The following is a 57,671-nucleotide window of genomic DNA, read 5'->3' as shown; positions in this document are numbered from 1 at the left end:
CGAGCGCGAACTCGCCGCCTTGAAAGCCGCGTTGTCCGACCCGCCGGTGGTCGTACTGATCGAGGGCGAGGCCGGGATCGGTAAGAGCCTACTGGTTCAGGAGCTACTCGCGGCGCATACCCCGGCCCGGCAGCGGGTGCTGCTGGCAACCTGCCCGGCTGTTCGACAGCCTTTTACGCTCGGGCCGGTGGTGGACGCGATCCGACCGGCGACCGAGGACGTCGCCCGGCTCGGCCTGAGCGGGCTGGCGGGGGCGCTCCGGCCGTTGTTCCCCGAGTGGGCATCGGCGTTGCCGCCCACACCCGACCCGGCCGAAGACGCAGCAGCGGCACGACACCGACTGTTCCGGGCCATCGAGGAGATCCTCGAACGGCTCGAGATCGGGTTGCTCGCGGTTGAGGACGTGCACTGGGCGGATGAGGCCACCCTGGAGTTTCTGCTGTTCCTGGCATCACGTCCGCGACAACAGGTCAGTCTGCTGGTGAGCTACCGCCCGGAGGAAATCGCGCCGGATTCTCTGCTGCTGCGATTGTCGTCGCGGCAACCGGCGGGGGCGGCGCGGCTGCGGCTGTCGTTGGAGCCGTTGGATGTCCCCGGGACTGCCGCGATGGTGTCCTCGATGCTGGGTGGGGAACGGGTTTCCGACGAGTTCGCGACCAACCTGCACGACCGGACCGACGGGCTTCCGCTCGCGGTCGAGGAGTTTGTCCGGCTGATGTGGAACCGCGCTGATATGACCCGGCGGGGCGATTCCTGGGTGCGGCGGCGACTGAGTGAGATCGACGTACCACCGACAGTGCGGGACGTCGTACTGGAACGCAGCGCACGGCTCGGCCCGGCGGCGCAGGCTGCGTTGCGCGCGGCTGCCGTACTCACCGACCCCGCCCCCGAGGGCGCCGTCGTCGAGGTGATGACTCCGGAAGGTGATCCGGCGAGCAGGCTGGCAGGCCTGGCGGAGGCAGTGGGTTCGGGGCTGCTGAGGGAAGACCCGAGCGGGCTGGTCACGTTCCGGCACATGCTGGCGTGCCGCGCGGTGTACGAGGCGATTCCTGTGCCGCAGCGGCGGGCGATGCACCTGCGTGCCGCACGCGTCCTCGAAGGCGTCACCCCTCCCCCGGTCGCCCAGCTGGCGCGCCACTGCCGGGAGGCCGGCGACACGACGGCATGGTGCCGGTACGCGGAACAGTCCGCCGACCTCGCCGTCGCCTCAGGTGACGATGCGACGGCGGTCACTCTGCTGCACGATCTGCTCACCAACGCCGGCCTGCCGCCCGCCGACGTGGTCCGGCTGACCGGCAAGGTTCCGTTCGGTCTGCTCAGCGGGCACGAACGTTACCGCGAACTGATGGAAGCCCTCCGCCTCGTGCTGGACACCGGCGAGCCGGCGCCGAGCGAGGCGGCGGAGATCCGCTTCCACGTCGCCCGGCTGCTGCAGCAGATGGACGCGTTCGAGCAGTCCCGGATCGAGATGGAACGAGCGCTGCCCGACCTCGGGCACGACCCGGCGAAGGCAGTCCGCGCAATGATGTTTCTCGGCCTGCCCTACGGGACGACGACACCGGCGGCCGAACACCTCAGGTGGCTGCGGCGCGTGGCGCAGGTGCCGGTCTCGACGGCGCCGGTGGACCGGCTGAGCATCCGGGTCGGACGGGCGAGTGGGCTTTTGGTGCTCGGTGAGGAGGAGGGGTGGGCCGAGGCGGCGTTGATCGCCAATGACGCGTCAACCACCGCGGAGAGGCAGCAGATCATGATCGGCCATCTCAACGTCGGGCACATGGCGCTGATCTGGGGGCGGTATTCGGAGGCAAGGCGGGTGCTCACGCTGGCCGTAAGGCTGGCCGACAGGTACCAGTACCGGAAGTTTCGTCGGTTCGGGCAAATGACGCTGGCTCACCTGGACTGGCTCACCGGAGCCTGGGACGGGCTCGCAGACCGGGCCGGATTGCTGGCCGGTGACGAGGAACTGCTGCAGTCGGCGAGTCGCCTGGCGCCGGCCATGGTCACCGGCTTGCTGTATGCGGCTCGCGGTGATGACGACAGAGCGGACGAGTGCCTGCGGCTCGTCCTTGAACAGGCGGACCTGCACGGCGGGGCGGAGCACTCCGTCGAACCTGCCGGCGCCCTGGCCAGGCTCCGGCTCGGCGCCGGGCGGATCGACGACGCGCTGCAGCTGACCGACGAGCCGATCCGGTTCCTGGAACGCAAGGGCACCTGGATCTGGGCCACCGAACTCGCCCCCGTCCGGGCCGAGGCACTACTCATGGCCGGCCGCATCGACGAGGCCGGCGACTTGGTCGACGCATTCGCAGCGGGAGTGCGTGATCGCCGCGCACCTGGGCCGCACGCCGCCTTGTCGACCTGCAGGGCGATCCTGGCCCAGCATCAAGACGATCCCCTCAGCGCCGCCGAACTGTTCGCGCGTGCGGCCGACGCGTGGCAGGGCCTTCCGCGACCGTACGACGCCCTGCTCAGCCGTGAGCGACAGGCCCGCTGTCTGCTACGTGCGGACCAGTCCGATGCGGCCCTCTCCATCCTTACGGAAACCTTCCAGGGGTTGTCCACCCTCGGCGCTCGTGGCGACGCCGAGCGCGTCATGCACGCACTGCGTGCATCCGGTGTCGGGGTAAAGCGTCCGTCGTGGCACGGTGGACGACGAAGCTACGGCGATCAACTGTCTCCCCGTGAGCTCGACGTAGTCCGGCTGCTCGTCGGAGGCCGGACCAACCGGGAGATCGCCGGTGTCCTCATCCTGTCGCCGAAGACGGTCGCGCGGCACGTGGAGACAGCGATGCGCAAGTTCGAGGTGTCGTCCCGGACGGCGCTGGCCGTGAAGGTCGTCGAAGCCGGCGTCGTCGTCGACAGCCCGGCCGGCGCGCACCGTTAGGGCCGTTCTGCGTTGTCCCGTGGAGGAAGGAGCGGCGTTCGGTGCGTGCGATCGGCGTGCCGGACGAATGCCCTGGGATGGGGTCTCCCCTGCTCCTTGAGAGCTTGGGGAAGGAGTTACTCGGGCGTTCGGCCGGTGCGGCGAGCGTGTGTGCCGGGCCTCGCGACGCCGCGGGCCGACTCAGAACAGGCCTTACGCGGGTGCGGCAGCAAAATTGGGTCATCTGCCCAGTCGTTAGGTGGCCGGTGCGTGAACAACACTCAGCGTCATGGAATCACCGCCTCCGCCTGTTGCCACTCGTCCCCCCGTTTCCGCAGGACTTCTGCCGCACGGTCAGATCTGACGGATCGCCTCGACCGGCCCTGGTTTCCCGACGAGGTCAGGTTCCGGGACGAACCCGCAGGCCGACCGACCGGTGCCAGATCACTGCCGCCAAAGCGGGACGCGTCGTTCGCCGCCCGGCGCTGTACCACCGATCCGCCCGAAGCAGCACCCACCACATGCATCGCAGCCATTCGGCGCGATGCGCATTCCCCACAACCGCGCGGTATCCGCGCGCATTCTCCCCTCAGAAAAGGTCATTGCCGCATGAGTCAGTCACCACCGGCCGGGGCATCCGGGCTCCCGGACCACCTGACCACCCCCATACTCCGGCGCTCGCCACACCGTCCACATCGCGCGCTCACGGTGCTGCTGGCCACGGCCTGCGTGGCCGGGACGCTCGGCATCCCCGCCATCGCCGCCGCCGAGACGCCGGCCACCCGGGCGAGCCAGCCGCAGCAGAAGAGCCCCGTTGTCGCCGCGCACAAGCTCACCCTCGTCACGGGAGAGGTGGTGACGTTGGAGCGTCACGCCGATGGCTTGCAGTCGGCGACGGTGGAGCCCGCGGCCGACGGCACCCCGGCGGCGTTCACCACCCTGAAGGTGGGTGACGAGGTCTATGTCATCCCGGACAAGGCGCAGCCTTACCTCGCCGCGAACGAGCTCGACCGTGAGCTGTTCAACGTCACCAAGCTGGTTGAGTACGGCTATGACGACGCGCGCCGTTCCGCCGTTCCTCTGATCGCGACCTACGGGGGCGCGCCGGGCAAGGCCGGCAAGGTGCTCAAGCGGGACGCGCCGGCCGGCTCGGTGAAGAAGGATGAGTTGCCCAGTGCCAACGCGGTGGCGCTGCACGCCGGCAAGAAGAAGGTGTCGGCGTTCTGGGAGGCGGTTGATGACGACAGCGCTGCCGCGTCGAAGGCGCCGAAGCTTGCCGGTGGGATCAAGAAGCTCTGGCTCGACAAGCCGGTGCGCGTGACGCTGGATCAGAGTGTGCCGCAGATCGGTGCTCCGGAGGCGTGGGCGGCCGGCTATGACGGCAGCGGCACGAAGGTGGCCATCCTCGACACGGGTATCGACCCCGACCACCCCGATGTGGCGGGGCAGGTGAAGAAGGCGCAGAACTTCACCGATGACCCTGACGCGGTCGATCACCACGGTCACGGCACGCATGTCGCCTCGACCATCGCCGGCTCGGGTGCCGCGTCGGACGGCAGGCTCAAGGGTGTGGCGCCGGGCGCCGACCTGTACATCGGCAAGGTCCTCAACACGGCCGGTTCGGGCTCCGAGTCGATGGTCATCGCCGGCATGGAGTGGGCGGCGGCCCAGGACGCGGACATCATCAGCATGAGCCTGGGCGGTTCGACCCCCAGCGACGGCACCGACCCGATCAGCCAGGCCGTCAACCAGCTCACCGAGTCCTCCGGGTCCCTGTTCGTCATCGCGGCCGGCAACACGGGCCCGGGCAAGGGGACCGTGAGCTCGCCCGGTGCCGCCCAGGACGCACTGACCGTCGGCGCGGTGTCCAAGCAGGACCAGCTCGCGAACTTCTCCAGCCGCGGCCCGGTCAAGGAAACCTTCGCGGTCAAGCCGGAGATCACCGCACCGGGCGTGGGCATCGTCGCCGCGCGCGCCGCCGGCACCTCCATGGGCACCCCGGTCGACGCCAACTACACCGCGGCCAACGGCACCTCGATGGCCACCCCGCACGTGTCCGGCGCAGCGGCGATCCTCGTCCAGCGCCACCCCGACTGGTCCGCCGACCGGCTCAAGCAGGTGCTGGTCAGCACCGCCAAGCAGGGCTCGTACAACGCCTACCAGGGCGGTAACGGCCGCGTCGACGTGCCCAAGGCGATCAACGCCGAGGTCTACTCCAGCCCCGCCGTCATCAGCATGGGCAAGAAGTCGGCCGAGAGCGCACCGGTCACCAAGACGGTCAACTACGTCAACACCTCCGCGACGGACACCACGCTGTCGCTCCGCCTGTTCAGCGCCGGAGAGACGGCACCCCCGCCGGACGGCATGTTCACGCTCAGCGCCAACAACGTGACGGTCCCGGCGAACTCCACCGCCAGCGTGACGGTGACCTACCACCCCGAACTCGGCGCCGTGGGCGACTACACCGGCATCATCACCGCCACCGCGGCCGACGGCACCGCGATCCGCACCACCGTCGGCGCCACGAAGGACGTGCCCACCGTCGACCTCACTCTCAACACGATCGACCGGAACGGAGACCCGGCGTCCGGCGAACTCGTGATATTCGACCTGGACAACGGCGTCAGCCAACAGGTCTTCCCCCAGGGCGGAACCAAGACCGTCGCGGTGCCGCAGGGTCGCTACTCCGTCATGGGCTTGGTGTACACGAAGGACAAGGCCACGGGCCTGGCCGTGAGCAACACGCTTGCCGGTGAGCCTGTGGTGGATCTGAAGGCGGACCGGACGATCACGATGGACGCCCGGCTGGGCAAGGAGGTCAAGGTCGCGACCCCCAAGGAGTCGCAGTCGAGCCAGTACAAGCTCGGGTACCGCCAGCAGCTGCCCGGCAAGCGCGGGGTCGACTACATGAAGGGTACGTCGAGCCTGTTCGCGAAGCACGCCTATGTGGTGCCCACCGCGCCGGTGACGGACGGCACCTTCGAGTTCAATTTCCAGGACCGCAGGTACTCGCCGGTGATCCGGGCGTCCTATGCCGGGCAGGGAGGCGCACTCCCGCTCAAGCCGGTGACCTATGCGGCCCAGTTGTACGGCTCCAGCACGCTCCAGGCGGTCGACGCCAGCACGGGACGGCCGGAGGACCTGGCCGGCAAGGACCTCGATGACAAGCTCGCGGTCGTCACCCGCGACGCCACCCAGAAGGTTGTCGACCAGATCGCCGCAGTGGCCGGTGCCGGTGCGAAGGCAGCGATCATCGTCAACGACCGGCCCGGCGTCTACGCCACCAGCGTGCCGCGCGTCACCGGCACTGCCATCCCGGCCTGGAGCCTCACCCAGGACGAGGGCGCGGTGCTCTTCGGCCGGATGGCCGACGGTCCCACGCAGATCAACCTGCAGGGCATCGGCAACCACCCCTATGTGTACAACATCGCGCTGATGGTTCCCGGTGGAATTCCGGCCGACCCCACCGACGCGGTCACCGCGGAGAACTCGGCCGTGGTGAAGTCCCACTACCGCAGCACCAAGGGCACTCTGATCGGCGACACCACCTCGGCGATCCGCCCGGGAGAATCCTTCATCACCCAGTTCGTGGACTTCTTCGACGCGCCGGTGGACCGGGAGGAGTGGTACTCCACCGGCAGCAAGTGGCCGACGATGAAGGACATGGGGTGGTGGCACACGGTCTACCCGGACCGCAAGGACATCATCACCAGCATGAGGGACCTCATCCGCAACTACAGCCCGGGCGAGCAGCGCGAGGAGACCTGGCTCGGCGCGGCGAACGGCCCGTCCGGACCGGAGAGCACCCTCGCGTTCCGCGACGGTGACAAGGTCACCCTCAACATGATGGAGATGGGCGACAGCCAGCCCGGACACTACGCCTACTTCCAGGGCGACAACGGCACCACGTCGACGGTGCGGCTGTACCAGGACGGCAAACTCCTCAAGGAGCAGGGCTGGTTCTCGCTCACGACGCTGCCGGTCAGCCCTGACCCGGCGACCTACCGGATCACCATGGACACCGAGCACCCGGCGTGGTTCCCGCTGTCCACCAAGGCCAGCACCGCGTGGACATTCAAGTCCGCCCGGCCGGAGAACGGCAAGGAGGACCTGGCGCTGCTCTGGCCGAAGTACGGCCTGGACCTGGACGCGGAAAACACCACCCCGGGCGGCGACACCTACGACTTCGACCTGACGTTCCTCCTCCAGAACGGCGCCACCCCGGACATCGACGGAGTCGATGTGGAGGCGTCCTCCGACGAGGGTGCCACCTGGCAGCCCGCGAAGGTCAAGAGCAAGAGCGACGGCAGCTACAAGGTGTCCGTGAACAACCCGGATTCGGGCTACGTGTCCCTGCGCATCAAGGCACAGGACACCAACGGCAGCAAGATCGAGCAGACCCTGATCAAGGCCTACGCCGTTCGCTGACCCTCACAGCGGCCCATTCCTGACCGCACCCCTGGCACAAGGAACGCCCTTGTGCCGGGGGCGCACCCCGTTGTACCGGCGCTCACATACCTCGCCGGAACTCGGTATGGTCAAAACCAACTACTCGTCCCGCGCCTGCCACCAGACCTCGACGTCCTTGAACGTGCCGGACATACCCGAAAGTTCCCGACGTCCGAACCCACCCCGGCCATTTTCTGCGGCGGGTTCGGCGCTCATACCGCCGGCGTCGACGCGAAATCTGCTGCATTTCGGAACCGTTGGGGATCAAGCACCCACTCAAACTCAATCGAATGATGGAAGCGCTCCCAGTCGGTGCAGGGCCTAGTCTCTCCGCTAACACCCTGAGGTGAACCGGAAGCGAGGCGCGGATGGGGATTGGGCAGCCCAGAGGGGCGGTGCACGCCGACCCCGATTCTCCGGATCCCACAGCGCAGCAAGGTTCCCGTGCCTGACATACCCGGCGGCGCACGGCCGCCGCATCGACACGGCGCGCGGTCCGCCGTCCCCTGGTGCTGCTGCACCGCTCGCACCTGAAAGAGCAGCCCAACCACCCACCACATACGACGCATATACGACGCGGCGCCGCATCCACGCGACGGCGTGGTTCCGCGCGCCTTCATTCCCCCTCAGAGAAGGTCAACGCCTTGATGAGACAGTCGCAACCGGCTGGGCCGAACAGATCCTCAGCCAGCCCGAACACCCCCATAGCCTACCGGCTGACACGCCGTCCAGTGCGGACGGCCCTGGGGATTCTCACCGCGGCCTGTGTGGCCGGAACACTCACCACCCTCCCCGTCGCCACCGCCGCCGAGACGCCGGCCCCCCGAGCGAGCCAGCCACAGCAGAAGAGCCCCGTTGTCGCCACACACAAGCTCACCCTCGTCACCGGCGAAGTGGTGACGCTGGAGCGTCACGCCGATGGCTTGCAGGCGGCGACGGTCGAGCCCGCGGCCGACGGCACCCCGGCGGCGTTCACCACCCTGAAGGTGGGCGACGAGGTCTATGTCATCCCGGACAAGGCGCAGCCTTACCTCGCCGCGAACGAGCTCGACCGTGAGCTGTTCAACGTCACCAAGCTGGTTGAGTACGGCTATGACGACGCGCGCCGTTCCGCCGTTCCTCTGATCGCGACCTACGGGGGCGCGCCGGGCAAGGCCGGCAAGGCGCTCGAGAAGGCCGCGCCGGCCGGCTCGGTGAAGAAGGACGGGCTGCCCAGTGCCAACGCGGTGGCGCTGCACGCCGGCAAGAAGAAGGCGGCGACGTTCTGGGAGGCGGTCGACGACGACAGCACCGCCACGGCAAAGGCACCGAAGCTCGCCGACGGGATCAAGAAGCTCTGGCTCGACAAGCCGGTGCAGGTGACGCTGGACCAGAGTGTGCCGCAGATCGGCGCCCCTGAAGCGTGGGCGGCCGGCTACGACGGCACCGGCACCAAGGTGGCCATCCTCGACACCGGAATCGACCCCAACCACCCCGATGTGGCAGGGCGGGTCAAGAAAATGGAGAACTTCTCCGACGACCCTGACGCGGTCGATCACCACGGTCACGGCACGCATGTCGCCTCGACCATCGCCGGCTCGGGTGCCGCGTCGGGCGGCAAATTGAAGGGTGTGGCGCCGGGCGCCGACCTGTACATCGGCAAGGTCCTCAACACGGCCGGTAGCGGGTCCCAGTCGGCGGTCATCGGCGGTATGGAGTGGGCGGCGGCCCAGGGTGTGGACGTCATCAGCATGAGCCTGGGCTCGGCGGCCGGCAGTGATGGCACCGACCCGATCAGCCAGGCCGTCAACCAGCTCACCGAGTCCTCCGGGTCGCTGTTCGTCATCGCGGCCGGCAACACGGGCCCGGGCAAGGGGACCGTGGGTTCGCCCGGTGCCGCCCAGGACGCACTGACCGTCGGCGCGGTGTCCAAGCAGGACCAGCTCGCGAACTTCTCCAGCCGCGGCCCGGTCAAGGAAACCTTTGCGGTCAAGCCGGAGATCACCGCACCGGGCGTGGGCATCGTCGCCGCGCGCGCCGCCGGCACCTCCATGGGCACCCCGGTCGACGCCAACTACACCGCGGCCAACGGCACCTCGATGGCCACCCCGCACGTGTCCGGCGCAGCGGCGATCCTCGTCCAGCGCCACCCCGACTGGTCCGCCGACCGGCTCAAGCAGGTGCTGGTCAGCACCGCCAAGCAGGGCTCGTACAACGCCTACCAGGGCGGTAACGGCCGCGTCGACGTGCCCAAGGCGATCAACGCCGAGGTCTACTCCAGCCCCGCCGTCATCAGCATGGGCAAGAAGTCGGCCGAGAGCGCACCGGTCACCAAGACGGTCAACTACGTCAACACCTCCGCAGCGGACACCACGCTGTCGCTCCGCCTGTTCAGCCTCGGGGAGACGGCACCCCCGCCGGACGGCACGTTCACGCTCAGCACCAACAACGTGACAGTCCCGGCCAACTCCACCGCCAGCGTGACGGTGACCTACCACCCCGAACTCGGCGCCATGGGCGACTACACCGGCATCATCACCGCCACCGCGCCCGACGGCACCGCGATCCGCACCACCGTCGGCGCCACGAAGGACGTGCCCACCGTCGACCTCACCATCCACACGATCGGCCGGAACGGAGACCCGGCGTCCGGCGAACTCGCGGTGTTCGACCTGGACAACGGCGTCGTCCGCCAGGTCTACCCCGAGGGGGGAACCAAGACCGTCGCGGTGCCGCAGGGACGCTACTCCGTCATGGGTGTCGTCAACACGAAGGACAAGGCCACGGGCCAGACCCTGGACTACACGCTCGCCGGTGAGCCCGTCGTGGATCTGAAGGCGGACCGGACGATCACGATGGACGCCCGGCTGGGCAAGGAAGTCAAGGTCGCGACCCCCAAGAAGTCGGAGCCGAACGGCTTCAAGCTCGGGTACCGCCAGCAGCTCCCCGGCAAGCGGGGGATCGACTTCTTGAAGGGCGCATACAGCCCGCTGTGGGACCACGCCTATGTGGTGCCCACCGAGCCGGTGACGGACGGCACGTTCGAGTTCAACTTCCAGCAGCGCAGGTACTCGCCGGTGATCCGGGCGTCCTATGCCGGGCGGGGAGGCGCGCTCGCCCTTGAGCCGGTGATGTATGCGGCCCGGTTGTACGGCCCCAGCACGCTCCAGGCGGTCGACGCCGGCACGGGACGGCCGGAGGACCTGGCCGGCAAGGACCTCGATAACAAGCTCGCGGTCGTCACCCGCGACGCCACCCGGAAGGCCGTCGACCAGATCGCCGCGGTGGCCGGTGCCGGTGCGAAGGCAGCGATCATCGTCAACGACCGGCCCGGCCCCTACGCCACCATCGTGCCACGCGCCACCGGCACTGCCATCCCGGCCTGGACCCTCACCCAGGACGAGGGCGCGGTGCTCTTCGGCCGGATGACCGACGGTCCCACGCAGATCAACCTGCAGGGCATCGGGAACCACCCCTATGTGTACAACATCGCGCTGATGGTTCCCGGTGGGATCCCGGCCGACCCCACCGACGCGGTCACCACAGAGAACTCGGCCGTGGTGAAGTCCCACTACCGCAGCACCAAGGGCACTCTGATCGGCGACACCACTTCGGCGATCCGCCCGGGAGAGACCTCCCTCGTCGATGTGGTGGACTTCTACGACGCGCCGCTGGACCGGGAGGAGTGGTACTCCACCGGCAGCAAGTGGCCGACGATGAAGGACATGCGGTGGTTGCACACGGTCTACCCGGACCGCACCGACATCGGCCGCGCCATGCGTGACGTCATCCGCAACTACAGCCCGGGCGAGCAGCGCGAGGAGACCTGGCTGGGTGCGGCGAACGGCCCGTCCGGACCGGAGAACACCCTTGCGTTCCGCGACGGTGACCAGGTCACCCTCAACATGCAGGAGATGGGCGACAGCGAGCCGGGACACTACGCCTACTTCGTGTCCAATGGCGACAAGTCGACGGTGCGGCTGTACCAGGACGGCAAACTCCTCAAGGAGACCGACCGGTTCTCGCTCACGACGCTGCCGGTCAGCCCTGACCCGGCGACCTACCGGATCACCATGGACACCGAGCACCCGGCGTGGTTCCCGCTGTCCACGAAGACCAGCACCGCGTGGACGTTCAAGTCCGCCCGGCCCGCGAACGGCAAGGAGGACCTGGCGCTGCTCTGGCCGAAGTACGGCCTGGACCTGGACGCGGAGAACACCACCCCGGGCGGCGACACCTACCAGTTCGACCTGTCGTTCCTCCTCCAGAACGGCGCCACCCCGGACATCGACGGAGTCGAGGTGGAGGCGTCCTCCGACGAGGGTGCCACCTGGCAGCCCGCGAAGGTCAAGAGCAAGAGCGACGGCAGCTACAAGGTGTCCGTGAACAACCCGACTTCGGGCTTTGTGTCCCTGCGCGTCAAGGCACAGGACACCAACGGCAGCAAGATCGAGCAGACCCTGATCAAGGCCTACGCCATTCGCTGACCCGCACGACAGCCCTTTCCTGACCGCGCCCCTGACACAAGGCACGCCCTTGTGCCAGGGGCGCACTCTTGCGGTCGAAAGCGCCCCACACCCCGAACAGGTGCATTCCAGATACCCCGGAGCCCCGGGTCGCGCGGACCCGACGGCGCCTCCTTGACAGTCCTCCTTCACAAAGACCATGATTCCATTAATTGACTAATGGAATCGAGGCGAAGTGCATGGCAGACGCATTCACTCCGGGCGCCGCGTCCGGCGCATGGGCGCTGGAGGCCCGTGGCCTGGGCAAGCGCTACCGTCGCGGCTGGGCGCTGCGCGACTGCTCGTTCCGGCTGCCGGCCGGGCGGATCTGCGGTCTCGTCGGCCCCAACGGGGCAGGAAAGAGCACCCTGTTGGGACTCTCGACCCGGCAGGTGCAGCCGACGGAGGGTGAACTCCGCATCTTCGGCGTGCCGGTGGACGATCCCGCGACGATGCCGAGATTCGCGTTCCTCGGGCAGGACAAGCCGCTGTTCAAGCGGTTCACCGTGGCGGAGACGCTGCGTCTGGGCAGCGAGCTCAACCCCGGCTGGGACATGGCCGCGGCGGAGCGGATCGTACGGTCCGGTCAGGTGCCGATGAACGTCCGTATCGGTACGCTCTCCGGTGGTCAGCGCACCCGTGTCGCGTTCGCGCTCGCCTTCGGCAAGCGGCCCGACCTGCTGCTGCTCGACGAGCCGATGTCCGACCTCGATCCGCTGGCCCGCCACGACATGAGCGCCCTCCTGATGTCGGAGGCCGTGGAGCGCGGCACCACGGTGTTGATGTCCTCACACATGCTGTCCGAGCTGGAGGACATGTGCGACTACCTGCTGGTTCTCGCCGACGGCAGGATTCGGATAGCGGGTGACGCGGACGCGCTCGTCCCGGCGCACGCACTGGTGACGGGACTCGCCTCGGGTGAGGACCCGGCCGCCGCACTGGCCCCTCACACGGTGATCGAAACCCGTGTCCAGGGCAGGCAGTTCCAGGCGCTGGTGCGGCCGAACGGCCCGCTGCCGGGTGACTGGGTGGTCACCGAACCCAGCCTGGAGGAAGTGCTGCTGGCGCATCTCCGCTCGCCGGACGCACCCCCGTTGTTCACACCCGGTGCCCGTATCGAGGCCGAAGGGATCCCCACCTCATGAGCACCACCCTGACCGAGACGCCCCGAACCGGACGGACGCCCGGGCCCCGTCTACTGCGCGGGCTGAGCTGGCTCGTCGTACGTCAGCACCGGGCCGCACTGCTCACCGTGCTCGCCGTGATGGTTCTCGGCTCGATCTGGATCGCGTACCAGCGCAGCCAAATGGGCCAGACACTCGAAGCCGCGGGCTGGCCGGAAAAGGAGCTGGCGCAGCCGACACTCGACTCGAAGGCAATCGGTCTCACCCTCACGGCCCTGAGCGGGCTGCCCGTGATCCTCGCCGTCTTCCTCGGCGCCCCGCTGATCGCGGGCGATCAGGAACACGGCACCGCACAGCTGGTCACCACCCAGTCCGTGTCCCGCCGTCGTTGGCTGGCGACGAAGCTCATCTGGTGCTACGCCGCCGTGGTCGTGTCCGGCGCGGTGCTCTCGGCGTTCTTCACCTGGTGGTGGAAGCCCTACCGTTCGGTTTTCCCCAACCTGTGGCCGGAGGGGCCGGTCTTCGACAACACCGGTCCGATGCTGCCCGCGCTCTGCCTCTTCCTGACCGCCGCCGGCATCACCATCGGCATGCTGCTGCGCCGGGTCCTCGCGTCCATGGTGGTCACGTTCGTCTTCGCCGCGATCGTCGAGGTCGTCTGGGGCGAGATGCGCGCATATCTCGCGCCGTCCCGCATGCTCACCTACCCGCTCGACGGCGACATGCCCGCACGGCTGAACGAGTCGCTCGAGCTGGACCGCTGGATCGGCTCCGCCGACGGCCATCGCTACGGCTGGGGGCTGTGCGCCAAGAGCACCGAAGCGGCCTCGGACGCCTGCATCAAGGAGCACGGCATCGTCAACAATGTCGTCGAGTACCTCGGTTACGACCAGATGCCGTCCATGCAGTGGACCGGGGCGGGCATCCTGCTCGCGGCCACCGCCGTGCTCACCGTGTTCACCCTGTGGCGGGTGTCCCGGCGCCCTCTTTAGGACATACCGCCGCAGGTACGATCGTTTCGGCAGTCCAACGGGAGGTGACGACAGTGGTCGTATTCCGCATCGACAAACGCAGCGGAGTGGCAACGTACCTCCAGATCGTGCGACAGGTCGAACAGGCGCTGCGGATGGGCGCCCTGGAGAAGGGCGACCGGCTGCCCACTGCCGCGCAGGTCGCGGCGGAGACCAAGGTCAATCCGAACACGACCCTCAAGGCGTACCGCGAGCTGGAACGCGCGGGCCTCGCCGAGGTCCGGCAGGGAGCGGGCACCTTCATCACCCGCTCCCTGGTCCCGGCCCAGGAAAGTCCGGACTCCCCGTTGCGCGCCTCGCTCGCGCAGTGGCTGGACGAGGCACGTTCTCAGGGTCTCAGCGGCCAGGAGGTCACCGCCCTGTTCCGCTCAACCTATGCGGCGGTGTATCCGTCCGAGACGGACGACTGAGGGGCGGTTTCGTGCTCCTCGCACCGAGGAGCACGAAACCGCGCTCAACCCAGCGCCGGATAGTCGCCCGTGGCGCCGTCGGTCCGTTCGCGCAGCAGGTCCGCGTGGCCGTTGTGGCGCGCGTACTCCTGGATCATCACCAGGTACACCCAGCGAAGGCTGACGAGCCGGCCGCGGCTCATCGACATGAATGTCTCGTCGAGACCGCGCCCCGCCACGGCGGCCTTGCACGCCTCGACCTCGGCGCGGTACGCGGCGAAGTCACGTTCCGCGTAAGCGGGGTCGACGCCGTCGATGCCTTCGTCCCCGTCGTCGGGGCCGGTGAAGATGTCGCCGATCGACTCACCCGCGAAGCTTCGCCGAAACCACCAGCGTTCGATCTCCGCCATGTGCCGTACCAGGCCGAGGAGAGTGAGGTTCGACGGTTCGGCGGCGGTGCGCGCCAGCTGCGCCCGGTCGAGTCCGGCGCACTTGGTGAGCAGCGTCTCCCTGTGCCATCGGAGCCAGCCCTCCAGCATGGCTCGCTCGTCCGCGGTGCTCGGGACGTTCAGCTGGTCGCCGTCGGCTGTCGTACGTTCGATGCGGGGTGCCGTCCATGTCATGGCAGCCATCCTCACACCGGTCGCGACGCGGCTGGAAGCATGCCTGGAGTCGGCTGATGCGTCCGACCCCGTGGGGACGAAGGGGCGGCGTGGAGCAAGTGGGGCGTGCGGGGCGCCGCTTCAAAAGGGCACCCCGCACGCCGCCGCCTCACGTCGCGTTCAGAGCCACCGCCGGGTGGAGACGGGAGGCGTGGATCGCCGGATAGAGGCCCGCCACCACGCCGATCAGGCGGGTGGCGGCCAGGCCGCCGCCCGCCAGGGACCAGAGCGGGACCATCGCCGTCCACCCCTGGACCCGCGCGAAGCCGTACGTCGCCGCTGCGCCCAGCAGCGCGCCCGTCGCCCCGCCCAGCGCCGACAGCAGCAGCGACTCGGGAACGGTCAGTCCTCGTGCCCCAGTTGGAGGTCGCGTTCGGTACGTCCGCCACCCGCGACCTGGAGCACGGTGGCCACCGGCGGGTACCCGGCCGCGATGACCGTGTACTCACCGGTGGACAGGTCCACGAACCGGAATGCGCCGTCGGGCCCGGTGGTGAGGGTGTCGACCACATTGCCCGCCGCGTCCAGGAGCGTGACCCGGGCATCCTCGACGGGCCGGCCGCCGCTCGCCCGTACGATGCCGCGCAGCACCGCTCCACCGGCGAGTTCGATGTCCTGCCGGGTCTCCCTGGCCGCCTGCACGCTCACCGGCAGCGCGGCGGGCCGGAATGCGGGGGCGCTGGCGGCGAGGGTGTACTCGCCGGCCACCAACTCCGTGATCACATAGCCGCCTTCGCGGCCGCTGCGGGTGGAGGCGACCACTTCGCCGCGTACATCGGTGAGGGTGACGGCGGCGTCGCGCACCGGGATGCCGTCGGCGGTGACGACGGTCCCGGCGAGGCGTCCCGCACCGCCGAGCACCACATCGAGCTCGACAGGCCGTTCGCCCACGGTGACGCTGACGGCCTGCGGCTGGTGGCCGCCGGCCGCGGCGATGAGGACGTACGAGCCGGCGCCCGGCACACTCAGCGCGTACCGCCCGTCGTCGCCGCTCGCGCCCCGTCCGACCTGCTGTCCTTGGACGTCGATGAGAGTGAGGGCGGCGCGCGGGACCTTCGTACCGTCAGGGTGCTGGACGCTCCCGCACACCGGCACGCCCGACAGGTACACGGGTGACGGAGCGGCAACGGTGGTGCGGGCTGCGGGGATCGGTGCGGACTCGGCGGCGGTTTCGGGGCTGTGATGGGACACCAGCGGTTTCTCCTTGAGGAAGAAGGCGAAGAACAGGCCGAGCACGAGCACCGGCACGAGGTAGAGGAAGATCCGCGGCATCGCGTCGGCGTACGCCTGGATGTAACTGTCGCGCAGCGCGGGTTCCATGGCATGGACCAGCTGCGGGGTGATCGACTCGGGGTCGGGGAGGTCGGCGCCGGACGGCAGGCGGACGGCGAGCGCGTCCGCGAGGCGGCCCGCGAAGAGCGTCCCGAAGACGGCGGCGCCGACGCTGCCGCCGATCTGCCGGAAGTAGTTGTTGGCGCTGGTGGCGGTGCCGAGGTCGGCGGGCTGTACGGAGTTCTGCACGGCGAGGACGAGCACCGGCATGACCAGTCCGATCCCGATGCCGAGCACGGCCTGCGCGATGCTGTATTCGAGGCGCGAGGTGTCGATTTCGAGCCGGGAGAGCAGCCACATGCCGATCGCCGAGACGGCGCCGCCGAGGATCGGGTGGACGCGGTAGCGGCCGGTACGGGAGATCAGCTGACCGGAGACGATGGACGCGGCGACGATGCCGCCCATCATCGGGAGCATCAGCAGCCCGGATTCGGTGGCCGTGGCCCCGTCGACCATCTGGAGAAAGGTCGGCAGATAGCTGGCGGCGCCGAACAGTGCGACCCCGGCGACCGCGCCGACGAGTGCGGTGACATTGAAGATCGAGTCACGGAACAGCCTCAGCGGAATGATCGGTTCGGCCGCCCGGTGCTCGACGACGAGGAACAGCAGGGCCGTTCCGGCGGCTCCGGCGGCGAGTCCCAGGATGGTGCGCGATCCCCAGGCGTACTCCGTACCGCCCCAACTGGTCAGCAGCACCAGGCAGGTGGAGGCGGCCGCAAGCAGCAGCGCGCCGAGGATGTCGAGGCGAGGCCGGACGGTGGGCCTGGGGAGTTTCAGTACGACGGTGATGACGGCGAGAGTGGCCAGACCGAACGGAACGTTGATGTAGAAGCACCAGCGCCAGGAAGCATGGTCGGTGAAGAAGCCGCCGAGCAGCGGGCCCGCGACGGAGGCGAGGCCGAAGGCTGCGCCGATGAGCCCCATGAACCGGCCGCGTTCCCTGGGCGGTACGACATCCGCGATGATCGCCTGGACACCGATCATGAGCCCGCCGCCGCCGATGCCCTGAACGGCGCGGAAGGCGATCAGTTCGTCCATGGTGCGCGACCAGCCGGCCAGCGCGGAGCCGATGACGAAGACGACGATCGCGAACTGGAAGACGCCCTTGCGGCCGAAGAGGTCGCCGAGCTTTCCGTAGATCGGCAGTCCGATGGTGGAGGCGAGGAGGTACGCGGTGACGGCCCAGGACATCTTCTCCAGGCCGTGCAGCTCACCGACGATCTTCGGCAGCGCGGTGGCGACGATCATCTGGTCGAGCGCCGCAAGCAGAAGCGTGAGCATCAGCCCGAGGAAGACCAGCCGGATGTGACGGGGGCTGATCTCCGGTACGGCGGACGGAGCGGGTGCGACTTCCTTCGCGACGGGGAGCGGCAAGGGCGTCCCGGAGGGTGGCGTGGTCGCCGCCTCGGCGGCCCCCGCACCGCTCGGATCGTCCTCCAACAGAGTGATCCCACCCACCACGTGCCGCTCCCCTCGTCGCATCTGCGCCGCCCATTTCTCGCATTGCGCGACAGGGGAGGCAAACGCGACGGGGGGCGCTGACGGCGCACTCGGGGGGCTTAGCCCCCGGTGGGAGCCATTACGGCGCACAACCGACGGGCCGAGAGAACCACCCGAACCGGTGAGGCCGGTCAAGAGAGGGTGAGCTACTTCTCGACCTCGGTGGCGAGGTTCTGCAGCAGCTCGTCGTAGATCCGCCCAAGTCCCTTGGGTGCAAAGGTCTTCTCGAAGAATCCGCCGATGCCGCCGGCACCGTTCCAGACGGTCGACACGACCGCCTTCGACTTGCCCTCACCGGCCGGAGTGACGGTCCAGGTGGTGACCATCGAGGAGTTGCGGTCCTTCTCCACGAGTTGGCCGTCGGTGGGCTCGGTGACCTCCAGCAGACAGTCGCGCACCCGCTTGCGGGTGGCCTGGAGCTTCCAGTGGACGAGGGTGCCCTCGCCGTCACCGCCCTCACGCACCTCGTACTCGCTGAAGTGTCCGGGCAGCACCTTGCCCCGGACCTCCTCGTAGTCGGCCAGCGCGTCGAACACCGTCTCCGCGTCCGCCGCGATGACTCGCTCCGTCGTTGCCTCGACCTGCGCCATGGCTGTTCCTCCAGCACTCGGTTGTTCGGGGGTGTGCTGAGCCAACCACCTCCGGGACGCCACTCAAAATCCGGGCCTGGACGAAGGGGAGAAAACAATCAAGGGAACAAGCGCTCTATTCATTGTCCAGCGCTACCGAGGAGGCGTATCGCCGCCGCCGGGGGCGAGCTCGGCGACGCCGCTCATGCTCCATCCGCGGCCCGGCACCCGGGAGTGGTACATGCAGTGGCCCGCGCACCATCACCCGCATCCGGTGCGACGGTACGAGCGGTTGCACGCCGAGGGGGCCTACGCGCCCAAGTGGTACCAGCGGCCCATCACGCGGTACGTCCACGAGCCGACGGCCGAATTCGGCATCGGCCCCTCGCACCGCGGGACGACCCCTCGGCTGCCCGTGCGTCAGGAGCAGCACTCTCCGCTCGACAGTCCCGAACCCACCCAGCTCGACCCTGCTCCGACCTGGCGTATCCGACGCGCGCAAATGGGTCAACTCTCACTGCAACAGGTCCTTCCGGGCGTGAATGTGGGGAGCATGCGGCGGGGGCTGCGCCACGCGCAGCCGTGTTTCCCCCACCACGGGAGGCCATATGACGAAACGTCCAGTAATTCTGCTCGCCGCCGGTGCGACGGTCGCCGGTCTGGTGACCGCCGCACCGTCCCCGGCGACCGCCGACACCGGTGTGCAGCGCGCCGCCGCTCAGCTCAGATGGACCGACTGCGGCACCAAGTCGTACCCGAGGCTGCAGTGCTCATCGGTCAGTACGCCACTCAATCATGATGATCCGTCAGGTCGGCGCATCACGCTCGCTCTGTCCCGGATCCCGCACACCGCGAAGACCTTCCAGGGCCCTCTGTTCGTCAATCCGGGCGGCCCCGGGGGCAGCGGCCTCTCGATGGCCGGCTTCGTGGCGTCCTCGCTGCCGAAGGCGGTTGCCGCACAGTACGACGTGATCGGGTTCGACCCGCGCGGCGTCGGGAAGAGCGAGCCCGCGCTGGACTGCGTACCGGGCCACTTCGACAAGCTGCGCCCCGATTCGGTGCCGGACTCGCTCGACGTCGAGCAGGCCAACCGGAACCGGGCCCGTTCGTTCGCGCAGGCATGCGGGGAGAAATACCCGGATCTGCTGCCGCACATGGACACGGTCAGCGCCGCCAAGGACCTCGACGTGATCCGGCAGGCGACCGGCTCCGAGCAGCTCAACTACTTCGGTTACTCGTACGCCACCTACCTGGGCGCGGTGTACGCCAAGCTCTTCCCGGAGCGGGTGCGGCGCCTGGCACTCGACTCGAACGTCGACCCGGAGGGCGTCTGGTACGACGACAACCTCAGCCAGAACTACGCCTTCGACGCCCGCCACAAAGCGTTCGCCGCCTGGGTGGCGAAGCATGACGCCACATACCGGCTCGGCAGCGACCCGGCGGAGGTCGAGCGCGCCTGGTACGCGATGCGTGACGCCGTGAAGGCACACCCCGCGGGCGGGAGGGTCGGGGCGAGCGAGCTGGAGGACACCTTCCTGCCGGGTGGCTACTACAACGGCTACTGGCCCTACCTGGCCGATGCGTTCGCCGCGTATGTGAACGACCAGGACCAGGACGCGCTCGTAACGGCGTACAAGAGGTTCGGCGCGGTCGACGCGGAGGGCGACAACGGGTACTCGGTCTACTCGGCCGTGCAGTGCCGGGATGCCCAGTGGCCCCGTGAGTGGAACATCTGGCGCAACGACAGCTGGAACGTACAGGCCAAGGCGCCCTTCTTCACCTGGAACAACACCTGGTACAACGCCCCGTGCGCCGACTGGCCGGTGGAGCCGCTGAACCCGGTACGGGTCTCCAACAACAGCCTGCCGCCGGTGCTGCTCTTCCAGGCCACCGAGGACGCGGCCACACCGTACGAGGGCGGAGTCACCCTGCACCGCAATCTGCGCGGCTCCAGCCTGGTGGTCGAGCAGGGCGGCGGCAATCACGGCATCACGCTGAGCGGCAACGACTGCCTGGACGCCTACCTGGCGGACTATCTCGCCAAGGGCACCGTCCCGCGTGGCAAGGACAGCCGGACCGAAGCGGACGCGGTCTGCGCCACCTCCCCCGACCCGAAGCCGCTGACCGACATGGCGGCGGCGAAGTCGGCCCAGGGAACGAATTCCGGCAGCAGGGGCAGCATCCTGCACGGGCTGCTCGGATTCCGCGGCTGACGGCCCACGGCCGGGCCTGATCACACGTACGGGCCGTCCTGGCGCATGCGCCAGGACGGCCGGTACGACGCCATGCACGCCCACGCCGGCTCTGCGCCCCTTGAGCGCGTCGGCGCCGGACCGGTGGGCAGGGGTCCACGCCCTCAGACCCGCCGCAGCCGGCTGAGCGCATCCCGTGCGGCGTCGCCCAGCCTCGGATGCGGCAGCGCCGCCTCCAGGAGCGGGCGGGCCTGTTCGTCGCCGAGTTGCCCGAGGCCTTCCACGCAGGCGAGGGCCACCCGCCAGTGCGGGTCGTCAGGGGCCAGAAGGCCCTCCAGGGTGGTCATCAGCGCCGGTACGGACTCCGGGGCCCGAAGCTCGGTGAGCAGGCGCACCGGATGCAGGGCGTAGGCGGTGCGCAGGGTGTTGGTCGCCAGGGCGGCGGCGGCCCGGGGTGTGCGCGGGTCGCCGAGGCGCGCCAGGGCGTGGGCGGCGGAGACGCAGCGCTCCGGGTCGCGGTGATTGAGCAGCAGGACCAGCGCCTCGAAGGCCCGCCGGTCGCCGCCGCAGCCGAGCCGGAACGCGGCGATCTCACGTGCCCAGAGCGGGCGTTCGCGTTCCACGAGAACGCGGGCCAGTTCCTCGTCGTCATCGGTGGCGAGCAGTCTGCGGTACGCCGCCGACTCTCCCGTCTCGTCCGCCAGCCGGTCCGTCAGCGACCGGAACTCCTCGTCCATGACCGTCAGCGTATCGACGGGAACTCTGGGTATCGAGAGCCGGGGTGAATGTGACATGACGCACGACATCCCGGGGCTGGCGTGCTCGTTACCCACCGGTTAAGCTCATGTGAGCGGGACACACTCCCCGCAGGCTCCGGTGGCCTGGTGACGCAGCCACCCGGAGTGCTTGTCGGTTCGGCAGCTTTGCGAGACGCGACTTCGGGACAGAGTCCGTCGCCCCTTCCCGGTCCGAGCGCGTTCATCACGCCTCGGCCCTGAGCACCACGACACGCAACTCCCGCACGCCTTGCGCAGGTTCACCCTTCAGCGCACACCGTGCCTCCTCCTCACAGTCGTCACTCATTCTCTGGAGTCCCGTGATGGACACCCCGCTCAGCACCATCGCCGTCGTCGGTCTCGGCACCATGGGCACCGGCATAGCCGACGTCCTGGCCCGCGCCGGCCACGAGGTCATCGGTATCGACATCAGCGAGGCGGCGGCCCGCCAGGCCGTCGCCGCCCTGGAAGCCTCGACCGCCCGCGCCGTGCGGCGCGAGCGGATCACGGAGGAGGAGCGGAGCGACGTCCTCGCCCGGTTCCGTACCTTCGGTGACCTTCAGGCCGCCGCGGAGGCGGAGCTGGTCATCGAGGTCGTGCCCGAGTCGTACGAGATCAAGCAGCAGGTCTTCCGGGAGCTCGACGCGGTCGTCTCCCCCACCACGATCCTGGCGACCGGCACCAACGCCCTGTCGGTCACCCGGCTCGCCGCCGAATCGCTGCACCCCGAGCGCGTGCTCGGCCTGCACTTCTTCAACCCGGCGCCCGCGATGAAGCTGGTCGAGGTGGTCTCCTCGGTGCTGACCGCGCCGCCGGCCGTCCAGGCGGTCACCGCGCTTGCCCGCAGGCTGGGCAAGGAGCCGGTCGCGGTCGGCGACCGGCCGGGCTTCGTCGCCGACGGGCTGCTGTTCGGGTACCTCAACCAGGCCGCCGCGATGTACGAGGCGAACTACGCCTCCCGCGAGGACATCGACGCGGCGATGAAGCTGGGCTGCGGCCTGCCGATGGGCCCGCTCGCCCTGCTCGACCTGATCGGGATCGACACCGCCCGTACCGTCCTGGAGGCGATGTACTGCGCGTCACACGACCGGCTGCACGCCCCCGCCCCCATCCTCGGTCAGCTCAGCGAAGCGGGGCTGACCGGCCGCAAGTCGGGCCGCGGCTTCTATACGTACGAGGAGGCCGGCAGCCAGACCGTGGTGCCGGACGCGCTGACCCCGCGGGAGAGCGCGGGAACGGCGACCGGGCGCACGGTGCGGTCGGTGGGTGTCGCGGGCTCCGGAACGATGGCCTCGGGGATCGCCGAAGTCTTCGCGAAGGCCGGCTACGACGTGGTGCTCGCCGCCCGCGGCCAGGAGAAGGCGGACACGGCGAAGGGCCGGATCGCCAAGTCCCTGGCGCGTTCGGTCTCCAAGGGCCGGCTGACGGCCGAGGCGCGGGACGAGACCCTGGCCCGGATCACCGCGGCCGGTTCGCTGGACGCCTTCGCCGATGTCGATCTCGCGGTCGAGGCGGTCGCCGAGGACCTCGCGGTCAAGCAGCAGTTGTTCGGGACGATGGACAAGGTCTGCAAGCCGGGTGCGGTGCTCGCCACCACCACCTCGTCACTGCCGGTCGTGGCGATCGCACGGGCCACCTCGCGCCCGCAGGACGTCATCGGGATGCACTTCTTCAACCCGGCGCCCGCGATGAAGCTGGTCGAGGTCGTCCGTACGGTGCTCACCGCCGACGACGTCCACGCCACCGTCCGCGAGGTGTGCGTCAAGGTCCGCAAGCACCCGGTGGACTGCGGGGACCGGGCCGGCTTCATCGTGAACGCGCTGCTGTTCCCGTACCTCAACAACGCGATCAAGATGGTCGAGGAACACTACGCGAGCCTCGACGACATCGACGCCGCGATGAAGCTGGGCGGCGGCTACCCGATGGGCCCGTTCGAGCTCCTCGACGTCGTCGGACTCGATGTCTCGCTCGCCATCGAGAAGGTGCTGCACAGCGAGTTCCGCGACCCCGGCCTGGCCCCGGCACCGCTGCTCGAGCATCTGGTGGCCGCCGGCTGCCTCGGTCGCAAGACGGGGCGCGGCTTCCGCGAATATGCCCGGCGCTGAGCCGGGAGCCGGGTGGGGAGGGCTGCTCGATCCGTCGGGCAGCCCTCCCCCACAGGCGCGTTCCCCTGCACAGATGCAGTACGTTCACACCATGTCCCAGCCCGCCAGGTCCCCCCGTGTCTCCGCCGCGCCCGACACCCAGGAGAGTGCCACCGGCACCCGCGCCGCCGCCCAACGGCTCAAAATGCGCCGCGAGCTGGCCGCCGCGGCGATGGAACTCTTCGCCACGAAGGGGTACGAGGCGACGACGGTCGACGAGATCGCGGGCGCCGCGGGAGTCGCCCGGCGGACTTTCTTCCGGCACTTCCGCTCCAAGGAAGAGGCCATCTTCCCGGACCATGACGACACCCTCGTCAGGGCCGAGGCCGTCCTCAATGCCGCCCCCGCGCACGAGCACCCGCTCGACACCGTCTGCCGCGGCATCAAGGAAGTCATGAAGATGTACGCGGCCAAGCCCGCGGTCTCCGTGGCCCGCTACAAGCTGACCCGTGAGGTCCCCACACTGCGCGAGGCCGAGATCGCCTCGGTGGCCCGCTACGAGCGGCTGTTCACACGCTATCTGCTGGGCCACTTCGACGAGCGCGACCACCATGTCGGCAATGACGACCCCCTGCTCGCGGAGGTCGCGGCATCCGCCGTCGTCACCGCGCACAACCATGTGCTGCGCCGCTGGCTGCGGGCGGGCGGCGAGGGCGATGTGGAGGCCCAGCTCGACCATGCCTTCTCGATCGTCCGCGACACGTTCGGGACCGGTATCGGCGCGGGCCGGGTCGCCGGCACCGAGCCGGCGAAGCAGCCGGCCGCTTCGGTGGCGTCCCAGGGCGAGGTACTGGTCGCGGTGGCGCGGACCGACGCGCCTCTGGACGAAGTGATGCGCACGATCCAGCAGGCGCTCAAGGACCGCTGAACGGGGGCGAGTCGGCCGGTTCCGCCCCAGCCGACCGTCCCCGTCCGCCCGGGCGTCGGAAAACCGGTTGCCGCGCCCGCACCCCGGTACTGTGCTGTGCGGATGCATCACGATCGCGACACACTGCTGACCCTTTTCGACCGTGAGATGCGCGAACACGCCCGCCCTGACGGCCCCGGCGTCCGGGTCGAACGCACCGGTGATGTCGTACGACAGGTCGGCACGGCCGACGACTGGAACGGTGTCGTCTGGTCGGCCCCGGACCTGGATGCCGCACGGGCGGACGCGGCGATCGCGGCACAGGTGGCGCACTGCACGGCCCTGGGGCACGACGAGTTCGAGTGGAAGCTGTACGCGCACGACCGGCCGGCGGATCTGGCGGAGCGGCTGCTGGCGGCCGGTTTCGAGGCGGAGGAGCCGGAGACCTTGATGGTCGCCCCGGTGACGGACCTCTCGACGGCGGTGGAACTGCCCGAGGGCGTCCGGCTGCGCACCGTGAGTGACGCCGACGATGTGGAACTGATGGCCCGCGCCCATGAGCAGGCATTCGGCTCGGACTGGTCGCGGCTGCGGCATCAGGTGCTGGCCAGGCTGACCGAGGACCCGGACAGTTTCGTCGGCGTCCTCGCCATGGTGGGCGACGAGCCGGTGAGCTCGGCCAGGATGGAGCTGTACCCGGGCACGGGCTTCGCGGGGCTCTGGGGCGGCGGAACGGTCCAGGCGTGGCGCGGGAGGGGCATCTACCGGGCCCTGGTCGCCTTCCGCGCCCGGATCGCGGCGGAGCGCGGCTACGGCTACCTGCAGGTCGACGCCTCCGACCAGAGCAGCCCGATCCTCCAGCGACTCGGATTCCTGGCCCTGAGCACCACGACTCCTCACGTGTACCGGCCCTCGCACTGACCGCATCCGGCGGGACAGAACCGCCCCGAAACACCTCTTGCGTTGCTCATGCGTGCCCGGCGGGTGACAAGTGAGAGAAATTGTTGGCACCGAGTGCCTTGCCAGGTGTCACGGGGTGCCATACCTTGAAGTTGTCCGGGCGGCCGGCGTGCTGAGACCTCACGTACGCCGGCTGTCCCCGCAAGCCATGTGCCTGCGCGCCCGGACGCCTGCGTCACAGGCAATCCCTTCTGCTCCACAGAGCAAGCCGAAGCTTCACCAGCCGAACCGACGGCAGCCACCTCCACACCACACTGCTCCCCCTCTGCTTGCAGGGACCCTCAAGCGTTCCCTCAGCGCCCCCATCCGCCGGAGGCACACCGTGAAGGAAATCCTGGACGCGATCCAATCGCAGGACAGCACAGCCGCAGACTTCGCAGCCCTGTCCATCCCTGAGTCGTACCGCGCGATGACCGTGCACAAGGACGAGACGGAGATGTTCGCCGGGCTCACCACCCGCGACAAGGACCCCCGCAAGTCGCTGCATCTCGACGAGGTTCCGGTGCCCGAGCTCGGGCCCGGCGAGGCACTGGTCGCCGTCATGGCCAGCTCGGTGAACTACAACTCGGTGTGGACCTCGATCTTCGAGCCGATGGCCACCTTCGGCTTCCTGGAGCGCTACGGCAAGCTCAGCGAGCTCACCAGGCGCCACGACCTGCCGTACCACATCATCGGCTCCGACCTGGCGGGCGTCGTCCTGCGCACGGGCCCCGGCGTCAACGCCTGGAACCCGGGCGACGAGGTCGTCGCGCACTGCCTCTCGGTCGAACTGGAGTCCTCGGACGGCCACAACGACACGATGCTCGACCCCGAGCAGCGCATCTGGGGCTTCGAGACCAACTTCGGCGGCCTCGCCGAGATCGCGCTCGTCAAGTCCAACCAGCTGATGCCGAAGCCGCAGCACCTCAGCTGGGAGGAGGCCGCGGCTCCGGGCCTGGTCAACTCCACCGCGTACCGCCAGCTCGTCTCGCGCAACGGTGCGGGCATGAAGCAGGGCGACAACGTGCTGATCTGGGGCGCCAGCGGCGGACTCGGTTCATATGCCACGCAGTTTGCGCTGGCCGGTGGCGCCAACCCGATCTGTGTCGTCTCCAGCGACCAGAAGGCGGACATCTGCCGGAAGATGGGCGCCGAGGCGATCATCGACCGTAACGCCGAGGGCTACAAGTTCTGGAAGGACGAGCACAACCAGGACCCGCGCGAGTGGAAGCGGTTCGGCAAGCGCATCCGTGAACTCACCGGCGGCGAGGATGTGGACATCGTCTTCGAGCACCCGGGCCGCGAGACGTTCGGCGCCTCGGTGTACGTGACCCGCAAGGGCGGCACGATCGTCACCTGCGCCTCGACGTCCGGCTACAACCACGAGTACGACAACCGCTACCTGTGGATGTCGCTGAAGAAGATCGTGGGCTCGCACTTCGCCAACTACCGCGAGGCGTGGGAGGCCAACCGGCTGGTGGCCAAGGGCAAGATCCACCCGACGCTGTCGAAGGTCTACTCCCTGGAGGAGACGGGTCAGGCCGCGTACGACGTCCACCGCAATCTCCACCAGGGCAAGGTCGGTGTACTGGCGCTGGCGCCGCGCGAGGGTCTGGGCGTGCGCGACGAGGAGCTGCGCGAGAAGCACATCGACGCCATCAATCTGTTCCGTGACGCGTCGGCGGAGCGGACCGGCAAGCACAGCAGGAATGTCTGACATGACGGGCCGCCAGAAGGACCGCCCGTGGCTCATGCGGACGTATGCCGGTCACTCGACCGCCGAGGCTTCCAACGAGCTCTACCGGCGCAACCTCGCCAAGGGCCAGACGGGTCTGTCGGTCGCCTTCGACCTGCCGACACAGACCGGGTACGACCCCGACCACATCCTCGCCCGCGGCGAGGTCGGCCGGGTCGGCGTGCCGGTCTCGCACCTCGGTGACATGCGCCGACTGTTCCAGGACATCCCCTTGGAGCAGATGAACACCTCGATGACGATCAACGCCACCGCGATGTGGCTGCTGGCGCTCTACCAGGTGGTCGCCGAGGAGCAGGGCGCCGCCCCCACCCGGCTCCAGGGCACCACGCAGAACGACATCGTCAAGGAGTACCTCTCGCGCGGGACGCATGTCTTCCCGCCCGGTCCTTCGCTGCGCCTGACCACCGACATGATCACGTACACGGTCAATCACATCCCGAAGTGGAACCCGATCAACATCTGCAGTTACCACCTGCAGGAGGCGGGCGCCACTCCGGTCCAGGAGATCGCGTACGCCATGTCGACGGCCATTGCGGTCCTGGACGCCGTGCGCGACTCCGGTCAGGTGCCCGAGGAGAAGTTCGGTGATGTGGTCGCGCGGATCTCCTTCTTCGTGAACGCGGGTGTCCGGTTCATCGAGGAGATGTGCAAGATGCGCGCCTTCGGCCGCATCTGGGACCAGGTCACCCGCGAGCGGTACGGCATCACCGATGCCAAGCAGCGCCGCTTCCGCTACGGCGTGCAGGTCAACTCGCTCGGCCTGACCGAGGCGCAGCCGGAGAACAACGTCCAGCGCATCGTCCTGGAGATGCTGGCCGTCACCCTGTCCAAGGACGCCCGCGCCCGGGCCGTCCAGCTGCCGGCCTGGAACGAGGCGCTGGGGCTCCCCCGGCCCTGGGACCAGCAGTGGTCGCTCCGTATCCAGCAGGTGCTCGCGCACGAGAGCGATCTGCTGGAGTACGAGGACATCTTCGCCGGATCGCATGTCATAGAGGCCAAGGTGAACGAGCTGGTCACCGAGTCGCTCGCCGAGATCGACCGGATCCAGCAGATGGGCGGCGCCATGGCGGCCGTCGAGTCCGGCTATCTGAAGTCCGAACTGGTCTCCTCGCACGCCGCACGCCGGGCGCGGATCGAAGGCGGCGAGGAGAAGATCGTCGGCGTCAACGTCTACGAGACAACCGAACCGAACCCGCTCACCGCGGACCTCGACGGGGCGATCATGACGGTCGACCCCGCCAATGAGGCCCGGGTCGTCGCAGCGCTCCACGAGTGGCGCGACAACCGCGACGAGGCCCGTGCAGGCGACGCACTGGCCGCGCTGAAGAAGGCCGCCGCGGGCACCGAGAACTTGATGGAAGCGACCGTGGAGTGTGCCCGCGCGGGTGTCACCACCGGCGAGTGGTCCTGGGCGCTGCGCGATGTCTTCGGCGAGTTCCGGGCTCCGACGGGCGTCTCCTCCGCTCCGGTCGCGGTCACCGCGGAGGCCGGCACACCACTCGCCCTGGTCCGCGAGAAGGTCGCCCGCACCGCGGCAGATCTGGGCGCCGGACGGCTGCGGCTGCTGGTCGGCAAACCGGGCCTGGACGGTCACTCCAACGGCGCAGAGCAGATCGCCGTACGGGCCCGTGACGCCGGTTTCGAGGTCGTCTACCAGGGGATCAGGCTGACCCCCGAAGAGATCGTCTCGGCCGCCCTGGCCGAGGACGTGCACTGCGTCGGTCTGTCGATCCTGTCCGGCTCGCACGCCGAGTTGGTGCCGGACGTGCTGAACCGGCTGCGTGAGGCGGGCGCCGCCGACATCCCGGTGATCGCGGGCGGGATCATTCCGCCCGCCGACGCCGCCGCGCTGACCGAGGCGGGCGTCGCCGCCGTGTTCACCCCGAAGGACTTCGGTATCACGGAGATCATCGGCCGTATCGTCGACGAGATACGGAAAGCGAACAAGCTCGACCCTGTGGAGGTCCTTGCATGACTGCCGTCAACCGCCTGCGCCCGCGCCGCTCATGTCTGGCCGTGCCCGGCTCGAACCCGCGGTTCCTGGAGAAGGCCCAGGGCCTCCCGGCCGACCAGGTCTTCCTCGACCTGGAGGACGCCTGCGCACCGCTCGCCAAGGAGGGCGCCCGGCACACCATCGTCGATGCGCTGAACAACGGCGACTGGACCGGCAAGACCCGGGTCGTGCGGGTCAACGACTGGACGACCCACTGGACGTACCGCGATGTCATCACGGTCGTCGAGGGCGCCGGTCAGAACCTCGACTGCATCATGCTGCCCAAGGTCCAGGACGCCCAGCAGGTCGTCGCTCTCGACCTGCTGCTGACCCAGATCGAGAAGACGATGGGCTTCGAGGTCGGGAAGATCGGCATCGAGGCCCAGATCGAGAACGCCAAGGGCCTGGTGAACATCGACGACATCGCCGCCGCCTCGCCCCGTCTGGAGACGCTGATCTTCGGCCCGGCCGACTTCATGGCGTCGATCAACATGAAGACCCTGGTCGTCGGTCAGCAGCCGCCCGGGTACGGCGCGGACGCGTACCACTACATCCTGATGCGCATTCTGATGGCGGCCCGGACCCACGACCTCCAGGCGATCGACGGTCCTTTCCTGCAGATCCGTGACGTGGACGCGTACCGCGAGGTCGCGGGCCGTGCCGCGGCGCTGGGCTTCGACGGCAAGTGGGTGCTGCACCCCGGTCAGGTCGACGCGGCCAACGAGGTGTTCTCGCCCTCGCAGGACGACTACGACCACGCCGAGCTGATCCTCGACGCGTACGACTGGTGCACCTCCGAGGAGGGCGGCAAGAAGGGCTCGGCGATGCTCGGCGACGAGATGATCGACGAGGCCAGCCGCAAGATGGCCCTCGTCATCGCGGGCAAGGGCCGCGCGGCCGGGATGCAGCGCACCTCCAAGTTCGAAGCGCCGGAGGCCTGATCATGCAGTTCGGACGCACATACGAGGAGTTCGAGGTCGGTGCGGTCTACAAGCACTGGCCCGGAAAGACGGTCACCGAGTACGACGACCACCTTTTCTGCCTGCTGACCATGAATCACCACCCGCTGCATATGGACAGCAACTACGCGCAGAAGACGACCGACTTCGGAAAGAACGTTGTCGTCGGCAACTACATCTACTCGCTACTGCTCGGCATGTCGGTTCCGGATGTCTCCGGAAAGGCGATCGCCAATCTGGAGGTCGAGTCGCTGAAGCATGTCGCGCCAACCTTCCACGGCGACACGATCTACGGCGAGACGACCGTTCTCGACAAGATTCCGTCAAAGTCCAAGAGCGACCGCGGAATCGTCTACGTGGAGACCAGGGGGTACAAGCAGGACGGCACGCTGGTCTGCGTGTTCCGTCGCAAGGTGATGGTGCCCACCGAGACGTACGTCAAGGAGCGCGGCGGCGAGCAGCCCGGCCGCCCCGAGCTGAACCAGCCTTCGCAGAAGAACGTGGAGAAGTAGCCATGAAGCGACTCGCCCAGACCGCCGGTCTCAATGATGTCCAGCAGGAAATCCTCTCCACGGTCCGGGATTTCGTCGACAAGGAGATCATTCCGGTCGCGACTCAGCTGGAGCACCGTGACGAATACCCGACCGAGATCGTCGAGGGACTCAAGGAGCTCGGCCTGTTCGGACTGATGATTCCCGAGGAGTACGGGGGTCTGGGTGAGTCGCTTCTCACATACGCGCTGTGCGTGGAGGAAATCGCCCGCGGCTGGATGAGCGTGTCGGGAATCATCAATACGCACTTCATCGTGGCGTACATGCTCAAGCAGCACGGCACCCAGGAGCAGAAGGACACGTTCCTGCCGCGGATGGCGCTGGGCGAGGTCCGGGGCGCATTCTCGATGTCCGAGCCGGCGCTGGGCTCGGATGTCTCGGCGATCACTTCCAAGGGCGTCAAGGAGGGCGACGAGTACGTCCTGAACGGCCAGAAGATGTGGCTGACGAACGGCGGCACGTCCTCGCTCGTCGCTGTCCTGTGCCGAAGTGACGAAGGCCACCCCGAGGGGACCGCCCCGCACAAGTCGATGACGACCTTCCTGGTGGAGAAGGAGCCCGGCTTCGGCGAGGTCCGACCCGGTCTCACCATCCCCGGCAAAATCGACAAAATGGGCTACAAGGGCGTCGACACGACCGAACTCATCATGGACGGACTACGCATTCCGGCCAATCGGGTACTGGGGGGCACCACCGGCCGAGGTTTTTACCAAATGATGGACGGCGTCGAGGTCGGCCGGGTGAATGTGGCCGCACGCGGCTGCGGCGTCGCACAGCGCGCATTCGAGCTGGGCGTTTCCTACGCCCAGCAGCGCCACACCTTCGGAAAGCCGATCGCTCAGCACCAGGCGATCCAGTTCAAGCTGGCCGAAATGGCCACCAAGGTCGAGGCCGCCCATGCAATGATGGTAAACGCAGCCCGCAAAAAGGACTCCGGGGAACGAAACGACCTGGAGGCAGGGATGGCGAAGTACCTCGCCTCCGAGTACTGCAAGGAAGTCGTCGAGGACGCCTTCCGGATCCACGGCGGTTACGGCTTCTCCAAGGAGTACGAGATCGAGCGCCTCTACCGGGAGGCACCGATGCTGCTGATCGGTGAAGGTACCGCCGAGATCCAGAAAATGATCATTGGACGCCGACTCCTTGAGGAGTATCGATTCCAGGGCTGATTGTCCCTTTCAGGGCGATTTAGTCGCGAAGAAGATCACACTCTGTCATCCTCAGCCGACGCCTTCCAGCCGTCCGACTCGGCTGCTGGCTTGCCCAGTTGTTGCCCGCAACCGATAGCATCGCCGGAAAAGCCGCCGTCCCCCGTTGCCAGCGCGGCATCATCCGCTACGAAGGTCATCCATGCCCGACAGCCAAACCTCTGCACCACGCGGCGGAGTCCGCCTTGCGCGCGGAGCTTCGCCGTGGCTCCTCCCGACCGTCGCCACCGCGGCGCTCAGCCTCACCCGGGCCCGCAGGTCCGGACGCTGGGCCGCGGTGGCCGTGCCCACCACCGCGCTCGCGGCGGGCATGCTGTGGTTCTTCCGTGACCCCGAGCGTGAGATCACCCGGGGCCGAGTCATTTCGCCGGCCGACGGCGTGGTGCAGAGCATCATGCCGTGGAAGGACGGGCGTACCCGCGTCGCGATCTTCATGAGCCCGCTGAATGTCCACGTCAACCGCGCGCCCCTGGCCGGCACGGTGACCTCGGTCGAGCACATCCCCGGTGGGTTCGTCCCGGCATTCAATAAGGAGAGCGAGAACAACGAGCGCGTTGTCTGGCACTTCGACACCGAGCTCGGTGACATCGAGATGGTGCAGATCGCGGGTGCGGTCGCCCGCCGCATCGTCCCTTACATCCCGCAGGGCACAAAGGTGGAACAGGGCGAGCGCGTCGGCCTGATCCGCTTCGGCTCCCGGGTCGACATCTACCTTCCGGAAGGTATCGATGTCGCGGTCGAGGTCGGCCAGGCCACCACCGCGGGGGTGACTCGAATTGACCGTGATTGATCCTGATACTCAGGCCGGCTGGGTGCCCGAGGCCGAGTCCGAGGACGACGCCGAGGACATGCCACTCTCTCTGCGGCTGTCGATAGCGGACACCCTCACTCTCGGTAACGCCACGTGCGGCTTCATGGCGGTGTACTTCACCACCACCGGAATCCTCATCCCGCACCTCACGGGCAGCGATCAGAGCGGCATGGCCAGGCACTCCGCAGCGACTGCGGTGATCCTCATGCTCTTGGCCGCGGTGTTCGACCTCTTCGACGGGCTCGTGGCACGCAAGCTGCGCTCCTCGCCGATGGGTGCCGAGCTGGACAACCTCTCGGACCTGATCAGCTTCGGGCTCGCCCCGGCGTACTTCGTCCTCGTGTACGGCATGGTCGCGGACGACGCACACCAGCGGGTGTCGGCGCTGGCGGCGATCGTGGTGCTGCTGGCGGTGGTGCTCAGGCTTGCGAGATTCTCCTGCGTGACCATGAAGGACGGCATGTTCCAGGGCATGCCGAGCCCCTTCGGAGCACTCACGGTCGTCTCGATCGTGCTCTTGGAGCTGCCCTTCCCACCGACGCTGCTCGCGATCGTCGGCGTGGCGTGGCTGATGGTCAGCCGGGTCGAGTACCCGAAGCCGCAGGGCGTCCTCGCGGTGGCGATACTCAGCTGGATCGTGGCCGCGATGGGACTCCTGGCCGCGTGGGCGTTCGACGCCCCCGGCGGTCAGCTGCTTCTCCAGACCGGCTGCGCGCTACAGGTGGTCCTGGGAGCCGTCATCCCGCTCTTCGCGACGGCACGGCGGGTGAACACCTTCCGCTACAACCGACGCGAGGCACGGGCGGCTCAGCTGCCGTAGCGGCACAGAAGACACGTCAGAGGGCCCCGGGTGCTCCCCAGCACCCGGGGCCCTCCCGCGTCGGCCGCAGCGGCAGCGACCTGCGCCACGACATCGCCGACCCCGCGAAGATCGCCGCCCTGCCGCAGAGGACCGGCCCCCATCGGACACCGTCGGCTGCCATGTTGCCGGCCACGTGGTCCCGGTGCTTCCCGCCCACTCCTCACCGCTCGGACATCAGCCGGGTACGAGCACGGCGGCGCCGTTCACCCGGTCGCCCGCCAGATCGGCCAGTGCCTGGTCGGCCCTGCTCAGCGGGTAGGTGCTCACCGTGACACGGATGGCCACGCGTTCTGCCAGGGCGAGAAAATCGCGGCCGTCCTCGCGGGTGTTTGAGGTGACGCTGCGCAGGTTGCGCTCCTGGAACAGATGGCGCTGGTAGTTCAGTGCGGGAATGTCCGACAGATGGATTCCGGCGATGGCGAGCGTGCCGGACCTGTCCAGCGCCTCCATCGCCACCGGCACCAGGTCGCCGACGGGTGCGAACAGGATCGCCGAGTCCAGAGGCTCCGGCGGGCGGTCGTAGGCGCCGCCCGCCGATGCGGCGCCGAGGTCCAGCGCGAGCGCACGTGCCTGCGCCGAGCGTGTCAGCACATGAACGGTGGCGCCCTCGGCGAGGGCCACCTGGGCGGCCAGGTGGGCCGAGGCGCCGAAGCCGTAGATTCCCAGCCGCCCACCCTCCGGCAGCGCGCTGCGCCGGAGGGACCGGTATCCGATGATCCCTGCGCAGAGGAGAGGTGCGAGCCGGGCGGCGTCCTGATCCTCCGGGAGCCGGTAGGCGAACGCCTCCGGAACCAGCGCCGTGTCAGCGAAGCCGCCGTCCGCGTCCCACCCCGTATAGGTGGACCGCGGGCAGAGGTTCTCCCGGCCGCCACGGCAGTACCGGCAGCTCCCGCACGTACCGCGCAGCCAGGCTCCACCCGCCCGGTCGCCGACGCGGAAGAGGCCGGCCCCATCACCGACCGCCGCCACCCGGCCGACGATCTCATGGCCGGGGACCGTGGCGGGACGGCGCGGCAGGAGATCGCCCTCGGCCAGATGGAGATCCGTGCGGCAGACACCACACGCTTCCACCTTCAGCAGCAGCTCCCCCGGACCGGGAGCAGGCAGCGTGCGGTGCACGCGCGCCAAGGGCCCGGTACCGATGGGACCGGGTGTCTGGACGGCCCAGCCGCTCTGCTCAGCCGGGGCGGACGCGGAGACAGCCACACATCCAGCGTGCGGCGACGGAGTGGAACGGGCAACCACCCCGTACGTCGGCCACCGCGGCCCGCACGCGGCACCGCACAGCGCTGCTCCTGGCGGCGGTCGTCACCGAACGGAACCGCACATACCAGGAGATCAAGCAACTCTGTGCGCAACTCGCCGAGAAGGTGGCGCGGCAAAACCTCTGATTCACTCCATCGGTCGAGCGAAGCGTGCGCGGACCTGCGATCCGAAGCATGCTGATGGGCGACGGCACCGCGACGAGGGCTACCGGACGCCGAGAGTCAGGCGGACGGGAGCCGTAAGAGGTGGAGCCATGCCCCATGTGTCTGCGCATGTCCACGTATCTCGCCCCGCCGACGAGATCTTCTCGTTTCTCCGAGATCCGCGGAACCTGGCGGTGTGGTCATCAAGCATCGATCAGGTGATCGAGGGCCCGATCGCCGCAGAACTGGGCGACGAATACACCTGCAAGTTCCCTGGCAGACGGCGTGTGCATCGCCTCACGTGCACCGCGAGCACACCTGTCGAGTACCTGGTCTTCCGCGGAGCGCGCATGTGGACCCCACTGGGCCGCCACTCCCCGGAACTCGAGTTCCGGCTGATACCGAGTCGGCGGGGAACGATGGTGCATGTGTCGGTCAAACCTCATCTGGACGGCGGCATGATCATCCTTGCCCCGTTCGTGACCATGGCGTGGCGTCGTGACCTGCCGTCGGAGCTCCGGTGTCTGGCGGAACTGCTCGCCGACGGCACGGATACGAGTGGCGGGCAGGACACGGCGCCGACTGCGGGGTGATGTGGGTGGAGGGCGCGGGGTGGGGGTGGGGCGCTCCGCTGCGCAGGGCCGTCCCCTACCCCCGCCCGAAACCGGGGATCGGCCCGGACCCCCGCTTCGGACGGCCCCGGACCCCCACTTTTGTCCTCGATTGCCGGACGGGCTTGGCTTTCACACGCCGGACGGGCTTGGCTTTCGTGCCCGTCCGGCGTTTCGAGGGCCGCAACCGGGGCGGACTACAGCAGGAAGTCGCGCGCGATCGCCTCGGCTGCCCGTTCCAGTAGCGGTCCCGCCTGAGCCACGGAAACCGCGGGGTCCGGTTCCAGGTCCGTGAGGGCGTACGCGCGGCGGATGCCCGCGCCGGCGAGGGCCTCCGGCGGCAGGGCCAAGCGGCCGCAGACCGCCACGACCTCGATGCCCGCGGCGCGGGCGGCCGCCGCCACGCCTGCCGGGGCCTTGCCGTGGAGGGTCTGCTCGTCGAGCGAACCCTCCCCGGTGATCACCAGGGTGGCCCGAGCCAGCGCCGGGGCGAAGCCGAGGACGTCGAGCATGACCTCGATACCGGGGCGGAACCGGGCGCCGAGGGCGACCAGTGCCCCGTAGCCGATGCCGCCCGCCGCGCCCGCTCCGGGCAGCAGGGCGTGGTCCGGGCCCAGGATGGACGCGTAGTGGGCGAGCGCTGCGTCGAGGGTTGCGATGTCGTCCTCGGTCGCGCCCTTCTGCCGGCCGTAGACCTCGGGGGCACCCTCCGGCCCCCTCAGCGGGTTGTCCACGTCACTGGCGAGGATCAGGTCCACGTCGGCCAGTCGGGGGTCGAGGCCCGACAGGTCCGCCTCGGCCAGATCTGCGAGGCCGCCGCCACCGGGGCCGACAGGCTTTCCGTCCGCGTCCAGGAAGCGGGCCCCCAGCGCGGCCAGCATGCCCGCGCCGCCGTCCGTGGTCGCGCTGCCGCCGACGCCGAACACGATCGTCCGGGCACCCGCGTCGAGCGCCGCGGCCAGCAGTTCGCCGGAGCCGTACGTGGTGGCCGTGAGCGGGGCGAACACCCCTGCGGGAAGGTGCTGGAGGCCCGAGGCCTCGGCCATCTCCACCACCGCGGTCGCGTCGCGCAGCGCGTACGCCGCGGTCACCCGGTTTCCGAGAGGCCCCGCCACCCGCACCTCGCGGCGCTCGAACCCTGCGGCGACCGCCGCGGCCACCGTGCCGTCGCCGCCGTCCGCCACGGGCAGGGTCTCAACCCGCACCCCGGGGAGGACGCGCCGCAGCCCCGCCGTCACCCGCTCCGCGACCTGTACGGCCGTGAGCGAGCCCTTGAACTTGTCCGCAGCGACGAGCACGTGTGCGGTCTCCATCACTGCTCCGTCCGCCACCTTGAATCCCTTGCTTTCGAACAGGCAGTCGCGTCGCCCCTGACCCTATCCGCAGCGGATACCCGCTGCCCAGAGCCGTCGTCGCTCCGACTCCACCCCTACTACGCTGCCCGCGTGACCACCACTGATTACGCCACCTACATCGCGGGCCTCCCTCGGGTGCTGGCCGCCGCGGCCACCGTGTTCCGGGACAACCGGGGGCGCGTGCTGCTCGTCGAGCCGAACTACCGGGACGGCTGGGCGCTGCCCGGCGGAACGATCGAGTCCGACGAGGGCGAGAGCCCTCGACAGGCCGCGCGACGCGAGACGACCGAGGAGATCGGTCTCGACCTGGAGCCGGGACGACTGCTCGCGATCGACTGGGCACGTGGCCCGAAGCGGCCACCGATCGCCGCGTATCTGTACGACGGCGGAGTGCTGGACGAGGCGGAATTGAAGGCGATCCGGCTGCAGGACGAGGAGCTCCTGTCCTGGGAACTGGTCGAGCGCGACGACCTCGACCGCTATCTGCACGGCGGTCTCGCGCTGCGTCTGAGAGCGGCCCTGGACGTTCTCGATTCCGGAAGCGGCGCAGTGGAGTTGGAGGACGGCCACCCGGTGACCGACTGACGGTTGGAAGACGGCCGCCCGGTAACCGACTGACGGTTGGAAGACGGCCGTGCGGTAACCGACTGACGGTTGGAGGACGGCCGTGCGGCGGCCGGATGACATGTGGGCCCACTCGCACCCCGCGCCCATCACCCGTGACCTATAGCCCGTATTCCCGTTGTGTCCCGTTGCATTGACAGGTCGTCAGCTGATAGTCCGGTCGACGGCTGCCGGACGCCCGAGTTCATGTGTCATTCGTCCGCAGTGCACGCTCGACCGGCATCATCCGAACTCCACAACAGCGGAGGGATCATGCGTACGCACACGGGACACCTCGGCGGGCTGCTGGCCACGATCGTTGCAGCGTTCGCCTGTACGGCGGTTGTCGCCACGGCGTCGACCGCGATCGCGGAGCCGACGTCGACCCCGGCCGCGCACGGCACCGTGCCGTCGGTGGTCGACGGCGGCGCCTGGCAGTCGGGTCATGTCCAGGGTATGGCCATCGACCGCCGCAAGGGCTTCATGTACTTCTCGATGACCAACCTGCTGGTCAAGACCGACCTCAGGGGCAACCCGGTCGGCTCGGTCACCGGATTCACCGGCCACCTCGGCGATCTGGACTTCAACGAGAGGGACGGCCGGGTCTACGGCTCGCTGGAGTACAAGGAGGCGAAGTCCTTCTACATCGCGATCCTCGACGTCGACCGCATCACCCGGATGGACATGGACGCCCATTCCACGGGTGTCGTCTCGACCGTCTATCTCAAGGAGGTCGTGAAGGACTTCACCGCCGATATGAACGGCGACGGCGTCTTCGACGGCGACACGGCCAATACACCCGACCACCGCTACGGCTGCAGCGGCATCGACGGCGTCGCGTTCGGCCCGGCGTTCGGTGACCGGCACGGCAAGCGCGGTGAGCGGAAGCTGACGGTCGCGTACGGCGTGTACGCCAACAAGAGCCGCACGGACAACGACCACCAGGTGCTGCTCCAGTACGACGTCTCCCGGTGGACGAAGTACGAGCGCCCGCTGACCGAATCGGCCCCGCACACCAGCGGCCCCCCGCATGTCGACGGCAAGTTCTTCGTGTACACCGGAAACACCACGTACGGCGTGCAGAACCTGGAGTACGACGGGTACAGCGGCAACTGGCTGATGGCCGCCTACAAGGGCACCAAGCCGGGCTTCCCCAACTACTCGGTCTTCGCGCTGGACGGTGCGCGGAAGCCGGAGCGCGGCCCCGTCCGCGGGCAGCAGAAGCCGGAGCGCGGACTGCTGCTCCCCCTGCTACGCGAGGGCGCGCACGACGCCGCGACCGGTACGTACGGGTGGCCGGCGCCGGGGCAGTACGGACAGTACGGGCTCATCTCGCTCGACGACGGACGGTTCTACGTCGCGCAGAGCGGCAAGGTCCAGGACGGCGGTGTCACCAAGCAGACCGCCCGCGCCGTGCTGAACACCTGGACGGGCCGGACCCCGTCACCGTTCAGCCCTGTGGGTCCTGCCGCTTGACGTCCACCCCGCGCTGCGCCTCCTCGCGCGCGGCGGTCGCGGCGCGGTGGCCGCGCGCGATGTAGTCGCGCACGACGAGTTCGACGGCATCCCGCGGGCTGCCGACGCCCGCGAGCACCATCACTTCCACCACGAATTCCACGTCGAGACCCACCGTGACCTCGGCCATGGGCCCGGACCCCGACACCGGGCGAAATAGCCTCGCGGGGGTCGGCCGACGCTGCGTAGGCTCGTGCCATGACTCTCGTCGCGATCCTCAGCGGCGCCGGTATCTCCACGGACTCCGGCATCCCCGACTACCGCGGGCCCCGTGGGCTTTGGCGCAGGGATCCGGAGGCGGAGAAGCTCGTCACGTACGACTTCTACATGGCCGATCCGGAGATCCGCCGCCGCTCCTGGCAGATGCGCCGCACCAGCGCGACGTGGGGCGCGGAGCCGAACGCGGCCCACCGTGCGGTGGCGGAGCTGGAGCGGACCGGCGTTCCCGTGCGGGTGATCACACAGAACGTCGACGGTCTGCACCAGCTCGCCGGGCTTTCCACCCGCAAGGTTCTCGAACTGCACGGCACCGCACGCGAGGTGGTCTGCACCCGTTGCCATGCCCGTTCCCCGATGGCCGAGGCGCTGGCCCGGGTCGAGGCGGGCGAGGCGGACCCGCCGTGCACGGTCTGCGGGGGCATCCTGAAGTCGGCGACGATCATGTTCGGTGAGCGGCTCGATCCGGTGGTGCTGGGCGAGGCGATGTCGATCGCGAAGGCCTGCGAGGTGTTCATCGCCGTCGGTACGACTCTGCAGGTGCAGCCCGCTGCCTCACTGGCCGGAATCGCGGTGGACCACGGGGCACGGCTGATCGTGGTGAACGCGGAACCGACGCCGTACGACGAACTGGCCGACGAGACCATCCGCGAGCCCATCGGCACGGCGCTTCCAGCGCTGCTGAAACGACTGACCGCGGCCCCGGACGCGAGTACGGGCTCCTCCGGTACGGACTCCGCGGGCTGAGGGTCGGTACGACCGTAAGGCGCTCAACCCCGCCGGGGGTGTCGGCGGGGGGTGCACGGTCCCTGGATGACCGAGCATCTCCCTCCGCACCACCCGGACCTCGTACGACACCGTCGCCGTCGGCTTTGGCCGCCCTGTCGGCCGACGAACTGGCGAACAAGCCCCACGACCGCGCCATGTCGGCCGCCTTCGCCGATCTCGTCACAGCAAGCGGCGGCGCGGACCGTGGCGACCTCGCCGGGCGAGCGGCGCAGCTCGGCGAGCTGACCGCGTGGTCCACGTCCGGGATCTTCGGTGTCCCGCAGCAGCAGCCGCGGCAGACGCTGACGGTTGGCCGGGGCGTGCCCTGGCCGGGGGCCGGCCCTGTGTGTACGGGGCAATGCATACGGGGACGCTCCCGGTGCTGACGCGGATGGTCGCCATGGGACTGTACCGATCCCGCACCGGTTCGAACATCTGCGCTGCCCCCGTCGGCCGGTGGGGTACAGTTGGTGGCTGCGAAGGGGAGTAGCCCTGCAAACCGGTCGTCGACACACTGGAGCCCTCGGGTTCCCGGTGGCCGGGCTCGTAGATCCTTACGGGCGGGCGAGACCTTCGGTCAGGTATGACACGCCCGCGCCCCGTGGGCGCTGACGTCATGCCGGGCCGATTGGTTCTCCGAAAAGCCCGAGTGGCGCTTCGCGAAGGCCCGGGGCCCGGCTCTCACAGAAAGCCACCCGGAATGCACCTCGACCCCCTGGCGATCGTCACCGCCTTCGGGCTGATCTTCCTCGCGGAACTCCCGGACAAGACGATGTTCGCGTCGCTTGCCATGGGCACCCGTATGCGACCGCTGTATGTCTGGTTCGGTACGTCGACCGCGTTCATCGTGCACGTCGCCATCGCCGTCGGGGCGGGCAGCCTGATCGGGCTGCTGCCCGATTGGACCGTCAAGCTCGTCTCCGCGTCGCTTTTCGCGTTCGGAGCGTTCATGCTGCTGCGCGCCGACGACGGCGATGACGAAGAGGAGGGCGGCGCCAAGACGGTGACCGGCTTCTGGCCGGTCTACTCGACCGCGTTCATGGCTGTCTTCATCAGCGAGTGGGGCGACCTCACCCAGATCACCACAGCCAATCTGGCCGCGAGCAACGGCACTTGGTCCACGGCGATCGGGGCCGCGGCCGCCCTGATGTCCGTCTCGGCGCTGGCGCTGCTCGCGGGGCAGTTCATCGCGAAGCGGGTGCCGCTCAAGACGGTTCAGCGGATCGGCGGGCTCTGCATGCTGGGGCTGGCGATCTGGACCCTTGTGGAGGTCTTCACCGGCTGAACTCGGCCGGAGACAGGTCCCACCGGGTAACCTCCTTGCCTTTTGTCGTCCGCTGCGGCCCGTCCTCGCGTTTGCTCGCGCGGGCGGCTTCAGAAAAGCGCGGGGGTGTCGTCCCGCGCACCGTTCTCGAAGGCCAGCAGCCGCTGCTTGCGGTCGAGCCCGCCGCCGTATCCGGTGAGGCTCCCCGAGGCGCCGATGACGCGGTGGCAGGGGACGATGATGCCCACCGGATTCCTGCCGTTGGCGAGGCCCACCGCACGTGAGGCGCCCGGTTTGCCGAGGAGCTCGGCCAGTTCGCCGTACGAGCGGGTCTCGCCGTACGGAATCAGCTGGAGCTGCGCCCAGACACTGCGCTGGAACGGGGTACCGTCCAGATGCAGCGGCAGGTCGAACTCCCGCAGCTCACCGGCGAAGTAGGCGTCGAGTTGGCGAATCGCCTCCGTGAAGGGGCGCTGGTCGGGGGCGCCGAAAGTCTCTTCGGGCGGGCGGTGCCGCTGGCCCGTCATATAGAGGCCGGCGAGTACGCCGTCGGTGGCGACGAGGGTGAGCGGACCGTATGGGCTGTCGACGACCGTGTGCTGCCGGGTCGCCTCACGCGTATGCGTCGCGGTCATGAGTGAATTTCCCAACTTCCTTATATGGGCAGGTGGTTGATGGGGTGGTCGTCCACGGTCCACAGATATTGAACCGCGTACGCCCGCCACGGGCGCCAGGCCGCCGCGCGGGCGGTGAGCGCTGCGGGCGTCGACGGGAGGCCGAGCTTCTCGGCCGCTCGCCGAATACCGAGGTCGGTGGGGAGGAAGGCGTCCGGGTCGCCGAGCGCCCGCATCGCGACCACCTCGACGGTCCAGGGGCCGAAGCCGGGAAGGGCGGCCAGTTCGGCCCGCGCCTTCTCCCAGTCGCTGTCGGTGCCGAGCCGCAGCGGTCCGTCGACGAGTGCGTCGACGAGTGTGGTGAGGGTGGTGCGGCGGCTGCGCGGCAGGGCGAGCTGTTCGGGGTCGAGCCCGGCCAGGGCCTCGGGCGTCGGGAAGAGGTGGGTGAGGCCTCCCTCCGGGTCGTCGACGGGGATGCCGTGGGCGGTGACCAGACGGGCCGCGTGGGTGCGGGCGGCCGCCGTCGAGACCTGCTGGCCCAGCACGGCCCGTACGGCGAATTCCGCACCGTCGACGGTACGCGGCACCCGTCGGCCCGGCGCCTCGTCGACCAGGGGGGCGAGCAGCGGATCGGTGCGCAACTGGTCGTCGACGGCCACCGGGTCGGCGTCCAGGTCGAGCAACCAGCGGCAGCGGCTGATCGCGAGAGTGAGATCGCGTGGATCGGTGAGGGAGAGCCGGCAGGCGATGTGGTCGGGGTGCGGAGTGAGGGCGACGATGCCGTGTCCGTACCGGAGGGTGAGCGTGCGGCGATAGGCGCCGTCGCGCCACTCCTCGACACCGGGGACCGCGGTGGTGGCGAGGTGACCGAAGAGGTTGGTGGGGTTGAGCGGGGCTCGGTACGGCAGCCGGAGCGCTATCACGCCCGGAGTGGGCGAGGGCGTCGTGGCCCGGGCTGCGCGGCTGCGCAGCTCGCCCGGGGCGAGCGCGAAGACTTCACGGACGGTTTCGTTGAAGGTGCGGATCGAGGAAAACCCGGCGGCGAACGCGACCTCGGCCATGGGGAGTTCGGTCGTCTCGATGAGCAGGCGCGCGGTCTGGGCGCGCTGCGCGCGGGCCAGGGCGAGCGGTCCGGCGCCCAGCTCGGCGAGCAGTTGGCGCTCGATCTGCCGGGCGGAGTAGCCCAGCCGGGCCGCGAGACCGGGAACGCCCTCGCGGTCGACGACACCGTCCTGGATGAGCCGCATCGCACGGGCGACGGAGTCGGCCCGGGCATTCCATTCCGGGGAGCCGGGGCTGGTGTCGGGGCGGCACCGCTTGCAGGCCCGGAATCCGGCCTGCTGGCAGGCGGCGGCGCTGGGGTAGAAAGTCATGTTCTCGACCTTGGGCGGCACGACGGGGCAGCTGGGGCGGCAGTAGATCCGAGTGGTCAGGACCGCCGTGAAGAACCATCCGTCGAAGCGGGCGTCCTTGGACTGGACGGCCCGCACGCAGCGCTCTGTGTCGGTGTGCATGACTCAAGCATCGGTGACGGGGCACGTGGGGGCTGGCGAGAATCCGACATCAGCCTTGTGCTGCCAGGACCTCTTCGAACTCGGCATACGCATGAGCGTCGAACAGCACGAACCGCACCTCCTCGACGGGCGGGGCGGCCTCCTCCAGAACTGTACGGACGGCGATACGCGCCCCGTCGTCCATGGGCCAGCCGTAGATCCCGGTTGAGATGGCGGGGAAGGCGACGGTACGAGCCCCCAGCTCCGCAGCCACACACAGGGACTCGCGGTAGCAGGAGGCGAGGAGCGCGGAACGGTCCTCGGTACTGCTCCAGACCGGCCCCACGGTGTGGACCACCCATCGGGCATCGAGCTTTCCGGCGGTCGTGGCAACGGCCTGGCCGGTGCCCAGCCCCTTTCCGTACTGCGAGGCACGCAGCTCACGACACGCGGCGAGGATCTCCGGACCGCCGCGCCGGTGGATCGCTCCGTCGACTCCGCCGCCGCCGAGCAGGGAGGAGTTTGCCGCGTTGACGATGACATCGGCGGACTGCTGGGTGATGTCACCGTGTACCAGGGTGACGGTGACGGCCTCGGGTGTGCGCATGCGGCCATGATGCCGTGCCCCCGTTGGCTGTGCGGCCCTTGGCGCCGCTGTTCGGCGGTCCTGTGCTCCACCTGGCCGGTCAGGCCTGGTGGACCACCGCGTCGCCACCCGCCGGGCCCGGGAGCCCAACTCGCGCAGCCGGTCGACATCGAGCCGCAGGGTACGCGGGGGCCAGGTCGGACATCAGCATGTCGAAGACTTCTATGGCCTCGTCCGCGGAGCGGGTGCGCATCGCGGCGGCGAACGCTACCAGGGTGGCCGTTCGCCGCGGCTCGGCGAGGTCGGCGACCGCCTTGGCGCGGGCCGAGGAGGCGTAGCGGGACAGGGCGCCCAGACGGCCGGCGGGTACGGCGGACAGGTCCCAGCCGGAGGCGCCGAGTTTGTTGAGTTCGATGTACCGGTCGATGGCCTTGCCCGCGCCGGGGACGGTGATGTCGCGCGGGGAGCGGCGCAGCCGGTCGAGTCTGGAGGTGCGGCGGCTGTCCTCGACCGGCAGCAGCGCGGTCAGGGCGGCGCGCTGGGCGGCGTCGGGTTGGGCGGCCAGGGTGCGCCAGGTCTTGCGGTTGGTGTGCTCGTGGACGGAGGTGGCCAGGCGTTCGAGGACAGTGGCGCCGGGCAGTAGCACCTTGTTCTCGACCAGGTGCAGCGTGGCGAGGTCGAACAGGGCGATGGGGCGCTCGTTGCCTGACCAGCAGCGGTCCCACAGCCAGCGGGCCAGCTTCCACCAGGCGTCGCCCTTGAGGTCGGTGTAGCCGTACGCCTGTTGGATGGCGCCTTGGTGGTCCCAGCGGGTGCGCTCGGCGACGTACCCGGCGAGCACCGACGGGGAGTGGCCGAGCTGGTCGGCGACGTATACGACGACTCGGCGGGCGCATTCTCGGGGTTGTCCAGGAAGGTGCCCAGGAACCGTACGGTGCCGAGCTGGATGGCGTAGCCGAGCTGCGACCTCGCACCCCGGCAGGCCATCGCCCGCCGCCGCGCGTCGCGGTCTAGGAGGAAGTACCCGGCCAGCTGTCCGTCGTCTGGCACGGCGGTGAACGTGCCGTAGTTGCGGCGTTGTTCGTCGGTCAGGAACGCCACCCGTCCTGCGCCTCCCCTTTGCCTCTCCCCGTGCCGTGACGGCGCACTGCAAGTCAGATGATCAGCGGATGCGGTGGCGGGAGCTTGTCGGTTCGGGCGGTCGAGTGCGGTCCGGCGTCAGCCGACGGCTCGGAGCCGTTCGAGGAGTTCTCCGACGCCTCCGGTGTGCGCGTACGGCGACAGCTCCGGCTCACGGTCGCGGACCATCGTCACGCACCTGGGCGCGTTGATCCGGCTGGCCAGGTCCAGGGAACGTGCAAGGCTGCGCCGGAGCAGATTCAGGCCACCATGGCAGACCTCCCATTCTTTTCCCACTACACCAACAGGACATTAAGGATAATTCAAATCCCGGCTACCCGCGCTTCACTGAGCTGTCAAGAAGCACTGATGGGTCAATCACCGAAAGCGCTCTTCGGGTACCTTAAATTCCCCCTTAGGGCGAGAGTGAAATAACGAGAGGGGAGGTGAAGTACACATGTCGTACGGGACCCAGTGGGAAAAGGCTCAGTCGGCTCGCGCCCTGAAAAAGCGCCTGCCGGACGCGGACAAGTGGTAGAAGCCCAAACCAAGGGGCGCGCGTCGCCAGACGCGCGCCCCTCCTTATCTGCGACAGGAGCAGCAGTTTTGAGCCTCCTTTCCGGCATCCAGAAAATCGATGAATCTGCTCTGGGGCCGACACTCAGGCATGAGGATGTCCGCGGCCTAGTGCACGATTATGTTGGTGTTATTGCGTCGGCTCAGCCGGGTGATGTTTCCGATTTGGCTCCAGTGGGAGCGATGCACCCGTGGCCGTGGGTTCGTGTCGCCGTCCTGAGGCGCCTGGCCCACCTCGCCCCGGCGAACGAGGCGACTCGCAAGCTGGCACGCTGGCTGACCCACGACTATGACGACTTCGTCGCCTTCGAAGCCCTCCAGGTCGCCGGAGCTGTCGCGGGCGAGGATGCCGTGGGAGATCTGATCCTTATCGTCGGCGAGGCCAGCAAAAGGATCACGCATCACAGCGGCAAGCCCGTAGGAATCGGCCACGCCGTGGCACTGGAAGCAATTCAGGCCATCGCATTCCGCGAAAACAGGTCGCCCCGAAGGTTGGAAGAGCTTGAAAGAGAGCTCTTCCCTGAGGGCCGCCGGAAGCCGGACTACCTACCACAGGTCCACGGACCGGATTTCCGCACCAGCGGCCAGGATTGCCACGGTCACGACAGCATGGCCTTCATCCCCGGCCGGCCCGGTTACCATGGGGGTTCCCCCGTCATGGAAGTCCCGGGACCTGCTCTTCGACTGGAAGGACGATCCCGAGTCGACTGTTCATGTCGAGGAATTTCACATCGACAGGCTTCCTGTGACTGTCGGCGAGTACGACGTCTTCTCCTCCAGCGAAGCAGCCCTCACTCACGAGTTCTGCCATCCGAGCGAAGCGCCGGGCAAGCTGCACTGGCGGAATACCCTCACGGATGACCGTGTGGCTCCGGACCATCCGGTGACGGGAGTGGACTGGTTCGATGCCTACGCCTACGCACGATGGGCCGACAAGAGGCTTCCTGCGGAATGCGAATGGCAGCGAGCCGCCCAGGGACCCGACGGCAGCCCGTTTCCCTGGGGACACGACTTCGACCCGGCGGCGGCACACTGCGTGGCGCACCTCGACCTCACGCGCGGTTGGGAAACAATCCGCCAGTGGCGCACGTACCTGCTGGGTCTACTGGACGGACCCACTCCGTCAACCACCGTACCGGTGGCCTCCCGGGGCGCCTCCCCATTCGGCGTGTACGACATGAGTGGAAATTCATGGGAATGGACCTCATCGGCGTATTCCGGAAAACCAGCAACTCCCGGTGACGGCTCCCGGGACGCGGTCGACGTCGTCCACGATGCGACGTCATACGCCGTGATCAAGGGTGGCGCCTGGACGTCACTGCCGGAACAGGTGTCGGCATCGTTCAGGGGGAGAGACCTTCTCTTCGATCGGCATTTCGAGATCGGTTTTCGATGCGTGTGCGACTGCGCCGCGCGCTGACTGGGTGAACAGCATTGGGCCAGGACACCGCTAGTAGCATCAAGGTTCGGGATGGCTCCGGCTATCGCGCGGCACTGGCGAACAAAGGGATCAGACGCCTCCTATTCGGATATATCCCTTTCGCCCTGTCCAACTCCATGGACAAGATCGCCATCGTGTGGATCGCCTCCGAGCTGGTCCCGGCCAACAAATCGCTCGCCATCTCTGCCGTCACCATCCTCTACCTGGCGCCCGGTGTACTGGTGAGCCTCGCCTTCGGCACCCGGCTGGCGAAGGTCTCACCTGACCGCCTCACGCTCGTCAACAGCGTGAACAAGTGCTCTTTCCTCACTCTGAGCGGCGTTCTCTACATCGTCGACCTGCTGCCCTTCCCGCTCTTCCTCGTTCTCCTGTGCCTAGCAAGCCTCTCCGGGTCTTTCGGGCGAGCCTCTTGGCAGTCGGCCATCCGGAACTCCGCCGAAGACAAGCACCTCTTCGCCGCGAACTCTCTCTTCTCGACGGTCACCCAGGTCAGTTTCATGGCTGGCCCGGCGCTCGGCGGGATCCTCATCGCAGCCACTGGCGCCGGCCCGGTCCTCATCCTGGACGGGCTCTCCTACCTGAGTGTTCTGAGCGCCGTGGTCTCGGTCAGCAAGAGGAAGATGCCCTCGGCAGCCCCGGTTTCCCTGAAGGACGAAGCGACCCCGGAGTCGACGGAACAGCCGGGCGCACGGACCCGCGCATGGGTCCTGGTCGCGGTTACCGGGGTGTTCTACGCCCTGTACGGTCCCATGGTCGTACAGCTCCCGCTCAAGCTCATCGAGGCCTTCCGGATGAGTGATACCGAGGCGGCACGCAGCCTCGGATACGCCTGGTCGGCCGTGGGCGTGGGATCGGCGATTACAGCCCTGCTGGTCGGTACGAGGCAAAGCCTGGCACGCCAAGGGTGGGCATCGTTCATCATCTTCGGCTGGGGCGCGGCCACGGTCATCGTCGGGCTGGCACCGGACCTTCCGGTCGTCATCGCAGGTCTCCTCCTCGGCGGCCTCGTGTTCGCCCCTTACACCTCGATCGTGCAGACGATCCTTCAGACGACACTGAACCGTCGCAGCTTCGACACCGTCAACATGTACTACTCGGCGGTGCTTAACGGCGCCCAGCCGGTCGGTGTGGCTGCCGCGGGAGCGCTGGGCGTGGCCCATGGCCCCGCCCCCATCCTCGTAGGCACCGGCTTTCTGCTCATCGCGACAGCAGCCACAGCCGCTGCCCTCACCTCGCGGAAAGGAACGAGCCTTGCCCAAGCCCAGGCAGAGCATTGACGAATTCGATGCATGGGTGAAGATCCGCTCATTGTGGACCTCGGTTGGCGACGCAGACTTCTACAGATCGCTCGTGGAGAAGTACGGCAGACCCGCCGTGGACCTCGGCATCGGAGACGGACGGGTGGCTTCCGTAAGCATTCCCGACATCGGCGTGGACATCTCTCCAGAATCCCTGCGCCGCTGCTCGGAAGCCCTGGACGGGAAAGTGGAACTCCTCCAGGCGGACCTGGCGGACTACACGCTCAGCGAACCCGCCCGGCTCTCCTACGCGTCACTCAACACGTTCAACCACATCCTCGACTCGGAACACCGGGTCCGTGTCTTTCGCAACGTGCTACGCAACACGCAGCCGGGGGGATTCCTCGTCTTCGACGCAGCGAACACATCACGGGAGAGTCTCCTCAAGTACGACAGGATTCCCGTGGAGCAGGCACGTACCGAAAAATTCGTCTTCTACTTGAACGAAACCGTCCTGGACTCCGAGCGGTTGCTGACGGCCTACCACGGTGTGCTGGAGCACCTGGACAACGGATCGACCGTCAGTAGGTCTCATCTTCCACCACTGCACCGCGTCTACGTTCCTCCGCACCAGTTCGCCATCGAGTTGAGCCAGTCAGGTTGGCAAATCGAGAACCTCTGTGGCGGCTTTGACCTTTCCCCGTACAACAGTACGAGTCGTAAGCAGGTCTGGCTGGCAACTAAGAATGGCTGACGTGGTGAGTCGCGATGGAAGCGGCCGCTGCGCACCCACGGCAGCGCGCTTGCAGGCTCCGCTCTCCAATCTCTGACCCACGGTGCAAAGTAGGGTGAGCGTTATGTCCTGCGCCGCGTGGCGGGATCGAGTTCCGCGACGTGCCGGGCGACCGAGTCGACACCGGGACGGGCGTACCGCTCCAGGGAGCGGACGGAGGCATGGCGGGAGCGGGCCAGCAGCATCGGGGTGGAGGTGCCACCCTCGGCGTCGCGGGTCAGGGCACTGTGGCGTAGCCGATGGAGCGTCCAGCCGTCCAGGTCCTCGATGCCCTCGGGCGAGGCGAGAGGATTGGCCAGTAGCCGGGTGCTCTCCTCGAAAATTTCCTCGGCCCGGCGATAGGAGAGCCGGGCCCGGCCGGTCTCGGGGCACACGTCCAGCGTGGGTGTTCCGGCCGGTGCCTTGCGGTCGGTGAGGAACAGCGGGCCGCGGGTGCGACGGGTGATCAGTCGGGGCAGAAGCAGGGCGGTGCCGGACTGCCAGTGAATCCACTCGATCGCCCCGCCCTTGGCGGTGATCCTGCCGCGCTTGTCCGCCGGATACAGGTCCTCCACGTTCAGGCACAGCACCTCATCGGCACGGGCCGCCGACTCGTAGAGCATCTTCCAGAGCGTCTTCTCCCGCAGCGAGACGCCCAGCCGCCACAGGGCGGCGATCTGGTTCTCGGCAAGGGCCTTGGTGCGGTCGGGCGGTGCCGGCCGTCGCTCGATGCCGATCGTCGGGTCGGTCGGCGAGCCGGAGGGCAGGTGGTAGAAGCGGAAGCGGTGTCGGGCTCGGTGTCGGCCAGGCCCTCGATGTCGTGCAGGGCCAGCAGCCTGACCCAGGCGTCGAGGTCGGCGGCGATGTTCGCGGCAAGCGTCCAGCCGCGGTTGACCTCCCACGAGCGCCCGACCCCCCGATCCGCCAGTGGACCGAATACCCGGCCAAGGCAGCGTGACAAGCCACTGGCTACACCCTGGATGGCCAAGATCCTGGCCGGATACGGCGGTTAGCCACCGGGGCTGGCCGCGGGCACCACCCCTACTCTGTCGTGTGCGTGGGGTAGACCTCAACGTCGGTGTAGGCGCCCTTGATCTCCCCCGCGCCCGCGGGCCACTTCAGGCTCACGGTGTGGGTCTCGTTCGGGGGCGTCACCAGGATGTTGGTCGGGGACGCGAGGCTGTCGCCGCTGTTGTCGATGTCGTAGGCGAGGTTGAAGACAGCAGCGTCGCCGGGCTTCAGGGTGGTGATACGCGGCTGGGCGTGGCCGCGCTCGATGGGGTTCGAGGTGTTGTCGGTGTCCTTGATGTCGACGCCTGCGAAGCCCGTCGCCGAGCAGGTGGTCGAACCTCGGTTGATCATGGTGATGTCGATCCTGCCGGAGTCCTTGTCCGGCGCGGCGTCCCTGGCGTCGATGGCCAGGTCCTCCGTCTTGCAGAACGAGACTTTGCCGCCGGTCGTCGTCGCGCCGTTCGTGGCTGCCTCTGCCTCGGTGTCCTCAGCGGAGCCCGACTTCGCGTTGCTGGCCTCCGAGCCGCCGGAGCCCGAGCCGCCCTCCGACTTCGAGCCACTGCCCGAGGACGAAGAAGACGAGGACGAGGACGAGGAGCCCTTGGAGGACGAGTCCTTCCCGGATCCGTCGCTGCCACAGGCGGTGAGCGAGAGGGTGGCGGCGACGCCGATGGCAGCGAGAGCAGTGATGCGGGTGTACTTCACGGTGTTACCCCAGGAGTAGCGCGGTGCATGTGGTCGGAAGTATTTGTATCTCGCACCGAGTCACAAGCGGTCCTCCGCGACGTCTTCGTTCTGTCACAGGCGTATTGACCTCACGGTGCGCCAAGGCGTCGCCGTACGGTCACCAGCCTGGCCCGAGGCACCCACGTACAGCTGAGGTTCCAGCGACAGGACCGTGAGTGGCTCCCCCGCCTTCACCGCGTGCCCGGCGGTGAACGGAACGTTCTCCGCGAACCGCAGGGACGCCGCGTGCCTGCCCGCACCCGTGACCTGCCGCTCCGCAGCGAGGACCGACAGCGACGGGATGATGACGCGGCCGGTGCCACGGGAGGCTTCGATGTAAAGGCCGGTGACGAAGGGATCCGCACGGTACAGAGCTGCCAGAGCGGTGTGGTCCAGGACGACCGGCAGGTTCATGCGGCGGCGCCGCCCTGATGGGCGGGAATCTTCGCCCAGGCATCCTTCCCGGCCTGCTGGACCTGCTCGGTGTACTCGATGCCGAGTCGACGATGAGCCCGTATGTCGACGACGAGCCCTGGCCGGGCGTCGTGGACTCGGCCCCCGAGGTGTTCCGCAGTTGCGTCGAAGAGCCTGCCTTCACGGACGACGGAATGCCCCGGGTGACGGCCTGCATGTGGCGTGAGGCGGGAAGCGAGCACTGGCAGGCAGGAGAGATCGACTTCCCTGAGGACAGCGCCGACCCTGACGGCTCGGGTTTGCTGTTCCAGTTGCTGGTCGACCCATCGCCGGAAGCATTCCAGGAGTTCGCTGAGGACTACTACGCGGTCCCGGTCGACATCGACGCGGTACGCCACGTGTATGTCCTCCGCCCACTGACTCAGGATGTGGTCACGACTTTGAATGACAAGGCATCCCTGGCGGGCGTTGCCGACGCAGCCGCCGCGATCGGCTATGCCATCGCGGCTGGCTCGGTTTCCTGACCTGGGCCTGCCGGACAGGCTTCGCGGGCGCGGAGCCTGTCCGGCAGGCCCGGAAGTGAACGGCGCCCTCACCGCGTCCGGATCACGGTGAGAGTGCCGTGCCGGCCGGACCCGGCCAGCACCTCCGCAACCAGATCCGTCTCCACCCGCGCATACGACTCGCCCCCTGCCCTCCGCGCCCCCACCACCGCCGCGCCGCTCAAGGCCTCACCGACGGTCTCGCCGGTACGGCGCAGCACAGTCCGGTGGCCGTCCTTCTCCGTACTTCCTGATGTCTCATGAGACCAGCTTGAGAATTAACCTCGCCATTCGAACACAGCCCTCCGCCGTGTCGACTGGGCGTTTTCACCCGATTCGACCCCATCGCGGGCGCGTTGATCGCGCCTGAAAGCGCCGGTCAGACATGTTCGAATCTGCTGGGTTAAATCTCAGGCTCAGGCCGCCCGAAGCCGCCGCCAGACGGCCTTCGCCGCGTGGTGACCGGACATGCCGTGCACGCCCGGGCCGGGCGGAGTGGCCGAGGAGCACATGAACACCGCCGGATGCGCCGTCGCATACGGAACCCGTGCGAGCTTGGGCCGTATCACCGTCTGGAGGCCGGAGAACGCGCCGCACGCGATGTCGCCGCCGATGTAATTGGCATTGCGCGCCGCGAGTTGGGGCGGCCCCGCGACCGCTCGGGCGAGCACCAGGTCGCGGAAGCCCGGGGCGAAGCGCTCCAGCTGCCGCTCGATGACATCGGTGGCGTCGCCCTCCCAGCCTGCCGGGACATGTCCGTACGCCCAGAAGACATGCCGGCCCTCGGGCGCGCGGGACGGATCGGCCAGGCTGGGCTGTGCGGTGATCAGGAACGGCACGCTCGGGTCGCGGCCCGCCACCGCGGCGCTCAGCGCGGAGTCGATCTCGCCGGCGGTGGGGCCGATGTGGACCGTTCCGGCCCGGCGGGCCTCCGCCGCGGTCCAGGGTACGGGGCCGGACAGCGCGTAATCGATCTTGAAGCAGGATGCCCCGTACCGGTAGCCGCTGTAGGCGTGGCCCAGACCAGCGATGCGGGCGAGGGCGGTCGGCGAGGTGTCGAAGATGTAGGCGCGGGCGGGCGGGAGCTCGTCGAGGCGCTTGACCTCCGTACCGGTACGGATCGTGCCGCCCTGTTCGCGCAGGTACGAAGCGAGAGCGTCGGAGATGGCCTGCGATCCGCCGCGCGGCACCGGCCAGCCCTTCTCGTGCGCGGCAAGGGCGAAGAGCAGGGCGATCCCGCCGGTGGCCAGGCCACTGACGGGGGCTATGGCATGGGCGCCGAGCCCGGCGATCAGACCACGTGCCTTCGCACCGCGGAAGCGGCGGGAAAGCAGCGTCGCGGACTGGAGCGCGTCGAGACCGAACCGCACCCAGCGGTACGGGTCTCGGGGCAGCCCGTCCCACGGGGTGCGCAGAAAGTCCTCGGCAAGGGTGTCCCAGTGACCGAGGAACGGGGCGACGAGCCTGCGGTACGCCCCCGCGTCCTCGGCGCCCAGCGACATGGCGCTCTCCCCCACCGACCCGGTGAGCACGGCGGCCGACCCGTCCGGAAACGGGTGGGCGAGCGCCAGCTCGGGCTGGAGCCACTCCAGGCCGTGCCGGGCCAGCGGCATCGCGTCGAACGCGGGCGAGCCGATGCCCAGGGGATGGACGGCGGAACAGGGGTCGTGGCGGAAGCCCGGGAGGGTGAGCTCTTCGGTACGGGCACCGCCTCCGACGGTCTCGGCCGCCTCGAAGACCTCCACGGCGAAGCCACGGCGGGCCAGTTCGGCCGCGGCGGTCAGTCCGTTGGGCCCCGCCCCCACGACGACAGCATCGAGCATCGACGTCATCTTCGGACTCCTTCGTCAGCCGACGGCCAGGACACCCAGGATATTCCGAGGCGCCGACAGCCCGGTCGCGGGTAGGGTCACCGCTCGATGAACGCACCGAACTCGCACGCCGCGCCCATGACACACACCGGCCCGGCCGTGCCCGCTCGTATCGCGGACATGGCCTCCAGGCTCACCTCGCTGCCCGGCATCCGGGCCGTCGCCCTGGGCGGCAGCCGGGCCCGCGGCACGCATCGCCCGGACTCCGACTGGGATCTGGGCGTCTACTACCGCGGCACTCCTGACCTGGCCGCACTGACCGCGCTGGCGTCCGAAGTGCAGGGTTCCCCCGCGGAGGTCGCGGGTCCCGGCGGCTGGGGACCCTGGGTCGACGGCGGGGCCTGGCTGCGGGTGGACAGCGTCCCGGTGGACTGGATCCTGCGCGATCTGGACCGGGTGGAGGCGGTCTGGTCCGACTGCCGCGAGGGCCGCTTCGAAGTGGGCGTGCAGCCGGGGCATCCGCTCGGTTTCTGGTCCCCCGCCTATCCCGGGGAGGTCGCGCTCGGGCGCATACTCGCCGATCCTCGAAACGAATTGACAGTGCTTCAACAGGAGACCCGGACCTATCCGGAGTCACTGCGCACCGCGCTCGTCGAAGCCGCCTGGGAGGCGGAGTTCTCGGTGGCGGCCGCCGTCAAGTCGGCCCCTGCCGGGGACCTGCTCCATGTCGCCCTGTGCCTGTCGCGGGCGTTCGGCATCCTCACCCAGTCGCTCCACGCCCACCACCGCACCTGGTGTCTGAACGAGAAGGGTGCGCTGGCCGCTGCGGCCGCCCTGCCGGACACCCCCGCGGACTTCGCCGAACGGGTCGGCGAGGCGCTGCGTGGGCTGGACACGGCGGCGGTGCGGAGGGCTGCGGAGTTGGTGCGGGACGTCCGATCCGCGCTTGCGACGGGCGACGGAGAACCCGGGAGCCGGTCGTGATCGCCGAACTCCAGTGCGTGGTGCTCGACTGCGCCGATCCCGCACGCCTCGCCGGGTTCTACCACTGTCTGCTCGGCGGGGAGGTCGACCGGCCGGACCGGCGATGGGCGCTCGGCGACGGCTGGGCGACACTCCACACGGCAGCCGGGCCGGTCCTCGCCTTCCAGCGGGTGGCGGACCACCGGCCGCCGCGGTGGGGGGACCCGGTGCACCCGCAGCAGTTCCATCTGGACTTCGGCGTCCCGGATCTGGATTCGGCGCAGACACAGGTCGTGGCGGCCGGTGCGGTGATCCTCGATGACGGGGCCGGGACAGGGCGCCCGTGGCGGATCTACGCGGACCCGGCGGGGCATCCGTTCTGTCTGGTCCAGCACGGCAACGGCGCGGCGTGACCACGGCGCGGCGCGATCACGCCTCGGCGCCGCACCCTCCCGGGGTCGCGCTGAGCGGCCGTGACGTGGCGCCGCGAGCGGCCCCGCAGGGCATTGCGATCCTGCGGGGTGAACTCGTCGGCGAGGCGGCGCACGATCAGCCTTCGCCGCGCAGCGCCTGAAGGACGCGTTCGACGGTCGCCCCGTCGCGGGCCGCCGTGAACGGCAGGGCGTTGCCACCGGTGATACGGAACGGGGCACCGGAGAGCGTGGCCTGGGCGCCGCCCGCCTCGGTGACCAGAAGCAACCCTGCCGCGTGGTCCCAGGCGAACTCCCAGCTGAAGGCGACCGCGTCTTGGTCGCCACGGGCGACGCCGAGGTATTCGAGGCCCGCGGAACCGCAGGGGCGGGCGTCGATGCCCTCGGTGCGCAGGCCGAGCAGGACGCGCTTCTGGGTGTCGGTGGTGTAGTCGGGGTGCGACATCGCCACGTGCAGAACGGCGCCGGGAGCGGGCGAGCCGGAGCGTATCGGCTTGCCGTCGAGCGTGGCACCGCGGCCGCGGACCGCGATCGCCATCTCGTCCAGGGCCGCAGCGTACGTCCACGAGGCGAGGATTTCGCCGTGGTGGGCGAGGGCGACCAGGGTGCAGAAGCCCGGTTCGCCGCGGACGAACTGGCGGGTGCCGTCGACCGGGTCGACTATCCACACCGGTGCGTCGCCGCCCAGGGCGTCGTACACCTTCGGATCGGCGTGGACGGCCTCCTCGCCGACGACCACGGAGCCTGGCAGGAGCCGGGTCAGGGATGCGGTGAGGTGTTCTTCGGCGAGGCGGTCGGCGGTGGTGACGAGGTCGTGCGGGCCGCTCTTCTCGACGATCTCGTGCGCGGCGAGCTGCCGGTAGCGCGGCAGGATCTCGGCGGCGGCCGCTGCGCGGACCGCCGCCTCGACCTCGGTCAGGTCCCCGGTGAAAAAGTCATCGATCACGGTCCCAGCTAAGCACGGTCCGCAAGGGACCCGACGACCTGGTCATGACGGGGAGGTGGCCGGTCAGCGTCCGACGCCGTACCCCTGCGCGCCGCGCGGGTTCGCGGGCACGGACAGCACCCCGGTCTCCGGGGCGCCGGCCACGGCGCACATCCGGCCCCTCTCCGCCACCTCCAGCGGGCCCGGCCGACCGGTGCCCTCGCGGTTGTCACCGACGAGGCCGGCCGGGTCCCGCCAGCCGGTCCACCCGAAGCATGTGGGAGCTGCCGGGCGGCAAGACTTCCGTTCGGAGGACTTCGCCTCGGCGGAGAAATGCGACCATTCCAGACATTCACCGCATAGAGGGAGGTCGCCACCGCCGCTGGCCACGGCGGCGACGCCCAGGTCGGTCTCACGCAGGCTCAGAACCAGTCGTCGTGCCTGGGCGGATCGCAAAGTTCGAAGACCACCTCGCCCGTATCCCGATCACCATCGAAAACCGGGCGCACCCGCGCGCCGACCGACACCTGGTGCGGTGCGGCGCCCACGACACGACAACGGAACACAAAGCCCTCGGGGAGCCGGACGAGGGACTCGTTGCGTGCCGCGTCCGTGTACCGATGCACGACGCCGGACCTCACCACGACGCCCAGACCGGCGCTGTGTTCGGGCTTCAGATCACTTGATGCGCACACCGGACACAGCAGCCTCCGGAAGGAGGCCGTGCCGCACCAGCGGCACCGGTGGTAGTACAGGCCGGCTTCCTCATGCACCGTCTGCACGGCGCCACTTGATGACTGGGACACGTTTCGACCCCCTGCGCTCGGCTCGGATGCGCCGTTACTGCGCGTCGGCGCGTCCGGGCACCATAGGGCACTGAGTGCCGAAACGTAAAGGAACTCAGTGCCACATCTAGATCGACCCCGGTGTCAGCCCTGGCCGATGGCGGACTCGATCTGCTGCACGACACGCCACATCGGGGCCCCCTTGGCGGCAACCATGACAACCACGTCACCATCAGGGGCGGCCGGGGACGCACCCCCGGCCGGCGCGCTCCCCCACACCTGGCGCACCAGCCCGAGGGCGTGATCCACCGCGGCCTGCGCGTCCTCCTCACCGCCCGAACGCAGCCAGGTCCGCAGCCCATTGTTGTGCGCGGCGACCACGGAAGCGGCGACCACCTCGGCCCGCAGCGCACCGTCCCCCGACTCGCCGTACCGGTCACGGAGATAGCCGGCCAACGTCTGCTCGTAACGGCGCACCACGGACAGTTCGTAGGTACGCAGCCCGGGCACCTCCCGGGTGAGCCGGTAGCGCTGGACGGAGAATTCGGGGTTTGTGGAGTACATGCGCAGCACGAGCCGGGCCGCGTCGCACACCGCGTCGACCGGCTCCGTGTCACCGACCGCCGCAAGAAACGCCGTCATGTCGGCCAGGCAGCGCTCGTGATCCGGGAAGACAGCGTCCTCCTTGGAGGGGAAGTACCGGAAGAACGAACGGCGCCCGACCCCGGCCCGTGCCACGATGTCGTCCACCGTGGTCTGCTCGAAGCCCCGCTCCAGGAAGAGCTGGAAGGCCGCCTCGGCGAGCACCTCCCGCATGGGGGGCTTCTTCGCTGGTCTGCGCGCGTCGGTCATGCGGGGAACGTAGCACCGGAAGGCCTTTTCTGGCACCAGGTTCCTTTACAGAGGGTACTGAGTGCCATATCGTCGTCGATACGAACTGCACCCAGGTAGGAGAGCCGGCGTGAGCTTGAGGATCGTTGTCTGTGTGAAGTACGTGCCCGACGCCACCGGCGACCGGCACTTCGCTGATGACCTGACGCTG

At 68.8% G+C, this 57,671-nt stretch carries 49 protein-coding genes and 4 pseudogenes (1 of these 53 running past the window's edge); 30 read left to right on the top strand and 23 right to left on the bottom strand.

Annotated features, from left to right (window positions below):
• From ACZ3IC_RS21540 to ACZ3IC_RS21515, 6 genes are all read left to right on the top strand, one after another.
• Positions 1-2,884, top strand: partial view of a helix-turn-helix transcriptional regulator gene (locus ACZ3IC_RS21540; protein ID WP_467418237.1) — the 3' portion only. 65 nt of this gene lie to the left of the window's left edge; only the last 2,884 of its 2,949 coding nucleotides appear in the window; the start codon falls outside the window, past its left edge; its stop codon occupies positions 2,882-2,884.
• A 588-nt stretch (positions 2,885-3,472) separates the two neighbouring features.
• On the top strand, positions 3,473-7,291 hold the full coding sequence (locus tag ACZ3IC_RS21535) for a S8 family serine peptidase (protein WP_467418235.1): 3,819 nt from the start codon (positions 3,473-3,475) through the stop codon (positions 7,289-7,291).
• A gap of 788 nt (positions 7,292-8,079) precedes the next feature.
• Positions 8,080-11,778 carry a S8 family serine peptidase gene (locus tag ACZ3IC_RS21530; protein WP_467418234.1) on the top strand — a complete coding sequence of 1,233 codons (3,699 nt, stop codon included), beginning with the start codon at positions 8,080-8,082 and terminating at the stop codon, positions 11,776-11,778.
• 218 nt (positions 11,779-11,996) lie between these two features.
• Complete coding sequence (locus ACZ3IC_RS21525) at positions 11,997-12,941, top strand: ABC transporter ATP-binding protein (RefSeq protein WP_467418233.1); 945 nt, start codon at positions 11,997-11,999, stop codon at positions 12,939-12,941.
• Positions 12,938-13,912 (top strand): ABC-2 transporter permease, encoded by a 975-nt coding sequence (locus ACZ3IC_RS21520; protein WP_467418232.1) that lies wholly within the window; start codon positions 12,938-12,940, stop codon positions 13,910-13,912. Before ACZ3IC_RS21525 ends, ACZ3IC_RS21520 begins: the two co-directional genes overlap by 4 nt.
• 44 nt (positions 13,913-13,956) lie before the next feature.
• Positions 13,957-14,361, top strand: a complete 405-nt coding sequence (locus ACZ3IC_RS21515; RefSeq protein ID WP_467418230.1) for a GntR family transcriptional regulator — start codon at positions 13,957-13,959, stop codon at positions 14,359-14,361.
• Between the two features lie 44 nt (positions 14,362-14,405).
• On the opposite strand, the gene ACZ3IC_RS21510 is transcribed toward ACZ3IC_RS21515, so the two are convergent.
• The 4 genes and pseudogenes from ACZ3IC_RS21510 to ACZ3IC_RS21495 form a co-directional block, all read right to left on the bottom strand.
• Positions 14,406-14,963, bottom strand: coding sequence for a DinB family protein (locus ACZ3IC_RS21510; RefSeq protein ID WP_467418229.1), 558 nt, complete (start codon positions 14,961-14,963; stop codon positions 14,406-14,408).
• A 148-nt stretch (positions 14,964-15,111) separates the two neighbouring features.
• A pseudogene (locus ACZ3IC_RS21505) lies at positions 15,112-15,336 on the bottom strand (ABC transporter permease); the annotation flags it as partial.
• A gap of 8 nt (positions 15,337-15,344) precedes the next feature.
• Positions 15,345-17,795: an MFS transporter gene (locus tag ACZ3IC_RS21500; protein WP_467418228.1), complete on the bottom strand. Its 2,451-nt coding sequence runs from the start codon at positions 17,793-17,795 to the stop codon at positions 15,345-15,347.
• A gap of 185 nt (positions 17,796-17,980) precedes the next feature.
• On the bottom strand, positions 17,981-18,424 hold the full coding sequence (locus ACZ3IC_RS21495; protein WP_467418227.1) for an SRPBCC family protein: 444 nt from the start codon (positions 18,422-18,424) through the stop codon (positions 17,981-17,983).
• A gap of 160 nt (positions 18,425-18,584) precedes the next feature.
• On the opposite strand from ACZ3IC_RS21495, the pseudogene ACZ3IC_RS21490 reads away from it, so the two are divergent.
• Together ACZ3IC_RS21490 and ACZ3IC_RS21485 are read left to right on the top strand one after the other, a co-directional pair.
• Positions 18,585-18,869: pseudogene (locus ACZ3IC_RS21490) on the top strand (Rv2578c family radical SAM protein); the annotation flags it as partial.
• 142 nt (positions 18,870-19,011) lie between these two features.
• Complete coding sequence (locus ACZ3IC_RS21485; RefSeq protein WP_467418225.1) at positions 19,012-20,616, top strand: alpha/beta hydrolase; 1,605 nt, start codon at positions 19,012-19,014, stop codon at positions 20,614-20,616.
• A gap of 143 nt (positions 20,617-20,759) precedes the next feature.
• Here the strand turns inward: ACZ3IC_RS21485 and ACZ3IC_RS21480 are convergent, their stop codons facing one another.
• Positions 20,760-21,332 carry an adenylosuccinate lyase gene (locus tag ACZ3IC_RS21480; protein WP_467418223.1) on the bottom strand — a complete coding sequence of 191 codons (573 nt, stop codon included), beginning with the start codon at positions 21,330-21,332 and terminating at the stop codon, positions 20,760-20,762.
• Between the two features lie 362 nt (positions 21,333-21,694).
• Here ACZ3IC_RS21480 and ACZ3IC_RS21475 point away from each other — a divergent pair, with 362 nt between their 5' ends.
• The 10 genes from ACZ3IC_RS21475 (at position 21,695) to pssA (ending at position 33,399) form a co-directional block, all read left to right on the top strand.
• Positions 21,695-23,476 carry a 3-hydroxyacyl-CoA dehydrogenase family protein gene (locus ACZ3IC_RS21475; protein WP_467418222.1) on the top strand — a complete coding sequence of 594 codons (1,782 nt, stop codon included), beginning with the start codon at positions 21,695-21,697 and terminating at the stop codon, positions 23,474-23,476.
• A gap of 91 nt (positions 23,477-23,567) precedes the next feature.
• Entirely contained in the window at positions 23,568-24,383 is an 816-nt protein-coding gene (locus tag ACZ3IC_RS21470; protein WP_467418220.1) for a TetR family transcriptional regulator, read from the top strand.
• 102 nt (positions 24,384-24,485) lie between these two features.
• Positions 24,486-25,283 (top strand): GNAT family N-acetyltransferase, encoded by a 798-nt coding sequence (locus tag ACZ3IC_RS21465; RefSeq protein WP_467418219.1) that lies wholly within the window; start codon positions 24,486-24,488, stop codon positions 25,281-25,283.
• 361 nt (positions 25,284-25,644) lie between these two features.
• A complete protein-coding gene (gene ccrA, locus ACZ3IC_RS21460; protein ID WP_467418218.1) occupies positions 25,645-27,018 on the top strand; it encodes a crotonyl-CoA carboxylase/reductase in 1,374 nt (457 codons plus the stop codon).
• Position 27,019: 1 nt separating this feature from the next.
• Entirely contained in the window at positions 27,020-29,032 is a 2,013-nt protein-coding gene (locus tag ACZ3IC_RS21455; protein ID WP_467418217.1) for a protein meaA, read from the top strand.
• Positions 29,029-29,991, top strand: coding sequence for an HpcH/HpaI aldolase/citrate lyase family protein (locus ACZ3IC_RS21450; RefSeq protein ID WP_405718402.1), 963 nt, complete (start codon positions 29,029-29,031; stop codon positions 29,989-29,991). The genes ACZ3IC_RS21455 and ACZ3IC_RS21450 overlap by 4 nt, the downstream gene beginning before the upstream one ends.
• A gap of 2 nt (positions 29,992-29,993) precedes the next feature.
• On the top strand, positions 29,994-30,521 hold the full coding sequence (locus ACZ3IC_RS21445; RefSeq protein ID WP_467418215.1) for a MaoC family dehydratase: 528 nt from the start codon (positions 29,994-29,996) through the stop codon (positions 30,519-30,521).
• Positions 30,522-30,523: 2 nt separating this feature from the next.
• Positions 30,524-31,729, top strand: coding sequence for an acyl-CoA dehydrogenase family protein (locus ACZ3IC_RS21440; protein ID WP_467418214.1), 1,206 nt, complete (start codon positions 30,524-30,526; stop codon positions 31,727-31,729).
• Between the two features lie 181 nt (positions 31,730-31,910).
• On the top strand, positions 31,911-32,558 hold the full coding sequence (locus ACZ3IC_RS21435; RefSeq protein WP_467418212.1) for a phosphatidylserine decarboxylase: 648 nt from the start codon (positions 31,911-31,913) through the stop codon (positions 32,556-32,558).
• A complete protein-coding gene (gene pssA, locus ACZ3IC_RS21430) occupies positions 32,545-33,399 on the top strand; it encodes a CDP-diacylglycerol--serine O-phosphatidyltransferase (protein WP_467418210.1) in 855 nt (284 codons plus the stop codon). The genes ACZ3IC_RS21435 and pssA overlap by 14 nt, the downstream gene beginning before the upstream one ends.
• A gap of 216 nt (positions 33,400-33,615) precedes the next feature.
• On the opposite strand, the gene ACZ3IC_RS21425 is transcribed toward pssA, so the two are convergent.
• Entirely contained in the window at positions 33,616-34,647 is a 1,032-nt protein-coding gene (locus ACZ3IC_RS21425; protein ID WP_467418209.1) for a zinc-dependent alcohol dehydrogenase family protein, read from the bottom strand.
• Between the two features lie 313 nt (positions 34,648-34,960).
• On the opposite strand from ACZ3IC_RS21425, the gene ACZ3IC_RS21420 reads away from it, so the two are divergent.
• Positions 34,961-35,443 carry an SRPBCC family protein gene (locus ACZ3IC_RS21420; RefSeq protein ID WP_467418208.1) on the top strand — a complete coding sequence of 161 codons (483 nt, stop codon included), beginning with the start codon at positions 34,961-34,963 and terminating at the stop codon, positions 35,441-35,443.
• Positions 35,444-35,658: 215 nt separating this feature from the next.
• Here ACZ3IC_RS21420 and ACZ3IC_RS21415 read toward each other — a convergent pair whose 3' ends face one another.
• On the bottom strand, positions 35,659-36,774 hold the full coding sequence (locus tag ACZ3IC_RS21415; protein ID WP_467418206.1) for a glycerate kinase: 1,116 nt from the start codon (positions 36,772-36,774) through the stop codon (positions 35,659-35,661).
• A 132-nt stretch (positions 36,775-36,906) separates the two neighbouring features.
• On the opposite strand from ACZ3IC_RS21415, the gene ACZ3IC_RS21410 reads away from it, so the two are divergent.
• A complete protein-coding gene (locus ACZ3IC_RS21410) occupies positions 36,907-37,401 on the top strand; it encodes an NUDIX domain-containing protein (RefSeq protein ID WP_467418205.1) in 495 nt (164 codons plus the stop codon).
• Positions 37,402-37,692: 291 nt separating this feature from the next.
• Positions 37,693-38,895 (top strand): hypothetical protein, encoded by a 1,203-nt coding sequence (locus ACZ3IC_RS21405; protein WP_467418204.1) that lies wholly within the window; start codon positions 37,693-37,695, stop codon positions 38,893-38,895.
• On the opposite strand, the gene ACZ3IC_RS21400 is transcribed toward ACZ3IC_RS21405, so the two are convergent.
• Positions 38,870-39,064, bottom strand: coding sequence for a DUF2191 domain-containing protein (locus tag ACZ3IC_RS21400; protein ID WP_467418203.1), 195 nt, complete (start codon positions 39,062-39,064; stop codon positions 38,870-38,872). The genes ACZ3IC_RS21405 and ACZ3IC_RS21400 overlap by 26 nt on opposite strands.
• Positions 39,065-39,132: 68 nt before the next feature.
• Between ACZ3IC_RS21400 and ACZ3IC_RS21395 the strand changes: the two genes are divergently transcribed.
• Positions 39,133-39,897 carry an SIR2 family NAD-dependent protein deacylase gene (locus tag ACZ3IC_RS21395; RefSeq protein WP_467418202.1) on the top strand — a complete coding sequence of 255 codons (765 nt, stop codon included), beginning with the start codon at positions 39,133-39,135 and terminating at the stop codon, positions 39,895-39,897.
• A gap of 721 nt (positions 39,898-40,618) precedes the next feature.
• Positions 40,619-41,203, top strand: coding sequence for a TMEM165/GDT1 family protein (locus ACZ3IC_RS21390; RefSeq protein ID WP_467418201.1), 585 nt, complete (start codon positions 40,619-40,621; stop codon positions 41,201-41,203).
• A gap of 89 nt (positions 41,204-41,292) precedes the next feature.
• Here the strand turns inward: ACZ3IC_RS21390 and ACZ3IC_RS21385 are convergent, their stop codons facing one another.
• The 6 genes and pseudogenes from ACZ3IC_RS21385 to ACZ3IC_RS21360 all read right to left on the bottom strand — a co-directional run bounded on the left by ACZ3IC_RS21385 (position 41,293) and on the right by ACZ3IC_RS21360 (position 46,002).
• Positions 41,293-41,817 (bottom strand): methylated-DNA--[protein]-cysteine S-methyltransferase, encoded by a 525-nt coding sequence (locus ACZ3IC_RS21385; protein WP_467418200.1) that lies wholly within the window; start codon positions 41,815-41,817, stop codon positions 41,293-41,295.
• Positions 41,818-41,837: 20 nt separating this feature from the next.
• Entirely contained in the window at positions 41,838-43,310 is a 1,473-nt protein-coding gene (locus ACZ3IC_RS21380) for an AlkA N-terminal domain-containing protein (RefSeq protein WP_467418199.1), read from the bottom strand.
• Between the two features lie 49 nt (positions 43,311-43,359).
• Positions 43,360-43,896 carry an O-acetyl-ADP-ribose deacetylase gene (locus ACZ3IC_RS21375; RefSeq protein ID WP_467418198.1) on the bottom strand — a complete coding sequence of 179 codons (537 nt, stop codon included), beginning with the start codon at positions 43,894-43,896 and terminating at the stop codon, positions 43,360-43,362.
• 79 nt (positions 43,897-43,975) lie between these two features.
• Positions 43,976-44,925, bottom strand: a pseudogene (locus ACZ3IC_RS21370) (DUF4158 domain-containing protein).
• Between the two features lie 168 nt (positions 44,926-45,093).
• A complete protein-coding gene (locus ACZ3IC_RS21365; protein ID WP_467418197.1) occupies positions 45,094-45,291 on the bottom strand; it encodes a hypothetical protein in 198 nt (65 codons plus the stop codon).
• A gap of 387 nt (positions 45,292-45,678) precedes the next feature.
• On the bottom strand, positions 45,679-46,002 hold the full coding sequence (locus ACZ3IC_RS21360; RefSeq protein ID WP_467418195.1) for a hypothetical protein: 324 nt from the start codon (positions 46,000-46,002) through the stop codon (positions 45,679-45,681).
• A 70-nt stretch (positions 46,003-46,072) separates the two neighbouring features.
• Here ACZ3IC_RS21360 and ACZ3IC_RS21355 point away from each other — a divergent pair, with 70 nt between their 5' ends.
• From ACZ3IC_RS21355 to ACZ3IC_RS21345, 3 genes are read left to right on the top strand one after another with little or no spacing between them, the layout of a single operon-like run.
• On the top strand, positions 46,073-46,990 hold the full coding sequence (locus tag ACZ3IC_RS21355) for a formylglycine-generating enzyme family protein (RefSeq protein ID WP_467418194.1): 918 nt from the start codon (positions 46,073-46,075) through the stop codon (positions 46,988-46,990).
• 14 nt (positions 46,991-47,004) lie between these two features.
• Positions 47,005-48,288, top strand: coding sequence for an MFS transporter (locus ACZ3IC_RS21350; protein ID WP_467418193.1), 1,284 nt, complete (start codon positions 47,005-47,007; stop codon positions 48,286-48,288).
• On the top strand, positions 48,263-49,003 hold the full coding sequence (locus ACZ3IC_RS21345) for a class I SAM-dependent methyltransferase (protein ID WP_467418191.1): 741 nt from the start codon (positions 48,263-48,265) through the stop codon (positions 49,001-49,003). The genes ACZ3IC_RS21350 and ACZ3IC_RS21345 overlap by 26 nt, the downstream gene beginning before the upstream one ends.
• A gap of 101 nt (positions 49,004-49,104) precedes the next feature.
• Here the strand turns inward: ACZ3IC_RS21345 and ACZ3IC_RS21340 are convergent, their stop codons facing one another.
• The 3 genes from ACZ3IC_RS21340 to ACZ3IC_RS21330 form a co-directional block, all read right to left on the bottom strand.
• Positions 49,105-49,923 (bottom strand): tyrosine-type recombinase/integrase, encoded by an 819-nt coding sequence (locus ACZ3IC_RS21340; RefSeq protein ID WP_467418189.1) that lies wholly within the window; start codon positions 49,921-49,923, stop codon positions 49,105-49,107.
• A 139-nt stretch (positions 49,924-50,062) separates the two neighbouring features.
• The gene (locus ACZ3IC_RS21335) at positions 50,063-50,737 is read right to left on the bottom strand and encodes a DUF4232 domain-containing protein (protein WP_467418188.1); all 675 of its coding nucleotides are present in this window, start codon (positions 50,735-50,737) and stop codon (positions 50,063-50,065) included.
• 93 nt (positions 50,738-50,830) lie between these two features.
• A complete protein-coding gene (locus tag ACZ3IC_RS21330) occupies positions 50,831-51,172 on the bottom strand; it encodes a PIN domain-containing protein (protein WP_467418187.1) in 342 nt (113 codons plus the stop codon).
• A 17-nt stretch (positions 51,173-51,189) separates the two neighbouring features.
• Here ACZ3IC_RS21330 and ACZ3IC_RS21325 point away from each other — a divergent pair, with 17 nt between their 5' ends.
• Entirely contained in the window at positions 51,190-51,696 is a 507-nt protein-coding gene (locus ACZ3IC_RS21325; protein WP_467418185.1) for a hypothetical protein, read from the top strand.
• A 68-nt stretch (positions 51,697-51,764) separates the two neighbouring features.
• Here the strand turns inward: ACZ3IC_RS21325 and ACZ3IC_RS21320 are convergent, their stop codons facing one another.
• Both ACZ3IC_RS21320 and ACZ3IC_RS21315 read right to left on the bottom strand, forming a co-directional pair.
• Positions 51,765-51,935, bottom strand: coding sequence for a hypothetical protein (locus ACZ3IC_RS21320; RefSeq protein WP_467418184.1), 171 nt, complete (start codon positions 51,933-51,935; stop codon positions 51,765-51,767).
• Between the two features lie 195 nt (positions 51,936-52,130).
• A complete protein-coding gene (locus ACZ3IC_RS21315; RefSeq protein WP_467418183.1) occupies positions 52,131-53,546 on the bottom strand; it encodes a phytoene desaturase family protein in 1,416 nt (471 codons plus the stop codon).
• 117 nt (positions 53,547-53,663) lie between these two features.
• Here ACZ3IC_RS21315 and ACZ3IC_RS21310 point away from each other — a divergent pair, with 117 nt between their 5' ends.
• Together ACZ3IC_RS21310 and ACZ3IC_RS21305 are read left to right on the top strand one after the other, a co-directional pair.
• Positions 53,664-54,509, top strand: a complete 846-nt coding sequence (locus tag ACZ3IC_RS21310; RefSeq protein ID WP_467418377.1) for a nucleotidyltransferase family protein — start codon at positions 53,664-53,666, stop codon at positions 54,507-54,509.
• Complete coding sequence (locus tag ACZ3IC_RS21305) at positions 54,506-54,901, top strand: VOC family protein (protein WP_467418181.1); 396 nt, start codon at positions 54,506-54,508, stop codon at positions 54,899-54,901. The genes ACZ3IC_RS21310 and ACZ3IC_RS21305 overlap by 4 nt, the downstream gene beginning before the upstream one ends.
• 136 nt (positions 54,902-55,037) lie before the next feature.
• Here ACZ3IC_RS21305 and ACZ3IC_RS21300 read toward each other — a convergent pair whose 3' ends face one another.
• The 4 genes from ACZ3IC_RS21300 to ACZ3IC_RS21285 all read right to left on the bottom strand — a co-directional run bounded on the left by ACZ3IC_RS21300 (position 55,038) and on the right by ACZ3IC_RS21285 (position 57,445).
• Positions 55,038-55,865, bottom strand: coding sequence for an inositol monophosphatase family protein (locus ACZ3IC_RS21300; protein ID WP_467418180.1), 828 nt, complete (start codon positions 55,863-55,865; stop codon positions 55,038-55,040).
• A 63-nt stretch (positions 55,866-55,928) separates the two neighbouring features.
• Positions 55,929-56,300 (bottom strand): hypothetical protein, encoded by a 372-nt coding sequence (locus ACZ3IC_RS21295; protein WP_467418387.1) that lies wholly within the window; start codon positions 56,298-56,300, stop codon positions 55,929-55,931.
• Positions 56,267-56,626 (bottom strand): Zn-ribbon domain-containing OB-fold protein, encoded by a 360-nt coding sequence (locus tag ACZ3IC_RS21290; protein WP_467418179.1) that lies wholly within the window; start codon positions 56,624-56,626, stop codon positions 56,267-56,269. Before ACZ3IC_RS21290 ends, ACZ3IC_RS21295 begins: the two co-directional genes overlap by 34 nt.
• 147 nt (positions 56,627-56,773) lie before the next feature.
• Positions 56,774-57,445: a TetR family transcriptional regulator gene (locus ACZ3IC_RS21285; protein WP_467418375.1), complete on the bottom strand. Its 672-nt coding sequence runs from the start codon at positions 57,443-57,445 to the stop codon at positions 56,774-56,776.
• Between the two features lie 145 nt (positions 57,446-57,590).
• Between ACZ3IC_RS21285 and ACZ3IC_RS21280 the strand changes: the two are divergent.
• Positions 57,591-57,671 (top strand): annotated as a pseudogene (locus tag ACZ3IC_RS21280) (electron transfer flavoprotein subunit beta); the annotation flags it as partial.

This window comes from Streptomyces sp. NPDC002958 (assembly GCF_055563255.1).
This window is presented reverse-complemented; position numbering and strand designations above follow the sequence as displayed.

Excerpts from the sequence above, each read along its gene's own strand:
- ACZ3IC_RS21435 (WP_467418212.1), top strand. The coding sequence starts at position 31,911 with ATGCCCGACAGCCAAACCTCTGCACCACGCGGCGGAGTCCGCCTTGCG.
- ACZ3IC_RS21440 (WP_467418214.1), top strand. The coding sequence starts at position 30,524 with ATGAAGCGACTCGCCCAGACCGCCGGTCTCAATGATGTCCAGCAGGAA.
- ACZ3IC_RS21315 (WP_467418183.1), bottom strand. The coding sequence starts at position 53,546 with ATGACGTCGATGCTCGATGCTGTCGTCGTGGGGGCGGGGCCCAACGGA.
- ACZ3IC_RS21495 (WP_467418227.1), bottom strand. The coding sequence starts at position 18,424 with ATGGCGCAGGTCGAGGCAACGACGGAGCGAGTCATCGCGGCGGACGCG.
- ACZ3IC_RS21395 (WP_467418202.1), top strand. The coding sequence starts at position 39,133 with ATGACTCTCGTCGCGATCCTCAGCGGCGCCGGTATCTCCACGGACTCC.
- ACZ3IC_RS21310 (WP_467418377.1), top strand. The coding sequence starts at position 53,664 with ATGACACACACCGGCCCGGCCGTGCCCGCTCGTATCGCGGACATGGCC.
- ACZ3IC_RS21485 (WP_467418225.1), top strand. The coding sequence starts at position 19,012 with ATGACGAAACGTCCAGTAATTCTGCTCGCCGCCGGTGCGACGGTCGCC.
- ACZ3IC_RS21475 (WP_467418222.1), top strand. The coding sequence starts at position 21,695 with ATGGACACCCCGCTCAGCACCATCGCCGTCGTCGGTCTCGGCACCATG.
- ACZ3IC_RS21330 (WP_467418187.1), bottom strand. The coding sequence starts at position 51,172 with ATGAACCTGCCGGTCGTCCTGGACCACACCGCTCTGGCAGCTCTGTAC.
- ACZ3IC_RS21420 (WP_467418208.1), top strand. The coding sequence starts at position 34,961 with ATGCCCCATGTGTCTGCGCATGTCCACGTATCTCGCCCCGCCGACGAG.
- ACZ3IC_RS21535 (WP_467418235.1), top strand. The coding sequence starts at position 3,473 with ATGAGTCAGTCACCACCGGCCGGGGCATCCGGGCTCCCGGACCACCTG.
- ACZ3IC_RS21455 (WP_467418217.1), top strand. The coding sequence starts at position 27,020 with ATGACGGGCCGCCAGAAGGACCGCCCGTGGCTCATGCGGACGTATGCC.
- ACZ3IC_RS21400 (WP_467418203.1), bottom strand. The coding sequence starts at position 39,064 with ATGGCCGAGGTCACGGTGGGTCTCGACGTGGAATTCGTGGTGGAAGTG.
- ACZ3IC_RS21390 (WP_467418201.1), top strand. The coding sequence starts at position 40,619 with ATGCACCTCGACCCCCTGGCGATCGTCACCGCCTTCGGGCTGATCTTC.
- ACZ3IC_RS21415 (WP_467418206.1), bottom strand. The coding sequence starts at position 36,774 with ATGGAGACCGCACACGTGCTCGTCGCTGCGGACAAGTTCAAGGGCTCG.
- ACZ3IC_RS21520 (WP_467418232.1), top strand. The coding sequence starts at position 12,938 with ATGAGCACCACCCTGACCGAGACGCCCCGAACCGGACGGACGCCCGGG.
- ACZ3IC_RS21510 (WP_467418229.1), bottom strand. The coding sequence starts at position 14,963 with ATGACATGGACGGCACCCCGCATCGAACGTACGACAGCCGACGGCGAC.
- ACZ3IC_RS21480 (WP_467418223.1), bottom strand. The coding sequence starts at position 21,332 with ATGGACGAGGAGTTCCGGTCGCTGACGGACCGGCTGGCGGACGAGACG.
- ACZ3IC_RS21375 (WP_467418198.1), bottom strand. The coding sequence starts at position 43,896 with ATGCGCACACCCGAGGCCGTCACCGTCACCCTGGTACACGGTGACATC.
- ACZ3IC_RS21465 (WP_467418219.1), top strand. The coding sequence starts at position 24,486 with ATGCATCACGATCGCGACACACTGCTGACCCTTTTCGACCGTGAGATG.
- ACZ3IC_RS21445 (WP_467418215.1), top strand. The coding sequence starts at position 29,994 with ATGCAGTTCGGACGCACATACGAGGAGTTCGAGGTCGGTGCGGTCTAC.
- ACZ3IC_RS21525 (WP_467418233.1), top strand. The coding sequence starts at position 11,997 with ATGGCAGACGCATTCACTCCGGGCGCCGCGTCCGGCGCATGGGCGCTG.
- ACZ3IC_RS21325 (WP_467418185.1), top strand. The coding sequence starts at position 51,190 with ATGGGCGGGAATCTTCGCCCAGGCATCCTTCCCGGCCTGCTGGACCTG.
- ACZ3IC_RS21405 (WP_467418204.1), top strand. The coding sequence starts at position 37,693 with ATGCGTACGCACACGGGACACCTCGGCGGGCTGCTGGCCACGATCGTT.
- ACZ3IC_RS21380 (WP_467418199.1), bottom strand. The coding sequence starts at position 43,310 with ATGCACACCGACACAGAGCGCTGCGTGCGGGCCGTCCAGTCCAAGGAC.
- ACZ3IC_RS21470 (WP_467418220.1), top strand. The coding sequence starts at position 23,568 with ATGTCCCAGCCCGCCAGGTCCCCCCGTGTCTCCGCCGCGCCCGACACC.
- ACZ3IC_RS21285 (WP_467418375.1), bottom strand. The coding sequence starts at position 57,445 with ATGCGGGAGGTGCTCGCCGAGGCGGCCTTCCAGCTCTTCCTGGAGCGG.
- ACZ3IC_RS21385 (WP_467418200.1), bottom strand. The coding sequence starts at position 41,817 with ATGACCGCGACGCATACGCGTGAGGCGACCCGGCAGCACACGGTCGTC.
- ACZ3IC_RS21450 (WP_405718402.1), top strand. The coding sequence starts at position 29,029 with ATGACTGCCGTCAACCGCCTGCGCCCGCGCCGCTCATGTCTGGCCGTG.